The sequence below is a fragment of the Frankia sp. QA3 genome (genome assembly GCF_000262465.1).
GTDB lineage: Bacteria > Actinomycetota > Actinomycetes > Frankiales > Frankiaceae > Frankia.
In genome coordinates this window covers 3,017,565-3,075,235 of the sequence record NZ_CM001489.1, presented here as the reverse complement: position 1 = coordinate 3,075,235, position 57,671 = coordinate 3,017,565, and the positions used below count along the sequence as shown (strand labels likewise).

The window sequence follows — 57,671 nt, the reverse complement described above, 5'->3', positions numbered from 1 at the left end:
CGCGCCGCGGCGGGATCCGGACTGCCCTACTCGGGCGCCGGGTCCCGCCGCGGCGCGTTCGGTCGCTGGGCGCTCAGGCGGGTCCCTCCAGCGCGAGCGAGCGGCCGATGACCTCCTTCATGATCTCGCTGCTGCCGCCGAGGATCCGGCTGATCCGCACGTCGCGGTACATCCGGGCGATGGGGTACTCCTCCATCCAGCCGTAGCCGCCGTGCAGCTGCACCCCGGCGTCGACCGCATCGAACTCCAGCTCGGAGGCGAGCAGCTTCGCGGCGGCGGCCTCCTCGATGGTCAGGTCGCCGTCGACCTTGCCGCGCAGGCAGGTGTCCACGAAGCTCTGCACGGCCTGGGTGCGGGCGTGCAGTGCGGCGAGGACGAAACGGGTGTTCTGGAAGCTGCCGATCGTGGTGCCGAACGCCTTGCGGGTGCGGACGTACTCGGCGGTGAGCTGCTGGGCCCGCCGGGCGCTCGCGACGCTGCTGATCGCGATGGACAGCCGCTCGGAGGCGAGGTTGCGCATGAGGTAGTTCATCCCCCTGAACTCCTCGCCGATCAGGTTCGCGGCCGGCACGCGGGCGTCGGAGAAGAACAGTTCCGACGTGTCCTGCGAGTGGGCGCCGACCTTGTCGAGCTTGCGGCCGCGCTCGAAGCCCGGCGTGCCGCGCTCGACCGCGATGAGGCTGAGCTTGGTCGGCTGCTCCTGCGGCTGGGTCTTGACCGCGACGACGACCAGATCCGAGATCAGGCCGTTGCTGATGAAGGTCTTGGCCCCGTTGAGGACGAAGTGGTCGCCGTCGCGGATGGCGGTCGTGCGCATGCCGCGCAGGTCGCTGCCCGCGCCGGGCTCGCTCATCGCGACCGCGGTGATGATCTCACCGGAGGCGTAGCCCGGCAGCCACCGGGCCTTCTGCTCGTCGTTGGTCAGGTCGAGCAGGTAGGGGGCGAGCAGCTCGTTGTGCAGCTGCAACGCGAGGCCGCTGACGCCGGCGAGCGCGAGCTCCTCGGTGATGACCGCGTCGTAGCGCGGGTCGGTCATCCCGGCGCCGCCGTACTCCTCGGGCACCCGCAGGCCCAGCAGGCCCATCTCGCCCGCCTTGGTCCAGGCCGCACGGTCGACGATGCCGTTGCGCTCCCACTCGTCGATGTGCGGCAGGCACTCCTTCGTGATGAAGGTCTGGACCAGCTCGCGGAACTCCTCGTGCTCGGGCTCGAAGATGGTGCGCTTCACAAGTCGGCTCCCGTCCTGATCCGTACGACTCGACTCGCATCATGGCAAATAACGGACCGTGACGCCTGATTCGTAAGATCACCGCCGGCCGGTCCGGATGGGCGGCCGGTCCGGATGGGCGGGCGGTCGGGGGTGCGGGCGGCCGGGGGTGCGGGCGGTCGGGGGTGCGCGGTGCGGCGCGCCTCGCGATCGGTCCGCCGTGCCCGGCGTGCCCGGCGGTCCTGTCGCCGCCGCCCGGTCGCAACCGCGGTCCGCGGGAGGCGGCGCGGGGGTCTGCCCACAGCCGCGCGGATTGATTTCCGGGCGGAATCCCCACGTCGCGGGATCGCACTAGCCTGAAGGCGCTATCCGCGCCGTTTCCAATACTTGCGCAAATCGGACGTAAACGGATAGGCGCGGCCCCGCCGTGCTCGGCACAGGGCAGCTCTCGGCTGCCGCACCGACCGGGGACTGGTCGACGACGTTCAGCGCGGACGCGGACACCACGGCGAATGCCGGCACGATCCTGGTGACCAAGTTCCTGGAGGGGATCACCCACCGGCCTGCCGAGCTGAACGTCGGCACGGTCGATCGCGAACACGGCGCGGTCTGGCAGGCGGCGCCGACCTTCGCGGCGCAGAAGCTCCGCGGCGCGCCGGCACTGCACCTGACCGTCACCCCCAACTCGGACGCCGGCACCCTGGTCGCCTACCTCTACGACACCGACGCCCAGGGCCGCTCGACGCTGATCGCCAAGGCGGTCGACAGCTACCAGGAGGCCACCCCGAACGTCGCGTTGCCCTTGCGGCTCACGTTCGATCCGGTCGCGCACGACCTGCTGTTCGGCCCTCGGCTCTCGTTGGTCCTCGGCACCCGGGACGCGCTGTTCTACGACATGAACCGCGCGGACGGGACCGCGACGGTCAGCTCGCCCGCCGGCAGCCCGTCCGAACTGGTGGTGCCGCTCGCCTGACACAGCAACGTCGCCGACGACGCGCACTTCCAGCCCCAGGATCCCCGGGCCGAAATCCCGCGAACTCCGAGGTCGAAAGGGGTGGAAGGGCGCGGCGTCGATATCTCATCCACTCGGGCCCGTCCGATGGCGGACGGGCCCGAGAAGTTTGTTGACGCAAAGTTTGTTAATACAACGGTGTCGGGTGGAGATCTCGCGCTACTTCGAGACTCCGCAGGGGGGTGATCGACGGCTCTTTGACCTGCGGTTATGCCGTGTTCCAGCTGATTCTGCGGGGCCCGTTCAAAGGCTTCCGTGATGACATCTTCAGCCTGTCGGGATTATGACAGGCAAGACATCCAGGCCCGGTTGCTGGTTATAGAATGGTGGATGTCCAGGAAAGATCTTCGGTGATCGGAAACTGTACGACGCGCCGGATGTCGGATGTTCGTCATACGGTGTGTCGCGTCTCGGCGATTCTGCCCCGGCGGCCTTTAAACGTCTCGGAATACCGGTCGTGGGTGCGGTTGGCGCTCCGGCGGTTGTGGTGATTTGCCGTACGTCGACCCCGCGTCGATCACGCCGTGAAGTTCAGCTTTTCCCATCGCGGTCAGATCATTCTGGAATGGGTAAAACCTGTATTGCGCCAGAAAGGATCGAGAGGTCGGTGGCAATTCATCTTCGTGCGAGTGACGTCATTACCGACGATGTTTTCGTCCGACTGTCAGAGCTTATTCCAGGGGTAGAGGTTCTGGTCAAGCTGGAGGGTCTCAACCCGGCTGGATCGATCAAGTTGAAGACTGCTGTGGCGCTCGTGGAAGGCGCGATCGAGAAAGATCTTCTCCGGCCCGGTCGGCGCATCATCGAATCCTCCTCCGGAAACCTGGGTATCGCATTGAGCATGGTGGGAGCGGAACGTTGCCACCCCGTCACGATCGTGACCGACCCCAATGCCACCCGCCAGTCCGTCGCCGCGATGCGGGCCTTCGGCGCCGACGTGGTCGAGGTGACGGCCAGGGACCCCAACGGTGGATTCCTGCAGACCCGCATCGATTATATTCACGCCGCGATCGCGCGTGATCCGACGCTTGTCTGGCTCAACCAGTACGCCAATGCTGACAACATACGGGCGCATCATCGACGGACTGCTGGAAGTATTCATCGCGAGCTGGGTCAGGTCGATGTCCTGATCGTCGGGGTCGGCACCGCCGGCACTCTCATGGGATGCGTGGAGTACTTCAACCGGAACAGTCCACAGACCCGGATCGTGGCTGTCGACGCCGAAGGGTCGGTGACCTTCGGAGGGTCGGCCGGGCAGCGCAGAATTCCCGGGCTCGGCGCCAGCCGCAGACCGGAGATATACGTGGACGGCGGATTCGAGAAGTTACTTGTCGCCGAGATGGACACCATCGAGATGTGTCGGCGGCTGGCCCGAGAGTACGGACTTCTCGTGGGTGGCTCAACAGGCACGGCGCTCGTGGGGGCCACCCGGATCGCCGACACCATCCCGGACGCCAGTCGGGTTGTCGTCATCTCTCCGGACCTGGGTGATCGATATCTGAGCCTGATCTATTCGGATGACTGGGTCCGGGAGAACTACCCGGACGCCGTGACTGTCGCCTGACGAGAACTGGGAGAGGCGTTGTTTGAGTTCGACGTGGTACCCGGAAAATCCGTCACCGAAATCCTTCGGACGTCTGCCGAGCACGTTCTTGCCATCGTGAGGCAGACATATATCGGCCATGAGAAGAAGGAGACAATCAATCCGGACAGTTACTTCCTCCGTTTCCCGGACAGGCCTGAGGTGCGGATCATCGCGCTGCCCGCATACGTCGGCGGCACTGTTGACCGTGCCGGCATCAAGTGGGTCAGCAGTTTTCCGAAGAATATCGCTCAGGGCGCGCCGCGGGCCTCGGCCGTGCTGATCCTCAACAGCCCGGAGACCGGGCACCCGATCGCCTGCCTGGAAGCGGCGGGCATCAGTGCGGCACGCACTGCGGCTTCGGCCGCGGTCGCGACGGTGGCGCTCGCGCGGCCTGACGACGACCGGCGTATCGCGTTCGTCGGGGCTGGTGTCATCGCCCGCGAGATCGTGGACTACCTGGTACACGCGGGTGTCACCGCCAGCACCATCACCTGCCATGACCTGGATCCGGTCAGCGCCGCATCGCTGGCCGATCACGCCCGAGCGTCCTTCGGCGTCCCGGCCGCCGTGACCGACTCCCTCGCGCAGGCCCTCGAGCACGACATCGTCGTGTTCGCCACCACGGCCTCAGCGCCGTATGTGGATCCCGCCACCCACCTGCGGCCGGACCAGTTGCTGCTCAACGTCTCGCTGCGAGACCTGCCGCCCCAGCTGTTGCTGAGGTGCAACAACATCGTCGACGACGTCGAGCACTGCCTCAAGGCGGACACCTCACCGCACCTGGCCGAGCGGCTCAGCGGGGCGCGTGACTTCATCACCGGCACCATCGGCGGCGCGCTGCTGGGGCAGGTCCGGCTCGATGAGGATCGACCCACCATCGTCTCGCCGTTCGGGCTGGGGGTGCTCGACATCGCCGTCGGCCATTTCGTGTTGACGGCGGCACAGGTGAGCGGAACGGCCGTCGGCATCCCCGACTTCTTCGGGACGACCCGCCGATGGTGACCGTCGCCGTCATCGGATGCGGGCCCCGCGGACTGACAGTGGTGGAACGGTTCGTCAGCCTGGTCGGGTCGGAACCGGTGACCCTCCACGTGATCGAACCAGGCCCGCTCGGCGTCGGGATCCACGGGGTTGACCTGCCGCCCTACCTGCTGCTGAACACGGTCTGTGCCGAGCTCACCGCCTTCGTGGACGACGCCATGGTCGACGGCGGAGGGGTCACCGGACCGACGCTGTACGAGTGGGCCCGCCGGCACGAGCCGAAATTCACTGATCACCTGGGGCGACGCCGCGAGGTACGACCCGCCGACCATCTACCCAGGGCCATCCTCGGCCGCTATCTGGCGTGGGCCGCCGGACGTATCCTCGCCGCGGCGAGACCGAACCTGCGGGTCGTCCACCACGCCGAGCGGGCCGTCGCGATCGCCGCCGGGCGCGGAGCCGAGCGTGTCATCCTCGCCTCGGGCACCGAGCTCAGGGCGGATCAGGTGGTCATGACCGTCGGCCATGACGGAACCGCCGCGCCGCCCTCCCCGGACCGTCGCGCGCCCGCCGGACGCTGGATCGCGCGTCCCTATCCCCTGCCCGCGGCGGTGGCCGACGTTCCGCCTGGTGCGGTCGTGGGCATGCTCGGCACCGGACTGAGCGCAATGGATGCGCTCGCCGCCGTCACGGTCGGCCGAGGCGGCCGGTTCGAAGACCGTACCGACGGGCTGTGCTATGTGCCCAGCGGGGCCGAACCCAGGGTCATCCTGCTCAGCCGGGACGGGCTTCCGGCTCGGGCCCGTCCCGCACCGCGGGTCGACACCACCCGGCCAGGGGCCCGCTTCTTCACCACCGACGCCGTCACCGACCTGCGCAGCCGCCGACCCGGCGGGCAGCTCGACTTCGTGGTGGACGTGTTACCGCTCGTCATCCAGGAGATGGCGCACCGGCACGGCGGTGACCTTGCCGCGGCCACCGCTCAGATCACCGAGATGGTCACAGCGACGGTTCCCCGGCCGGCACTGACCGATATCCACCAGTACCGTGCCTGGTACCGCGCCGAACTCGCTGCCGATCTGGGGCAGGCGGATGCCGGCCTGGACAACAGCCCCCTCAAGCATGCGATGGAGCTGCTGCGTGATCATCGCGACGTCCTCCGGGCGGTGATCGATCCGCCTGGGGTGACCGACGGCTCGCTTGACTGGTTCTTCGGCCCGTTCGCGGCGACCGTCAACCGATGTGTGATCGGCCCGCAGCGGGAACGACATGCGGAGCTGCTTGCCCTGCTCGACACGGGCGTCACGGTGGTGGGCCCCGGCCCGAAACCCGCCCTCGCCTGGGACGACGGTGCATGGTCCATCACGGCCACTCGACTGGCCGAACCGGTCTGTCTGCGTGCCGACTATCTGATGGCGGCCTACGTGCCGAACCCGGGCATCGCCGGTACGGCCAACTCGGTGGTCCGGCGGCTGGCCGCGGACCGGCGGCTACGGAGCACCCGGATCGGAACGGGTGCGGTACTGACCCGGGACGGTCGTCCGGTGAATCCGGACGGAAAGACCGACGAGCGGCTGTTCGTCCTGGGCCCCTTGGCCGAAGGAACCAGCTACTACAACCATTTCGTCGCCTCGCCAGGAGCCCACAGCCGTTCCATCGCGGACGCAGACCGGGTGGTGCGGCACGCGCTCGAGTCCGGTGACCGCCGGACGACGGCACCGGGCTGAGCTGGAAAGGCGCTGTATGTTCGTCCAGTCGAGTGATGAGGAGCGCACCATGGCCCATCCCGTACGCACGACCGAATCCGTCCTCGCCCAGGGATTGGGGCGCCGCGACGCCACCGGAGCCTTTCCCGCGGGTATCTCGACCGGCGTCACCTATGTTCGTGATCGGGAGTACGCCCTGCCCGAGGGAAAGGCTTACTACCGCGACCAGGGCGGCCCGAACCTGGAGCACGTCGAGGCCGTCCTCGCCGCGATCGAGCACGGGACGCAGGCACTGCTGCTGTCCTCCGGCATGGCCGCGAGCACGGCCGTCCTGCAGGCGTTGCCGCCCGGGTCCCGTGTCGTCGTACCCGAAGTCATGTACTTCGGGCTGACCAGGTGGCTACGCGAGTTCGGCGCCGCCCTGGACGTGGTCGAGGTGCCCACCGGCGATCTTGACGCAATCAGGGGCGCCCTGGCGGCCGCGCCGACCGCACTGGTCTGGGTCGAGACGCCGGCCAACCCCACCTGGGTCATCACCGACGTTGCGGCGGTCGCCGAACTGGCGCACCGCGCTGGTGCCCTCCTTGCCGTGGACAACACCGTCCCCACCCCCATCCACACCAATCCCCTCCGGCTGGGCGCGAACATCGTGATGCACTCGTGTACGAAGTACCTGAATGGTCACGACGACGTCACGGCCGGCGCACTCGTCACCGATGGCTCGGCGCCGGAGCTGTGGGACCGGATTCTGCTGCAGCGGCAGCTCGTCGGACAGGTTCTCGGTCCGCTCGACGCCTACCTGCTACTGCGCGGAATGCGGACCCTGGCCGCCCGGATGCGAGTGATCTCCGCCTCGGCGCAGGCCGTTGCCGAGCACTTCGCCGAGCATCCGGCGGTGGAGCGGGTCGCCTACCCCGGTCTGCCCGGCGATCCCGGACACGCGGTCGCGGCGCGGCAGATGACCGGTGGCTTCAGCGGGATGCTCTCGATCTTCGTGCGAGGGGACCGCCACACGGCGCTGGCGACCGCCTCCCGGACCCGGCTGTTCCTGCCGGCCACGTCGCTGGGCGGAACGGCGAGCCTGATAGAGCACCGATTCACCTTCGAGGGTGCCAACAGTCGATCGCCGGAGAACATGTTGCGCCTGTCTGTCGGCCTGGAGAGGGTCGACGACCTGATCGCCGATCTGGAGGACGCCCTGAAAGGTTCCGGCGCGTGAGTGCCGAGACCCTCGTCGCGCCGCGGACCGACGCCCGGTCCTCACTGCGGCGGGACGTGTCGGTCTCGGCGATCGTCGCCGGACTGGTCGCGGTGGTGGTCTCCTATTCGGGTCCCTTCGTGGTGGTGCTGGCCGCGGCCCGAGCCGCAGGACTGTCGGCCGGGCACACCACCTCCTGGGTATGGGCGATCTCGTTGGGCAGCGGGCTGAGCTGCTTCGTCCTCAGCTGGTGGACCCGCACACCGGTGATCACCGCGTGGTCCACCCCGGGGGCGGCCCTGCTCCTGACCTCGCTGGGTGGGTATCGCTATTCCGATGCGATCGGGGCGTTCCTCATCGCGGCGATCGGCATGACGGTCGTCGGGTTGTCCGGGCTGTTCGGCCGGCTGATCACGCTGGTGCCGTCGACGATCATCAACGCGATGCTCGCCGGAATCCTTCTTCCCTTCGTGCTCGGCGCCTATGCCCAGGTGCCGAACGCGACGGCGATCGCGCTCACCATGCTGGTCGTCTTCACCGTGGGAAAGCGGCTCCTTCCTCGGTACGCGGTTCTGGCGACCCTTCTCGCCGGCGTCGGCGTCGCCTCGGCACAGGGGCAACTCGACCTCGGGCAGGTCCGTTTCGCCCTTGCCACCCCGGAACTGACGATGCCGACGCTCTCTCCGGCCGCGCTGATCGGCATCGGCCTACCCTTGTTCATCGTCACCATGGCGTCGCAGAACGCCCCGGGTATCGGCATACTCACCGCATCCGGGTATGAACCAGAAGATCGTAAACTGCTGGGCGGCACGGGCATCGTGTCGGTCGTGCTGGCACCCTTCGGCTGCCATGCGATCAACCTGGCCGCGATCACGGCCGCAATCTGCACCGGCAGCGAGGCCCATGCCGACCCGCGTCGGCGGTATATCGCGGGGATGTCCGCGGGCGTCTGCTATGTGATCGTGGGCCTGTTCGGCACCGGACTGGTGCAGCTGTTCGCTGCCATGCCCAAGGCGCTGGTCGCCGTCCTGGCCGGGACGGCGCTCCTGGCTGCCCTGCTCGGTGGGTTGGTCGCGGCGGTACAGGAGACCGCCACCCGGGACGCCGCACTGGTGACCCTCGCGGTCACCGCGTCCGGCCTCACCGTCGCCCGGATCGGGTCGGCGTTCTGGGGCCTGGTGGCGGGAGTCGCGACCCATCTCATCCTGACCGTCGGCAGCCGAGACACGCGCGGCCGATAAGGCGTGCTTCGAGCCTGGTCCGGCGCCCGGCTCGATGCTGCGCACCGGCGCGTAGGCGCGGCGGTACACCTCAGCCGGATCCGCCCGGTGACCATGCCTGGACCTCGCGGCGGCTGCGCAGCCGGATGAGCTGCCGATCGTCGGTACCGGCGGCGGCGAAGCGGTCGCCGTACGTGACGCGGTACAGGCCGTGCTTGCGCCACGACCAACGGATGGGGTGACTGGCCCGCGGCACGTCCCGCCAGCGTTCGCGGTTGCCGTTCCACAGTGGCGTGCGGAACACCAGCCGGCCGGCCGTCCGCCGGACGACCTGCCACTCCACCAGCCAACGCGGCAGATCCAGCCAGATCACCGTGTCCGCGCGCGTCCACACGAGGTCTCGGACCGCAGAGTAGTTCCCGTCGACGACCCACGCGGCCGCCGACGTCGCCGCGTCCACGTCGGCGGAGAAGGTAGGCCGCGGCACCCACCCGGGTCCGTGGCGCAGGGCGTCGAGCTCGATGTGCGGCACGCTCAGCGCGGCAGCCACCCGCCGGGCGAATGTCGTCTTACCCGAGCCGGACGCGCCGACGACGAGGATCCTCTGCACCGGGTTGATCATACGGAGCCGTGCACATCGACCGCCTCCCGCGTTCTCCGCTGGATGCGCCGCAGCCTAGGCGGCGTCCGCGGCTCGGCGGATCTCCGCGACGTCGATCTTCTTCATTCGCAGCATGGCCTCGGTCGCCCGCCGTGCCCGCTGCGGATCGGGATCGCCGAGCAGTTCGCCCAGCGCGGTCGGAACGATCTGCCAGGACAGCCCGTAGCGGTCCTTGAGCCATCCGCACTGGCTCTCCTGCCCGCCGTCGGTGAGCCGCTCCCAGTACTCGTCGACCTCGGCCTGGGAACCGCAGAACACCTGCAGGCTCATGGCCTCCGAGAAGGTGAACTCGGGGCCGCCGTTCAGCGCGACGTACTCCCGCCCGTCCAGCTCGAACTGGATCGTCATCGCCGTACCCTCCGGTCGCGGGCTGCCCGGCCCGTAGCGGGCGACATTGGTGATCTTCGAGTTCGGGAAGATCGATGTGTAGAACTCCGCGGCCTGCTCGCCCTGGTCGTCGAACCACAGACACGGCGTGATGGCTGGCATGGGAACCCTTCCGGCTGAGGGGAGCGGACGCCCGATGCGTCCCACGGCCGCAACCGTAGCCACGCCCACCGACAGTTCTCGGTACCCGCACTGCCGGCCGGATCGGGTCAGCGAGACCCGGACCGGCCGTCCGGCCCGTCGTCGGGACGTGCCGCGGGGGCGGTGCCGGATGCCGAGACCGACGACGTGGGCCGGTCGCCGCGCAGGCGCGGGGAGCCCGGATCCGGCAGCGGCGGGGCGTCCAGGCAGCAGTGGCTCCACCGCGGCACCGCAGCGGCCGGCACCGCCGGCGGCACGGCCGGCACCTGCGGCGTGGCGGCACGTCTGGACGGGTTACGAATGGTCACCGCGGCGATCGCTCCGCCGAGCCCGCAGAGCCCCGCCGCGAGCAGCGCCGCGGTGTGGAAGCCGCGGGAGAACTCCGCCGGGCGCAGGTAGGAGGCGCCGGTGATGCCGGCGGCCGCGGGCAGGACCGCGACGGCGATCAGGCCGGCCGCCCGGGCCACGTCGTTGTTCACCGCCGAGGCGATGCCCGCGTGCCGCGCGGGCACGGCGGCCAGCGCGGTCGCCGTCAGCGGCGCCACCGTCGTGGCCAGGCCCAGGCCGAACACGGTCACGGCGGGCAGCACCGTGGTCAGGTAGCTCCCGGCCGCGTCGACCCGGGTGAACAGCGCCAGGCCCACCCCGACGAGCACCGGCCCGGCGCTCATCTGCAGCCGCGGGCCGATCCGGGTGGCGAGCGCCCCGGACCGGGCGGACAGCAGCAGCATGATCACCGTCACGGGCAGCAGCGCGACACCGGACTGCAGCGGGCTGTAGCCGCAGACCTGCTGGAGCTGGATCGGCAGCAGGAACAGGGCGCCGCCGAGCGCCGCGTACACGGCGAAGGTCACCAGGTTCGTGGCGGCGAACTGGCGGGCGGCGAACAGCTCCAGCGGCAGCATCGGCGACGGTGTTCGGCGTTCCCAGCCGACGAAGGCGGCGAGCAGCAGAGCGCCGGCAACCAGGGTGACGAACACGGCCGGCTCGGCCCAGCCGGAGCCCGGCCCCTCGATGAGCCCGTGGGTCAGCCCGACCAGGCCGAGGGTGACCAGCGCCCCGCCCACCACGTCGACCCGCCCACCGACCTGCGGGTCGCGGGATTCGGGCACGTGCCGCCAGGCCAGCACGATGACCACGGCGGCCACCGGCAGGTTGATCAGGAAGATCAGCCGCCACGACCAGACCTCGACCAGCCAGCCGCCCAGGAACGGCCCGATCGCCATGGCCACCCCGCTGAGCCCCGACCAGGCGCCGATCGCCCGGCTGCGGTCCTGCGGCGCGAAACTCGCCTCCAGGATCGCCAGGCTGCCCGGGGTCAGCAGGGCCGCCCCCACCCCCTGCAACGCCCGGGAGCCGATGAGCACCGGGGCGTTCGGTGCCACGGCGGCGCCCATCGACGCCACGACGAACCACACCACGCCGATCAGAAAGATCCGGCGTCGTCCGTAGCGGTCCCCGAGGTCCCCGGCGACCAGCAGCAACCCGGCCAAGGCCAGCGTGTATCCGGTCACCACCCACTGCAACGACGCCAGGCCGGCGTCGAAGTCACGGCCGATCGCCGGCAGCGCGATCCCCACCACGGTCGCGTCGATCGAGGCGATCGCCGAGCCGAGCACCGTGGCCGCGAGCACCCACCGACCGGCCGGGCTGTCGACCCGCAAGCCGTCCATCCGGCCACCTCCCGGCCCCCTGCCTACACCACGCCACCCCTACGGCGACACTCCGCCATAGGGGGCGGTCCGGTCGGGTGGCTTCGGTGATCATGGCTTGCTCGATGCCCACTGCTGGAGCGCTAGACCCGGAAGTGGTCGGGGTCGGCCGCGGCCCAGTCGGCGGCCCAGCCCGCGGGCGGCTCGGCGAGCAGCTCGCCGGGTTTCAGCCAGGAGTAGAGCTCGGCGTAGCTGCGGGTGTCGGTGTGGGTGAGCCGGCGCATCAGCATCCCGGGGTGCAGCTCGCTCGGGTGGGCGCAGCCCAACGAGGCCATGAGCTGCACGGCGGTGGCGACCGTGGCGTGCTGGTAGCGGCGGACCCGCTCGCCCTTGTCGGTGACGTCGAGGGCGCGGGCGCGGCGCGGATCCTGGGTGGCGACCCCGGTCGGGCAGTGGTTGGTGTGGCAGCGCAGCGCCTGGATGCAGCCGACCGCCATCATCATCGCCCGGGCCGAGTTGGTGTAGTCGGCGCCCTGCGCGAGCCGCTTGACGATGTCCACGCCGGTGGCGACCTTGCCGCTCACCCCGACCCGGATCCGATCCCGCAGCCCGACGCCGACCAGCGCGTTGTGCACCGTGATCAGCCCCTCGGTGAGCGGGGTGCCGACGTTGTCCTCGTATTCGAGCGGTGCGGCGCCGGTGCCGCCCTCGGCGCCGTCGACGACGATGAAGTCCGGGGTGACGCCCTCGGCCAGCATGGCCCGGCAGATCGCGAGCAGCTCCCGGCGCGACCCCACGCACAGCTTGAAGCCGGTGGGCTTGCCGCCGGCGAGCTCCCGCATCCGCGCGACAAACAGGACCAGCTCCCGCGGGGTGGCGAACACCCGGTGCCCCGGCGGGCTCTCGCAGGTCACCCCGGCGGGCACGCCGCGGGCCGCGGCGATCTCGGCGCTGACCTTCGCCGCCGGCAGGATGCCGCCGAGCCCCGGCTTCGCGCCCTGGCTCAGCTTGAGCTCCACCATCTTCACCGACGGCAGCGCCGCCTTGTCCTTGAACATCGCCGGGTCGAAGCCGCCGTCGCTGGTGCGCGCGCCGAAGTAGCCGCTGCCGATCTCCCAGATGAGGTCGGCGCCGTAGCGCAGGTGATGCTCGGTGAGCCCGCCCTCGCCGGTGTCGTGGGCGAACCCGCCCGCGGCCGCGCCGCGGTTCATCGCCAGCACCGCGTTGCCCGACAGGGAGCCGAAGCTCATCGCGGAGACATTGAGCAGGGCGATGTCGTACGGCTGGGTGCAGTCCGGCCCGCCGACGCGCACCCGCGGGGGCGGCGCGTCCGGCGCGACGGGGACCGGAACCGTGGAATGGGGCAGGAACTCGTAGCCGACGGCGTTGACGTCGCGTTCGGTGCCGAACGCCTGGTCGCTGTGGACGCCCTTGGCCCGCTCGTAGATGGTCGTGCGGATTTCCCGGTCGAACGGACGGCCGTCGACGTTGCGTTCGACGAAATATTGTTGGATCTCCGGACGGATCTTCTCCAGCATGAAGCGGAAGTGCCCGGCCACCGGGTAGGTGCGCAGGATCGCGTGCCGGCGCTGGACGACGTCGCGGATCGCGAGTGCCAGCAACGCGGCGAACACTCCGACCGCCACCCACCAGCCCGCCGACCAGAACACCGCGGCGGCGACCGCCGCCGCGGCGAGAACGGTCAGGCCCGACAGCATCCCCAGCGGGAACATCGCGCGTCCTCTCCTGCGCCCGCCGCCGAGCAGCGCGGGAGCAGACCGGGAGCCGCCCCTGTGTTTCGCGCCGTCGCGACGGGTTCGACGGTATACGCCGCGACAGTCCGAACTACTCGCACTCGCTCCGTGCTGGCCGGAAGTCGCTACGACCCGACCCGATGTCCGTCAGTGTTCGACTCCTGCGTTACAGTGACGAGCACCTGTCTGCCTTTGGGGGAGACGAGCACCTGTCTGCCTTTGGGGGAGGAGACCGGCGTGCCGAGGGACTGGCTGGTGGGCCTGGGCGGCGTTGTCGGGGGCGTCCTGCTGGCGGTCGCGCGGGGCTGGCTGACGAAGGCTGCTGAGGCGCTGGGTAGATGGCTGCAGAGCAGCTTTTCCGGCAGCCGGTTGCTACACGGCCGGGCCCTGCGGAAGTACCGCGCGACGACGCTCGCCGAGCAGGAGACGTTCCGTCCTGCCTTCGACCCACGGATCCGGCTGTCGATGCGGGACGTCTACGTTCCCCTGCACGTCTCCGCGCAGGCGACGGCGGCGACCGGGCCTGCGACCGGGGAGGCCGTCGAGGCGTACCAGGCGGTCCGGGCCACTCGATGCGCCGTGGTGACCGGGCCGCCCGGTTCCGGGAAGTCGATGTCCGCGATCCCGAGGTGGAGGCCGCGATCGCGCAGGCCCCGCCGCCCGTCGGCCTGCCGTCGTTGAGCTGGGTGTGGGCGCCCTTCGCCGCCGAGGGCACGCCGATCGCCCGGACGATGGGGGTGGTGGCCCGGCGCGTCGCCGACGCGTCGGACGCCGTGCCGGCCGAGTATCCGATCGACCCGCGGATTGCGCTGCCCTGCGCGCTGCGGTCCGCCATCGAGATGCCGGCCGACTTCACCCGGCGCTCCGAGATCCGGGCGGCGGCCGGTCGGGTCGACGAGGCGTGGAATCGCCTCCCGAGGTCGTCGCGGCGGCCGCTCTCGCGACCCGAGCTGCCCCTTCCCACGCCGCCCGACGACGTCGACATCGTCGTGGCGCTCGACCGCGCCGATCATCATCCAGAGCTTGACGCCGAGGCCGACGATCTGGTGAACGCCCTGCTGGACGGGCTCGCTCTCGATCCGCGGAAACGGTCTCTGCTCGACGGTCTGCCGCCTGCTGTCCGACGGGTCGCGCTGGGTCTCGTCCTGCGCGGCCAGAGCATCAGCGAGGCCCGCTGGCGGGGGATCTTCCATCCCCGCCGGGAGACCGAACGGGCCGTCTACGGGGTCGGCGCCGGCGGGGTCGTGGTCGTGTTCGTGCTCGGCGGTCTGGTCTTCGCAGCCCTGGGCATCGTCGGCCTCGCCCCGGACGGTTCGGGATGGTTGCACGACGACGCGCGTTGGCTTGCCCTGTCGCTGGCGGCAGCCGTCGTCCTGGTGATCGTCCTCGCGTTCTACGACGTCGATCTGAACAATGAACTCTTGGAGGGACTCATCTGCTGGCTGATCGGTGGGGTGTTCGCGGTCGGAATGTGCATGGTTGATGGGCTGCTCGATCTCCTCGGATTCGGTCTCGGGCTCGGTTGCCTGGCCGTGGCGACGGCCATCGGCGCCGCCTGCGCCGGCGGCCGTCGCTGGCGGGCGCCGGCGAATCCGGTCCGGGACGCGATCCGTGACTCGCGCATCGTCCTGGGCGCCGAGGCGTCCGTGCTCGGCTCCTATCGGCTGCCCACGTAGGCCTCCGCGTCACGCCCGCATCGTTGCGCCGGTCTCGGCGCCGTGTCCGCTCCTCCTCGCGAGCGGGACGTGTCGTCCGGGCCAGGGGCGGTCGTCGCCGCCGGTCGTTACGCGGCGAGCGTCGCCCGCAGCGCCGGGACGACGTCGTCGGCGGTCGCGACGGGCACGACGTCGGGCAGGGACGGGTCGCGGGTGTCGACGACCCAGGTGTCCAGGCCGATCACCGGCCGGCCGGTGCGCAGGGCGAACGCGATCTCGCTGAGCGTCCCCCAGCTCCCGCCGACGGCGACCAGCGCGTCGCTGCTGCGGACCAGTAGGCCGTTGCGCAGCTCGCCGAGGCCGGTCGGGATGCTCACGGTGAGATGGTCGTTGCCGGCGTCCCGGGACAGGCCGGGGAGCAGGCCGATCGTCGTTCCGCCGGCCGCCCGGGCGCCCCGGCAGGCCGCCGCCATCACCCCGCCGAGGCCGCCGCAGACGACGAACCAGCCGGCCTCGGCGAGGCGCCGCCCCACGGCCTCGGCGGCGCGAAGCTGCCCGTCGTCCGCCTCGCTCGGACCCACCACGCCGATGTACGCCGTCGTCCCGTGCACGCCGTGATTGTCACCGCCGCGGTGACGCGTTCGCCAGGGAGCGCGTTCGCCAGGGAGCGCGTCCGCCACGGGTGCCAGGCGATCGTCTCGGCCGAAGCGTTCGGTTACGGCGCCGGGACCGGCTGGGGCGCGGGCGGGCCGACGTAGCGGGCCGAGGGGCGGATGATCTTGCTGTCGGTGGCCTGTTCGAGGATGTTCGCCGTCCAGCCGAGCATGCGGGCGACGGCGAACGTCGGGGTGAACATGTCCCGCGCCAGCCCGCAGAGCTCCATCACGACCCCGGCGTAGAACTCGACGTTCGTGTGCAGCTCCCGGCCCGGCTTCAGCTCGGCCAGCAGCTCCACGACCCGCCGCTCGACCTGGACCGCGAACGCGACGAGGCCGCCGCCGAAATCCTCGGCGACGGCGCGCAGCAACCGCGACCGCGGGTCCTCGGTCCGGTAGACGGCGTGGCCGAAGCCCATGATCCGATCGCCGGCGAGGACGTGCTCGCGGATCCACGGGTCGATCCGCTCGGGGCCGCCGATCTCGTCGAGGGTGTCCAACGCCCGGCTCGGCGCACCGCCGTGCAGCGGACCGGACAGCGCGCCGATCGCCCCGACGACGCAGGCCACCAGGTCCGCCCCGGTCGACGCGATCACCCGGGCGGTGAACGTGGAGGCGTTGAAGCCGTGGTCGACGGTGCAGATCAGGTAGCGCTCGATCGCGCGTACCTGCGCGGCGGTCGGCTCCGCGCCGGTGACCATGTACAGGTAGTTGGCCGCGAAGGGCAGGTCGTCGCGGGGCTCCACCGGCGCGAGCCCGTGGGCCAGCCGGTGCAACGCGGCCACGAGCGTCGGGGTGACCGCGCCGACGAACAGGGCGTCGTCGACGCGGGCGGCCTCGTCCGCGTCATACAGGGGGGCGACGCCACGAGCGGCGCCGGCCAGCGACAGCGCGGTGCGCAGCCCGTCGAGCGCGCCCCCGGACCGGCCCGCCCGCGCCAGCGCCGGCAGCAGCTCGCCGAGGCCCGCCGGGAGCCGGCGCAGCGGCGCCACCCGGGCGGCGAACGCCGCCCGCGCCGCGGTGTCCGGCAGCCCGCCGAACACCATCAGATGCCAGACGTCCTCCAACGAGCGGCGCTCGGCCAGCTCCACGGCCGAGTACTGCCGGTAGTGGTAAAAGCCCTCGCGCCCGCGCACGTCGCCGAGCGCCGTCTGCGTGACGACCACCCCCTTCAGCCCGCGCGGGACGTCTACGCCCGCTGGCGGGGTGGGCGAGGAACCCGCCGCGTTCCCCGCGCCGGCGCGGGTCGTGCTGTCACTCGTGATCACCATGATGGGTTGCCTCCTCTCCATCCATGGTTGATCCAGTGCAATCACAATGTCAACGTTGATTGTAATCAACGTGAATCAGTACACTCGGTGTGGCGACAGGAGGCGCGGATGAGTCATGGTGGGCGGCTGACGTCGCGCGAGGTCGCCGCGCGGCTCGGGGTGAAGGTCGAGACGGTCTACGCCTACGCCAGTCGCGGCCTGCTGCACAGCCAGCGGGCCGCCGGCGGTCGGGGCAGCACCTTCGACCCCGCCGAGGTCGAGCGGCTACGCACGCAGGGGCACGCGCGAGCCCGCGCCACCGCCGACGAGACCGATGCCGACGGGACCGCTGCCGCCGACGAGACCGCCGTAGCCCACCATCCCGAGGGGGATGCCCCGGCCGCCGATGCCCCCAGCGGCGGCGCCGTGCCGGCCGGTGCCCTGCGCGGCGGTGCCCCGCGCGGCGGAGACCTGCCGGCCGTGCGCACCCGGCTCACCCTCGTCGCGGACGGACGCCTGTACTACCGCGGCGTCGACGCCGTCGAGTTCGTCGCCCGCCACCGCTTCGAGGACGTGGCCGGCTGGCTCTGGCGCGGCCGGACGGACCCGGCGCCGGTGTTCACCGTCCCGCCGGATCTCGCCGCCACCCTGGAACGGGTGGGTGGGATCCTGCCCGCCCGGTCGCGGCTCACCGACCGGATGCGGGTCGCCGTCTCGGTCGCCGCGGCGAGCGACCCGCTGCGCTTCGACCTGCGGGAGGACAGCGTCCTGCTCACCGCCCGCACCCTCGTCGCGGCGCTCGTCGAGGCCCTCCCGGCGCCACCCGTGGCGTCCGGGGCGTCCGGGGCGTCCGGGGCGTCCGGGGAGCAGGCGGGGATCGCCGCGCGGCTGTGGTCGCGCCTGGCCGGCGGGCCGGGCGATCCGGCGGCGGTCGCGTGCCTCGACCGGACCCTCGGCCTGCTCGCCGACCACGACCTCGCCGTGTCCACGTTCGCCGCCCGGGTCGCGGCCTCGGCGCGGGCGGACCCGTATGCCGTCGTCTCCGCCGGACTCGCCGCCCTGGACGGCCCCCTGCACGGCGGCGCCAGCCGGCTGGCGTACCGGCTGCTCGCCGAGGTGATCGACCGGGGGGACGCGGTGCTCGTCGTCTCCGAGTACCTGCGCGCCGGCCAGCCGATCCCCGGGTTCGGCCACGGGCTGTACCCCGACGGCGACCCGCGCGCCCGCGCGCTGCTGGCGGCGTTCGCGGCGCTGCCCGCCGCCGAACCCTTCCTGGCCGCCGCCCGCGAGGTCGCGCGGGTCGCCGGGCGGGAACGCGTGCTGCGGCCCAACGTGGACCTGGCGCTCGCGGTGCTCACCATGGCCGCGGGGATGCCCGCCGAGGCCGGCGAGGTGATCTTCGCGGTGGCCCGCACCGTCGGCTGGCTCGCCCACGCCCTGGAGGAGTACCAGGAGACGCCGCTGCGACTGCGTCCCCGCGGCGTCTACGCCGGCCCGCCGGTGTCCGCAGCGTCGGTGTCGGGAGCGGCGCCAGCGGGCTCGCCTGCGGACAGGGCACGCCCGGCCGGCGCTGTTTGACGGCCCCGCCGCGCGAGGGGGCGCCGCCGACGGATCAACGTGCCGGACGCGGCCGGCGGTCGGCGATCACCTTGTTGACTGGTGGAGTGCTGGTATCAGAACTGTGCTGTATTCGCCAGCCCGGATCGGCCACCGGGCGCAGACCAGACGTCGCAGCGATCAGTCCGACCGCGAACCCGGTACCTGCGCGCTCGGCCTGCGTCGCCCCTGCGGGCTGCTGATCGCCACCACCGTGTCTGGCAACGGATACCGCCCCTGAAGTAACGCAAGCCGCAGTTTCCCGTATCAGCCCTACGGCCCCTTCGGGGTTGACGCCGATGCCCCACAGGCGATTACTCCTCTGTTGGCCGCTATCCACTGTGGGTGTTTTGCGTTGCCCACAGGAGCACGGTGACCGCGAGCACCATCCAGGCCGCGAGGTAGCCGAACGCGACCGTGGGTGAGGCGAGGGTGTACAGGAGTCCGGCGACGACGCTGGCGGCGACGTTCCCTGCGGCCTGCACGGTGGCGAGCAGTCCGAACGCCGATCCTCGGATCTGTTCGGGGGCGAAAGCGGCGACCGCTGCGTGTTCGGCGGTCTCCGCGCACCCGATCCCGACACCGGCCAGCACGAAGGCGATACCAAGTACCCAGATCGCAGGTTCGGACAGCGCGAATACCAGATAGGAGATCAGGAATGCCGCCGCTCCGGCGGCGGTGACGAGCAGCGGCCCGCGGCGACCGAGGCGGTCGGAGAGCCCTCCTGCGGGAAACGACGCGATCGTGGCGGCTACGTTGTAGGCGATGTAGAGCGTGATCGCGATCTGGGTCGCCGTGTCCGTGCCGTGGCCGGGGGTCAGCAGGTCGGTGGCACGAAGGATCAGCAGAGTGGCGGCCACATTGCCGACCTCGAACACGGTGAACCCGGCGAGCACCCGCCCGAGCTGCCCCCGCAGGACAGGCTGAACCTGGAACCGCAGCCGGCGACGCTCGCCGGCCTGGGGCAGCCTTGCCTGCCGGATCGCGTAGACGATCGCGACCGCGGCGAGCAGCCCGGGAACGACCGACAGCAGCATCGCGGTTCGCACGCTGACCAGGGACACCAGGCCGAGCGCCAGCAGCGGGCCCGCGATCGCCCCGAGGTTGTCCATCGTCCGCTCGAAGCCGTAGGCCCGGCCGTAGGCGGCGGCGGGCACCACGTCGGCGAGCAGCGCGTTGCGGGCCGGTACCCGCAGTCCCCGGGCCGCCCACGCCGCGCCGCGCAGCGTCCCCGCCTGGGCCGCAGAGGTGGTCACGCCAATCAGCGCGGAGAGCACGGCCGTGGTGGTGTAACCGCCGACTGCGACCGCGCGACGCCGTCCCGGGTCGTCGGCCAGCGCGCCGCCGACGAACCGGCCGGCACCGGCCAGCCCATCCGAGATGCCTTCGATCGAGCCCAGCGCGGCAGCCGGCGCGTGCAGGGTCGTGGTGACGAAACCCGCCATCAGCGCGGTCGGCACCTCATGCCCGACGTCGGCGAGAAAACTCGCTGCCCCGATCCCCCCGACTCCCGGGGTCAGCCACGGCCGGCGGTCAGCCGGCTTATCCGTCGTGCCGATCGCTGGCGCAAGCGCCGACCCGACCGCCGCCCCACTCTCCGCTTCGCTACGCACATGCGGGATGAGACGACATCATGCACCGCAGATACAGACTGTCACTCATAATCGGATCCTCATATAATGATGGCCAGCGCCGGTCTGTACTACCACTGTGCGAACCAACAACCGCAGGATCATCCCTCTGACGGGCGGTCCGGGCCCACTAGTCGGACCGTGCCGGTGTGCGCAATGTCATAGCCGTCGAGAGCCGTGACCGACTGCTGGACCGCCGGGTCACGCAACGCGGCGAGCAGCGGTTGGGCCGCGCCCAGCGCACCGCGGCCCAGCGCGATCTCGTAGGGCTCCCACAGCAGCGGGATGAACTCGAGCCCCAGATCCGCAAGCCCCGCCCGCACCCCCACCCCCACATCGGCGATACCCAAGGCAACCGCGAACGCGATCTCCATATGCGAGGACAGTTCCGGCCCGGCGACCTTGTCAGGAGCGGTCCCTTGGGCGAGGAGCAGCTGATCAAGTAACGCGCGGGTCCCCGCTCCCACCTCACGTCTGGCGACCTGGAGGCCGCCGAGCCCGGCTGCGGAGGTCAGCCCGCGTGGATTGCCGGCCGGGACGATCAGCCCCTGCTCGCGCCTCCACAGGTGCAGCAGATGCGGCTCGTCGCGGCCCAGCACCGACCGGACGAAGGCTTCGTTGTAGACACCGTCGCGATGACGCAGGTGGATCACCGCGCCGTCGGCCTCGCCCCGCGCGACCGCGCGCAGCCCGGGGAAGCTTCCCCGCACCCCTACCGGCTCCACCGCCGTACCGAGCCAGTTGAGTAGGACGCTCAACGCCGGATCGTCGCTGCCCGCCAGCCGGAACACCCGCCCCGGTTCCAACAGCCGCGCCGCGGCGATGGCACCCTCCCCGGTGACCTGGGCCCGCCGCCGGTCCGCCATCGTGATCACTGCCCCGTCCGCAAGATAGCGGTAGGCCCGCACCACCGTCGACGAGGTGGTCCCCAGCGTGCGGGCGTACTCCCGTACCCCGGGCAGCTCTGCACCCGCCGCCAGTTCCCCGGATCGCACACGGCAGGCCAGATCATTCGCAATCTGTACATAACGGGCCACGGCTGTCGACTGTACGACCACTGATCCGGGAATGATCCACGAGACCGAACCGGCCGAGTCCGAATGCTGAGGCTCCCTGGGGGACGTAGGTGCAGATTTCAACGACGTAGGCGGGAATGTGCTCCCGCTTGACCGAGAGCGGTGAGCGCGGCGTTACGCGCATGCCGTGCGTGCGTGCGCGCGGCGGGCGGAGCTGCCCGGAGTGGGCTGGGCTCGGGGGCGGGGTGGGCTACTCAAGGGCCCCCGCCGATATCGGCGGTTCGATCGTCGCCGGCGGCGACCCGCCCCCGATGATCGCTTTGTCATGGTCGGCGGTACTGTGTGCCAATCCCACCGCTCAGCCTTCTCGTCTGCTCAGCGCGCCCCACCGCGTCGGTGGGACACCTCCGGAGGTCTCCGATGCCACGTCCACGGCGTCTCACCGTCCTCGCCCTGGCCGTCGCGGCTCTGTTCGCGCTCGCCTCCTGCGCCGGTTCGTCGGGCGGCGGGTCGTCCTCGGACGGCCTGCACCTGGTCAACTCCGGCCAGTTGACGATCGCCACCGACTCGCCCGCCTACGCGCCGTGGTTCTCCGACGGCAAGCCGGCGAACGGCAAGGGCTTCGAGAGCGCGGTCGCCTACGCCGTGGCCGCCAAGCTCGGCTTCACCCCCGACAAGGTCCGCTGGGTCACCGAGCCGTTCAACAGCTCCTTCGCGCCCGGCCCGAAGAAGTTCGACTTCGACATCAACGAGATCTCGATCACCCCGCAGCGCCAGCAGGCGGTCGATTTCAGCACCGGGTACTACAACGTCAGCCAGGCCGTCGTCGCGCTCAAGACCTCCCGGATCGCCCACGTGACCACCCTCGCCGGGCTGAAGGGCGCCAAGCTCGGCGCCCCCGTCGGCACCACCAGCCTCGACGCCATCACCAAGCAGGTGGCGCCCGTGCAGCAGCCCGCGGTCTTCAACGACCTCAACGACGCGAAGACCGCGATGGAGAACGGGCCGATCGACGGCATCGTCGTCGACCTGCCGACCGCCTTCCAACTGACCTCCGCCGAGATCGCCGACTCGTTGATCGTCGGGCAGTTCCCCACCGCCGGCGCACCGGAGCAGTTCGGGCTGCTGTTCGAGAAGGGCAACCCGCTGGTGGGCAACGTCAACGACGCCCTCGCCCAGCTGACCAGCAGCGGGGAGCTGCGCCGGATCACCGAGCAGTGGCTGGGTTCCCAGGCAGGAGCCCCCGTCCTGCGGTGACGATCGCCTGGGAGCCCAGCGAGCGCGAGCGGGCCCGGCGGCGGCTGCGGCGGCGCGCCCGCCTGCGGTCAGGGGTGATCGCCGCCGTCAGCACCGCCGTGGTCGCCGTTGCCGCGGGCGTCGGGATCACCCAGACGTCCGGCTGGCCGCGGGTCCGGCAGCGGTTCTTCTCCTGGGCGGAGATCACCGCAGCCTGGCCGGCCGCGCGCACCGGGATGATCGTCAACCTCGAGCTGTTCGTCGTGTGCGGGGCCGCGGCGGGTGCCCTCGGGCTGCTGGTGGCGCTGCTGCGCACCCTGGCCGGGCCGGTGTTCCTGCCGCTGCGGCTGCTGGCCGCCGCCTACACCGACCTGTTCCGCGGCCTGCCCGTCATCCTCGTGCTGTACCTGGTCGGGTTCGGCGTGCCCGCCCTGCGGCTGCGCGGCCTGCCCACCGACCCGCTCGTCCTCGGCGGCGCGGCGCTCGTGCTGACCTACTCGGCCTACGTCGCCGAGGTGTTCCGGGCGGGCATCGAGTCGGTGCACCCGAGCCAGATCGCCGCCGCCCGTTCGCTGGGCCTGACCCACGCCCAGACGATGCGCCGGGTCGTGCTGCCACAGGCCGTTCGGCGGGTGACGCCCCCGCTGCTCAACGATGCGATCAGCCTGCAGAAGGATTCCAGCCTCGTGTCCGTGCTCGGGGTCGTCGACGCGGTGCGGGCGGCGCAGATCGCCACGTCGGCGAACTTCAACTACTCGCCGTACGTGCTGGCCGGTCTGATGTTCCTCGCGATCACCGTGCCGCTGACCCGGGTCACCGACCATCTCGCCGCCCGCTCCGCCCGCCGCCGCGGGGCCGGCGCCGGGGGCGGGGGTGTGCGGTGACGGCCGCCGACGCGGTCGGGTCTTCCGGGGCGGCGGCGCCCGGGGCGGCGTCACCTGGGCCGGCGGCGCCCGTGCTGAGCGTGCGCGGCCTGGTGAAGCTCTACGGGGACGCCGTCGTGCTGCGCGACATCAGCTTCGACGTCGGGCCCGGCCAGGCCGTCGTGCTCGTCGGCGGCAGCGGGTCGGGCAAGTCCACGCTGCTGCGCTGCCTGAACCTGCTGGAGACCGTCGATGACGGTGAGGTCCTGCTGGCCGGCGAGGAGATCACCGATCCCCGCGTGAACGCCGACCGGATCCGCCGCCGCATCGGCGTCGTGTTCCAGGCGTACAACCTTTTCCCCCACCTGACCGTGTTGCAGAACGTCACCCTCGCGCCGGTCCTGGTCCACCGGGTGCCCCGCGCGGCCGCCCGCGACCGCGCCCGCGAGCTGCTCACCCGCATCGGGCTCGCCGACAAGGTCGACGTCTACCCGGACCGGCTCTCCGGCGGCCAGCAGCAGCGGCTGGCGATCGTGCGGGCGTTGGCGACCGGGCCGTCGCTGCTGCTGCTCGACGAGATCACCTCGGCGCTCGACCCGGAGCTGGTCGGCGAGGTGCTCGACCTCGTCGGCGAGCTCAAGCGCGACGGTCTGCCGATGGTGCTGGCCACCCACGAGATGGCGTTCGCGCGCGACATCGCCGACGAGGTGCTCGTCCTCGACGGCGGCGCGATCATCGAACGGGGCGCGCCGCGACGGGTTCTTGACGATCCCCGCGAGGAGCGCACCCGCCGGTTCCTGGCCCGCATCCGGGAGCCGGGTCCACAGGGACGCGCTGCGGGCCCGGCGCCGCGGCCGTGAGGTCGAGGCTGGCCAGCAACTGGAGGTTCTCCGCCGACGTCGAGCCGGGCTCCGCGGTCATCACCACCATCCGCTGGCCGGCGTCGGGCAGCCGCATGACCTCCTCGAACAGCGTCAGCCGGCCGACGAGCGGGTGCCGGAACTCGCGGATGGTGTTCGTGCAGTCGCGGACCGGGTGGCGCGCCCACAGCGTTGCGAACAGCTCGCTCTTCACACACAGCTCGCCGATGAGGGCGTTGAGTTTGGTGTCGTCCGGGTGCATGCCGGAGGACAGCCGCAGGTAGGCGACCACGTCGTCGACCTTGCGCCGCCAGTCGACGAACAGGTCGCGGGCGTGGGCCTCGAGGACGACCTCGCGAGCGAGGTTCGGCCGGCCGTGGCAGCGCTGCGGAGCGTCGACGGGCAGATGCGAACACAGCAGGGCATGCCCGAGCCGGTTCCAGGCGAGGACGTCGTTGCGCCGGCCGATCACCAGCGCGGGGGAGTTGCCCAGCTCGTCGAGCAGCAGGCGGATGCTCGGGCGCACGTGCTCGGGCCGGCTCGCGCGCCGGGCGACCGCCGGGCGGGTCAGTCCGTGCAGGTAGGCGGTCTCCTCGTCGGTGAGGCGCAGCACCCGGGCGAGCGCATCGAGCACCGCGTCGGAGGCGTTGCGGCTCTGCCCCTGCTCCAGCCGCGTGTAGTAGGTGACGCTGACCCCGGCGAGCTGCGCGATCTCCTCGCGGCGCAGCCCCGGCACCCGCCGCCGCTCGCCGTAGCGGGACAGCCCGACGTCCTCGGGGGTGAGCTGGGCGCGGCGCGAACGCAGAAAATCCCCCAGTTCGGTCATCCGCCCCGTGTTGCCGGTGCCGCCGGCGCGAACCACACCTCGCCGGTGCTAGCCACGCGATGGGTGGCACACACGCGGTGTGGGCGGATCGGAGATGCTCGCCGAGCGTGGCCGGCATGAGTGTTTCGATCGATTCCGCCGCCGGCGGCGAGGCGGCCGCGGTCCCGGTCCCGGTCCCGGTCCCGGTTTCCCGGGCGGCGGACGTCGCCGTGATGACCGCGCGCCAGCGGATCATCCTCGTCCTGCTGCTCGGCACCCAGTTCATGCTCGCGGTCGACTTCTCCATCCTCAACGTCGCCCTGCCCTCGATCGGCGCCGGCGTCGGGCTGACCGACGCGCACCTGCAATGGGTGGCGACGGCCTTCGCACTGCCGGCAGCCGGCTTCACCCTGCTGTTCGGCCGGGTCGCCGACCTGGCCGGGCGGCGACGAATGCTGATCGCGGGACTGGTACTGCTGGTCGCGGCGTCCCTGGTGGGGGGCTGGCCACCAGCCCGGCCGTGCTGCTGGGCGCCCGCGTCGGCCAGGGGCTCGCCGCCGCCATGACGACTCCGGCCGCCCTCGCGCTGCTGCTGACGAGCTTCCCGGCGGGGCGGCTGCGGCAACGTGCGCTCGGCATGAACGGTGCGTTGATCTCGGCCGGCTTCACCACCGGCGCGCTCGCCGGCGGCCTGCTGACCGATTTCCTCACCTGGCGCTGGGCCTTTCTCGTCAACGTGCCGGTGGCCGCGGTGATCCTGCTCGCCGCGCCACGGCTGCTGCCCTCCGGCGGCGCGCCCGGCACGGTCCGCCTCGACGTGCCCGGCGCGCTCACCGTGACCGGCGGGCTGCTGGCGTTCGTCTACGGCATCGCCACCGGCGGCAACGACGGATGGGGCGAGCCCGTCGTGTGGGGTTGCCTCGCGCTCGGCGTGGTGCTGCTCGCCCTGTTCTGGCGGATCGAGACGGCCAGCGCCCATCCGCTGGCCTCCGTGGCGATCCTGCGCCGGCGCGCCGTCGGCTGGGGCAACGCCGGTGGGTTCGCCGTGTTCGCGCTGGAATCCTCGGTGGTGTTCCTGCTCACCCTCTACCTCCAGCAGGTCCTCGGCTTCTCGGCGATGACGGCCGGACTGGTCTTCGGCCTTCCCGGCGCGGCGGCGTTCGTCTCCGGCCTCGTCGCGCCTCGGCTGATGAGCCGCCGCGGCAGCGCCGTGAGCCTGGTCGTCGGCCTGGCGGTGCAGGGACTGTCCAATGCCGCTCTCGCCTTCGTCGGGTCGGACCGTAGCTGGGTGTATCTGGTCCTCGCGGCCTCGGCGATCGGCTTCTTCGGGCACGTCCACGGCATCGTCGCCTATCTGGTGACGGCCACCGCCGACCTGCCCGACCATGAGCAGGGGCTGGCTACCGCGCTGACGACCATGACCCAGCAGGTTGCGCTCACGGTCGGCATCCCGATCATCAGCACGGTGGCGACGGCACGCACGTCGGCCCTCGTCGATCAGCTGTCCGCGGTCCAGTCGACCCTGGCCGGCATCCGGCTGGCCCTGCTGGTCGACGCCGCTGTCACGCTCGTGGTGGCCGCGGCGATCGCCGCGGCGCTGCTGCCCGGCCGGCGGTCGGCACCGGCCCTGCCGCGGGCCCGTGACGGCGCCGCCCCGGGCCCGCGGTCCCACGCCCCCGAACGGGGCTGACGGGACAGCGGGACAGTGCCCGGACAGGATTCGGCCATGGCCCGCCGACCCGTCCGGAGATTCGGAAAAAAGAAGCCATCCGAATGTTGCGAAACGTCCGCTCAGCCGTAACCATGAGCCCCGTGATGTCCTATGAAGACGTGGTGGCGGTCTCTGATCCGGTGGAGCGGGCGGCGCTCGCCGACAACCTGATGTGGGCGGACCATCCGCGACGTATCGAGCTACGCACAGCGCGTGGCATTGCCCTTCGGGAGGCGTTGGATTCCGGGGTGCCGGCAGACGAGATCGCTCACCGGCTTGTCGTCACCGTGGCAGATCTGACCTGGATGGCCGCGCCGGCGTCGCCGGCCGCGGCCTGATCGACCGGGACGGTCGGACAATGGCGTCCGTCCGCCTGCGGGCCGCCGCTCCCGGGCGGACCGGTCCGACGAGGGTTTCTTTTTGATTTCCGCCGAGTTTCTCTCCGGATAATCGTTCGGTTACAGGGAGTGCGGCGTGAAAGCACCGCCGTACCCGGCACCCGGCAGACCACGGCATTTCTGGTGCCGCTGGCCGCCGCCGGGTGGCCGTCGCGCCCCGCGCCCACTCGCCTCCCTGGGACCAGGTCCCCTTGCTGCGAGGAGCCGCTGCGGCGGCGCGTCTGCGATGCGTCCCAGCGGGGTAGGGACCCTTCGACGCACGTCGGGCGGCACCGCCGCGTGCCCGGCGCGCCGACGCCGTCGAGGAGCTTCCGTGCACGAACTCGCCATCACGCAAAGTGTCGTCGACGCGATCATGGAGCGGGCCGCGCCGGCTCGGGTGAACACGGTGCGGCTGGTCATCGGGCGGTTGTCGGGTGTCGTGCCGGAGTCCGTCCGGTTCTGCTTCGACCTGGTGACCGCCGGCACACCGCTGGCGGGTGCCGCCCTGACGATCGACGAACCCACGGGCTGGGCCCGCTGCCGGCGGTGCGGCGCCGAGTTCGTGGCCGACGACCTCCTCGTGCTGTGTGGCTGCGGCTGCGCGGACGTGGCGGTAGACGGCGGTGACGACCTGCGGATCGCCTCGGTGGGCCTGGTGCCCGCGGCGGAGACGAGCTGACGTCCGTAGGGGAGGGGGACTGACCGATGTGCGAGACGTGCGGTTGCGACGATCCGACGGCCCCGCCCCGACTGACCTCGTTCCCGGCCGACGCCGGGACGGAAGGCCGCTCGGGGCATGAGCACCGGCACGAGCACCCTTCTGCCGGTGCCGGTGCCGGTGCCGGAGCCGGAGCCGGAGCCCGGACGCTGCTGTTGGAGCAGCGGGTGCTGGCGAAGAACGACGAGCTCGCCGGTGCGACCCGGGCGTGGTTGACCACGCGGGACGTGCTTGCCGTCAATCTCATGAGCTCGCCCGGGTCGGGCAAGACAACCCTGCTGGAACGGACAGCGCGGGATCTTGCCGGGCAGTGGTCGCTTTCGGTGGTGGAGGGCGATCAGGAGAGCGTGCGGGACGCCGAGCGGATCCGGGCCGGCGGTATCCCGGTCGTGCAGATCAACACCGGGCGCGGCTGTCACCTCGACGCGGACATGATCGATCATGCGCTGCGCGCCCTGGAGCCGCCCCGGGGTTCTGTCGTGTTCGTCGAAAACGTCGGCAACCTGGTCTGCCCGGCGCTGTTCGACCTGGGGGAGGGCGCGAGGGTGGTGCTCACCTCGGTGACGGAGGGTGAGGACAAGCCCCTCAAGTATCCCCACATGTTCGCCCACGCAGATCTCGTTCTGCTCACTAAATGTGATCTGGTGCCGTACCTCGCGGTCGACGTCGATCGCTGCATCGGGCAGATCCACCGGGTCAACCCCACGGCCGACGTGCTGACCCTGTCCGCGCTCCACCTCCCGGGGGGAACTCCCGGTCCACCGACGGAGACCGGCCTGGTCGCCTGGTACGCCTGGCTGCGGGCTCGCCGCCTCGGGGGAGACACCCGGCTGCGGGCCGGCGCGGCGGGCGGGGTTTGACGCGACCGGGCCCGGGCAACCCGTCGGGTGACGACGAACAGTACTTTGAAGGACACGTCGAGTTATGGCGTGGCGGGGTTGCACTGATCGGTCGGGTCGCGCCCCCTCCTGAAGGGAAACCGTCATGCGCAGCGTCGAGCCAGTCTGTTTCGGGCAACGGTTGCAATGACCGTCGGCGTGACGACCGGATCCGACCCGCGGTGGTCCGGCGTCGTCGTGGCCGACGATCCCCGACCGGCGCCCGGCGCGCCCGCCGGTTTCGACGCGGCGCGTGCGGTCGCCGACGCGGTGCTCTACGAGGGCTACCTGCTGTACCCCTACCGCCGGTCCTCGGGCAAGAACCGGGTGCGCTGGCAGTTCGGGGTGCTGGCGCCGCCCCGGTGGATCGAGGAACAGCCCGCGTCGGGGTCGCCCGGAGTGTCCGGGTCGGCCGACGGATGCCGCCAGCAGGCCGAGTGCCTGGTGGAGGCCGCGCCGTCCGCGACGGTCTTCCTCCGGTTGCGGTTCCTGCAGGTGATCCGGCGTCGCGTCGAGCGCCGGGACCCCGGCGGTCGGTTCGCGCAGGTCGACGAGCTCGAGGTGGACGGCACCCGCGAGCTCAGTTTCGACGAGGCGCACCCGCGCGAGTTCGATCTCGCCGTGGCGCTGTCCGACCTGCTCGAACCGGCCGGGCCGGACCGCGCCGGCCCCCCGAGCGCGAACACCGGGGGCGGACCGTTCTCGATCCCGTTGTCTGTGCCGGGTGGCGTCGACGTCGAACCGCTGGGCCCGCGGCCGGGCGAGGCGCGGGTGGTCCGCCGCCGGTGGCCGGTGACGGCCGCGGTCCACCTGTCCGCAACCCGGGCCGAGGCGCCGTTCCGGCTCTACCGCCTGCGTGTGGTGGTCGAGAACACGGTCGCCGATCTGGCCGCGGGCCGGCCGCGCGCCGAGGCGCTGCGCCGCTCGCTGGTGGCGGCGCACAGCCTGCTCGGCGTGCGCGGCGGGCGGTTCCTGTCGCTGCTCGACCCGCCCACGTGGGCGGCGGCCGCGGCCCGTGCGTGCGAGAACCTGCGCGTCTTCCCCGTCCTCGCCGGCGGCGAGGGGGCGCGGGACGTCATGCTGTGCTCGCCGATCATTCTCTACGACGATCCCCGCACGGCCCCGGAGAGTCCCGGAGATCTCTTCGACGCCACCGAGATCGACGAGATCCTGTCGTTGCGCACCCAGGCGTTGACCGACGAGGAGAAGCGCGAGGCGCGGGCGACGGACCGGCGGGCCGCCGAGATCATCGACCGGGTCGACGGCATCCCGCGCGCCATGCTCGACCGCCTGCACGGCGCCGTGCGCTCGCTGCGGCCGGTCGAGTCGCCGACCGCCTCGCCGGCGGCGGACGTCGAGGCGCGAGCCGCTGGGCGGCCACAACCGCAACCGGCCGCGGCCCCGTCTGGCCACCAGGATCTGGGTCCGGCTCCGGAACAGACTCCGGCGTGGTGGGAACCGGAGGCCGACCGGTCGGTCCACCCCGATCGGGACAGCGTGCTGGTCGCCGGCGTCACCGTCGCCCGCGGCAGCCGGGTCCGGCTGCGCCCCCGCCCGCGGGGCTCCGACGCCCACGACATGTTCCTCGCCGGCCGCGCCGCGCGGGTTGAGGCGATCTTCCTCGACGTCGACGGCAGCCGGCACGCCGCGGTGACGCTCGACGGCGACGAGACCGGCGACCTGCACCGGGCGGCCGGCCGCTACTTCTACTTCGCTCCCGACGAGCTCGAACCACTCGACGACCGGGCGGACGCGAATCGGACGGGTGCGCCGTGAGCGCCGCCTGCCCCGGACCGCGCGCAGCACGGACGCTCGTCGCCGGCGTCGGGAACATCTTTCTCGGTGATGACGGATTCGGCGTCGAGGTTGTCCGCCGGCTCGATCCGGCGAGCCTGCCGGGCTGGGTCGACGTCGCCGACTACGGCATCCGCGGCCTACACCTCGCCTACGCGCTGCTCGACGGCCGGTACGACACCGTGATCATCGTCGACGCGTTGCCGTCCGACGAACCGCCGGGAACCCTGACGGTCCTGCGGCCCGATCTTGGCGGTGTGTTCGACCTCTCCGTCTTCGATGCGCCGGTGGCCGACGCGCACGGAATGCCCCCGGATGCTGTGCTGCGGCTGGTGCGTGATCTCGGGGGCGAGATCGACCAGGTTCTGGTCGTCGGCTGCCGACCCGCCGTGGTGGCGGAACGGATGGAGCTGTCCGGCGCGGTCTGCGCCGCCGTCGATGACGCGGTCGGCCTCATCGGCGACATCCTCCGGGACCCCCGACTCGTGGGAGCCGGACACGATACGTGACGGAAGGGAGGGGTTGAGATGACAGCCACGGACTCCAGGACGGCCCCGCAAGCGCGGCCGGGCGGCCTCGACGAGGTGCACATCCTCTGGATCTCCGAGGGGATGAGCTGCGACGGGGACACTGTTTCGGTGACCGCGGCCTCGCAGCCGGCCATCGAGGATGTGGTGACCGGGATCATACCGGGTCTGCCGACCGTCCACCTGCACAACAAGGTGCTCTCGCCGACTTTGGGCGGGGAGGAGTTCCTGGCCCCCTTCCGCGCCGCGACCCGCGACGAGCTGGGACCGTTCGTCCTGGTCATCGAGGGGTCCATACCGAACGAGAAGATCAACGGTGACGGTTACTGGACGTCGTTCGGCAACGATCCGGACACGGGTCAGCCGCTGACCATCAACTGGTGGATCGACCGGCTCGCGCCGCGGGCCTGGGCGGTCGTCGCCATCGGCACCTGCGCCGCCTATGGCGGTATCCATGCCATGGCGGGCAACCCGACCGGCTCGATGGGGCTGCTCGACTACCTGGGGCGCGACTTCACCTCGGCCGGCAACCTGCCGATCGTCAACGTCCCGGGCTGCCCGGTGCAGCCGGACGACTTCATGGAGACCCTGACCTGGCTGCTGTACCACGCGGCCGGCGCCGCCCCGCCGCCGCCACTGGACGACCAGTTCCGGCCGCAGTGGATCTTCGGTCGCACCGTGCACGAGGGCTGCGACCGCGCGGGCTACTACGAGCAGGGTGACTTCGCGAGGGACTACAACTCGCCGAAGTGCCAGGTGAAGATCGGCTGCTGGGGCCCGGTGGTGAACTGCAACGTCCCCAAGCGGGGATGGATGGGCGGCGTGGGTGGTTGCCCGAACGTCGGGGGCATCTGCATCGCCTGCACGATGCCCGGGTTCCCCGACAAGTTCATGCCGTTCATGGACATGCCGCCGGGGGCGAGCCTGTCCTCGCTCGCGGTGAAGCCGTACGGGGCGATCATCCGACGCCTGCGGGGCATCACCAACTCCACGGTGAACCAGGAGCCGAGGTGGCGGCACAACCGGGACCTGCTGACCACCGGCTACGACCCGAGTTACCGGCCGTAGCGGCGGCGTCCCGCAACACCGTGCGGGCCGGCCGGCGGAACCACTCATCGGGGTGGGGGCTGGCGGAGGACTCGATTCAGTGACGCCGAAGGGACGTGTGCGATGACGGCCACCGAGCAGATGAGAGCCGCGGAGAAGCCCGGTCAGATCGTGGAGATGGCGTGGGACCCCATCACGCGCATCATCGGTAACCTCGGAATTTACACGAAAATCGATTTCGCCAACCGGCGGGTGACCGAATGCCACAGCACCTCCTCGCTGTTCCGTGGATATTCGGTGTTCATGAAGGGGAAGGATCCGCGGGACGCCGGCTTCATCACCAGCCGGATCTGCGGCATCTGCGGGGACAACCACACCACGTGTTCGGTCTACGCCCAGAACATGGCGTACGGCATCGCCAACCCGCCGATGGCGGAGTGGATTATAAATCTGGGTGAGGCCGCCGAGTACCTGTTCGACCACACGATCTTCCAGGACAACCTGGTTTTCGTGGACTTCTGTGAGGCGATGGTCAAGGAGACCAACCCCGGCGTGCTGGCACGGGCCGAGGCAACCGCGTCGCCGCGCGCCGAGGTGCACGGCATGCGCACGATCGCCGACATCATGCGGGCGCTCAACCCGTTCGAGGGCCAGATCTACAACGAGGCGCTGCGGGTCAGCCGCATCACCCGGGAGATGTTCTGCCTGATGGAGGGCAGGCACGTGCACCCCTCCACGCTGTACCCAGGCGGTGTCGGCACGATGCCCGAGCCCACGACCTTCACCGACTACCTCAGCCGGCTGATGGAGATCCTCGACTTCGTCAAGAAGGCCGTGGCGCTGAACGACGACCTGTTCGACTTCTGGTACGACGCGCTGCCCGGCTACGAGGAGGTCGGTCGCCGGCGGGTCCTGTTGGGATGCTGGGGGGCCTTCCAGGACCCGAATGTCGTCGACTACCGCTACGAGAACATGACCGACTGGGGTCGCGCGATGTTCGTGACCCCCGGGATCGTCGTCGACGGAAAACTGATCACCACCGATCTCGTGAAGATCAATCTGGGTATCCGTATCCTGCTCGGCAGCTCCTTCTACCGGGACTGGGTCAACGAGGAGCCCTTCGTCGAGCGGGATCCACTCGGGAATCCCGTCGACATCCGCCATCCGTGGAACCAGACGACTTTCCCGGAGCCGCAGAAGCGTGACTTCGGCGAGAGGTACAGCTGGGTGATGAGTCCACGGTGGTTCGACGAGCGCACCGGCGATCACCTGGCGCTCGACACCGGCGGTGGCCCCTTCGCCCGCCTCTACGTCACGGCGCTCGCGGGACTGGTCGACACGCCGTACGTGACGGCGAGCGACGGCGCGGTGAAGATCTCGCTGCCGCGCAGCCGCACCCTGCCCGCCCTGGACCTGCGGTGGTCTCCGCCCGCCTGGTCGAACACGATCGAACGGGATCGCGCCCGGGTCTACTTCGTCGCCTATGCGGCGGCGATGGCGCTGCACTTCCTGGAGCGGGCGATGACGCGGTTGCGCTCCGGCGACACCCGGACCTTCACCGACTTCGAGGTGCCGGACGAGACGATCGGCTGCGGCTTCCACGAGGCGGTGCGCGGGGTCCTCTCCCATCACATGGTGGTTCGGGACGGGAAGATCGCCAACTATCATCCCTACCCGCCGACGCCGTGGAACGGCAGCCCGCGGGACTCGTTCGGCACGCCGGGCCCCTACGAGGACGCGGTCCAGAACATGCCGATCTTCGAGGAGAACGGCCCGGACTCCTTCAAGGGCGTCGACGTGATGCGCGCGGTGCGCAGCTTCGATCCCTGCCTGCCCTGCGGGGTGCACATGTACCTGGGTCGGGGCCGCACGCTGCGGACGGTGCACTCGCCGATGTTCGGGGCGAGCCATGGCTGATCCGGCCAGCGAGGGTGGGCATCGCCTCGATGACCGTGCGGTGCGCGAGCGGCTGACCCACCTCGACGAGGCGCTCGCCCAGGTGGAGCAGATCCCGGGACCGAGCGGCGAACTGGCTCTCGACGCGGTGGCCACGCTCGCGTCGGTGTACGGCGAGGCACTCGCCCGGGTCGCCGGATACGCCGCCGGCGCCGCCGACGTGACCGCCGCACTGACCGCCGACGAGCTGATCGGACACCTGCTCGTCCTGCACGACGTGCACCCCGAACCGGTGGGCCAGCGGGTGACCCGGGCGATCGAGCGGCTGCGACCGGCGGTCCGCGATCGGGGCGGCGAGGTCGAACTGGTCGGTATCGAGCGGGGCGTCGCGGAGATCAGCCTGACCATCGGGGGATGCGGCTCGGCGGCGGGGGAGGTTCTGGACGCGGTCCGCGAGGCGGTGCTCGCGGTCGCGCCCGAGCTGTCGGACGTCCGGCGCCAGGCCGCCTCGGGCGGGGGCCAGAGCGCCTTCGTCCCCCTCGACGCGGTGCTCACCCCGCCGCTCGCCGGGAGCGTGCGGCCGTGACGACCGGCCTGCGGCCCGCAGCCGGCCCCGGCGGCGCCCTGGGCAGGGTGGTGCGGGCCGGTCTCGTCCGGACCGGGGATGACGGTGAGCGGTGTGATCTGTGCGCCGCCCCCGTGCCGGATGAACATCGGCATCTGCTCGACGAGTCGCGCGACTCGTTGCTGTGCCTGTGCCGGGCCTGCACGCTGCTGTTCGACCGGGACGCCGCCGCGCGTGGCCACTACCGGCTCATCCCGCGGCGGCGGCTGCGCGTGGTCGACCTGGAGCGGGACGGGTCCGATCCCCGCGCGCTGGGTATCCCCGTAGGGCTGGCGTTCGTCATCCCCGGCGACGACGGCGAGGTACGCGCCCGCTACCCGAGCCCGATCGGCGCCACCCGCTGGGAGCTGGAACCCGCCGCCTGGTGTCGGCTCGTCGCCAGAGCACCGGTGCTGGCCGGTCTGACTCCCCGCGTCGAGGCGCTGCTGGCGAACACCGCGCGCAACCGCCGGGAGTTCTGGATCGTCCCGATCGACGACTGTTACCGACTCGTCTCGATCGTCCGGCGCGAGTGGACGGGGTTGTCGGGGGGCAGCCGCGTCTGGCCCGCGGTCGACGACTTCTTCGCCGCGCTGCCCGACCGTTCCCGCCGTGGCTCCCCGCTGAGCCGCGGCGTCACGCCGGGCGGGGCGGGCGACTGACCAGGGAGGGAAGACACCATGGCACCGATCCGAGTCGGCGAGCCCGACGTCCGTCCGGACGCGACCGCGCATGTCTCGGGGGTCCGAGAAGGCAACGCCCTCGGCTCCTACGAGATGGAGCCGGGTCACCACATCGACGGCACCGCCGATGCCCGCCGCTCGACCGGCATCCGGCCGCGCGACCGGAATCCGATCTCGCCGAGCATGCCCAACCTGCCACCGGGCTAGCCGGGCGGACCGCACCGTGCAACAGAGGGTCGTCCCGAGGAGGGAACCGATGAGCAGTCGTAAGAAGCTCCTGGTCGCCGCCGGCGCCGGCATGGCCGGCATGATGTGGCGGGAGTACCCCTCCATCGTCCGGTACCTGCGCATCAAGCGGATGTGATGGTGGGCAGCCCCACCCGACCCGCGCCGGCCACGCCCGCCGGGCACGCGCCAGGGCCGGCCGGCGGCCGGCGGCGATGTCGCATCACCGTCCGCGGCCTTGTTCAGGGCGTCGGCTTCCGACCTTTCGTCCACGCGGCCGCGACCGACCTGGCTCTTGCCGGCTGGGTGTGCAACGACAGCAACGGTGTGATCGTCGAGGTCGAGGGCGCGCCCGGCGCGGTGGAGGAGTTCGGCCGGCGGCTGACCGCCGACGCCCCACCGCTGGCCGTGATCGAGCGGGTCACGGCGACGGACCTGGCGCCCCGCGGCGATTCGGCGTTCACGATCGCCCATTCCCGCGAGGGGAACACCCCGCGCACGATGGTGTCCCCGGACGTCGCGACCTGCCCGGACTGCCTGCGTGAACTGGCCGACCCGGCCGACCGCCGCTACCGCCACCCGTTCATCACCTGCACCAACTGCGGACCGCGGTTCACGATCATCACCGGTCTGCCGTACGACCGGCCGGCGACGACGATGGCCGGGTTCCCCCTGTGCGCCGCGTGCGAGCGGGAGTACCGCGACCCGCGGGACCGCCGCTTCCACGCGCAGCCGATCGCCTGCCCGGACTGCGGGCCCCGCCTGGAGTTCGTCCCGGCGACGGGGCGGGCGGTTCTCGGCGATGGCGCCCTGGCTACGGCGGGCCGGCTGCTGGCCGGCGGGGGTGTCCTCGCCGTGAAGGGCATCGGCGGCTACCACCTGGCCTGCCTCGCCACGGACCCGGCGGCCGTGGCCACGCTGCGGCGTCGCAAGCGGCGCGGGGACAAGCCGTTCGCCGTCATGGTCGCCGACCTCACCGCCGCTTCGCGCCTCGCCTGCCTCGACCGGCGGGAGGCGACGTTGCTGGCCGGGCCCGCCCGCCCGATCGTCCTGGTCGACCGGCGTGACGACGGCCGACCCACCCTCGCCGCCGCCGTCGCGCCGAACAGTCCCGACCTCGGCCTGTTCCTGCCCTACACCCCGGTGCACCACCTGCTGCTCGCCGCGGTGGCGGCAGCCGGTGGATCGCCAGGGCCGCTGGTGATGACCTCCGGGAACCTCGGTGGCGAACCCATCGCCGCCGACGACGCCGACGCCCACCGCCGGCTCGAACCTCTCGCCGACGCCTGGCTGCGTCACGACCGCCCGATCCACGTGCCCTGCGACGACTCGGTCGTCCGGGTCGTCGACGGTGACCTGCTGCCGGTGCGCCGATCCCGGGGCTTCGCCCCCCTGCCGGTGCCGTTGCCGTTCGCCGTGGCGCCGACCCTGGCGGTGGGAGCCGACCTGAAGAACACCTGCGCGCTGGGCGCCGATCGCTCCGCCTGGCTCAGCGGTCACATCGGGGACATGGACGACGCCGACACGTTGCGTACGTTCACCGCTGCCGAACATCACCTCGAGCAGCTCACCGGCATCCGCCCCGCCACGTTCGTCGCCGACGCCCACCCGGGCTACCGTTCCCGGCAGTGGGCGCGGCGTCACGCAGCCGGGCGACCCGTGCGCACGGTGCAGCATCATCACGCGCACGTGGCGGCGGTGATGGCCGAGCACGGCCTGGACGGCGATCGTCCCGTCGTGGGGTTCGCCTTCGACGGCACCGGTTACGGCACCGACGGGGCGGTGTGGGGCGGCGAGGCGCTGATCGCCGACTACCGTGGCTTCGAGCGCTTCGCCCACCTCGCCTACGTCCCGCTCCCCGGCGGGGACGCCGCCGTGCGCCGCCCGTACCGGATGGCTCTCGCCCACCTGTGGGCCGCCGGCGTCGGCTGGGACGCCGACCTGCCACCCGTCGCGGCCTGCCCCCCGGCGGAGCGGCGCGCCCTGGTCCATCAGCTCGCCACCGGGCTGGCCTGCGTCCCGACCGCCAGCATGGGACGGCTGTTCGACGCGGTGAGCTCCCTGCTCGGCGTCCGCCACCGCGCGGACTTCGAAGCCCAGGCGGCGATCGAACTGGAGGCCCGCGCCCGCCGCGGCCCGGACGTCCTCGCCGCCTGGCGCAACCGGTACGCCTTCGCGGTGGACCGACCGGCGCCGGGCGGTCCGCTGGTCGCCACCGCGGCCCCTGTCATCCGCGGGCTCGTGCGAGACACCCGGCGCGGGCTCGCCGTCGAGGCGATGAGCGCCGGCCTGCATGGCGCGGTGGTGGCCCTGGTCGTCGACCTGGCCCGGCGAGCCCGGTCCGAGCGGGGACTCGACGTCGTGGCGTTGACCGGTGGGGTGTTCCAGAACGTGCTGCTCGCGACGGCTGCCGCGCGGGCGTTGCGCACCGACGGCTTCACGGTCCTGCGGCACCGGCGGGTTCCGCCGAACGACGGCGGCATCGCGTTGGGCCAGCTCGTGGTCGCCGCGGCCGGTGCGCGGATGCAGGGGAGCGGCTGATATGTCCAATCCGATCCGGCGCCGGGGCTGCCCGCCGCGCCGGCGAGCGGGGGGGTGAGCGTCGGTGTGCCTTGCGGTTCCGGGACGGGTCGTCGCCATCGGGGAACGGGACGGCACCCGCATGGCCGAGGTGGATTTCGGGGGAGTGCGAAAGGACGTCTGCCTGCAGTACCTGCCGGACACCACGGTCGGCGAATACGTGATCGTCCATGTCGGGTTCGCGATCCAGCGGCTCGACGAACAGTCCGCGCTGGAGACGCTGGCCACGATCGCCCGGATGGGGCTGCTCGCCGAGGAACTCGACGGTGGGCCGGCCCCGTCGGCCCGCGACACCCAGACTGAGGGGGTGAACCGGTGAAATATCTCGAGGAGTTCAGCGACCCCGAGCTGGCCGGTCGGCTGTTGGAACAGATTCATGCGGTGACGACCAGGCCATGGTCGATCATGGAGGTCTGCGGCGGGCAGACCCATTCGCTCATCCGGCACGGGATCGACCAGTTGCTGCCCGAGGGCGTCGAGATGATCCACGGTCCCGGCTGCCCCGTCTGCGTCACCCCCCTGGAGATCATCGACCGTGCTCTCGAGATCGCCTCCCGACCGGGGGTCATCTTCTGCTCGTTCGGTGACATGCTGCGGGTTCCCGGCAGTGGGCGGGACCTGTTCCGCGTGAAGAGCACCGGCGCCGACGTGCGGGTGGTGTACTCGCCGCTGGACGCGTTGACGATCGCCCGGCAGAACCCGGACCGGCAGGTGGTGTTCTTCGGTATCGGGTTCGAGACCACGGCTCCGGCCAACGCGATGACCGTCTACCAGGCGCGGCGGTGCGGGGTGCGCAACTTCTCGCTGCTCGTCTCGCATGTCCTGGTCCCGCCCGCGATCGCCGCGATCATGGAATCGCCCAGCTGCCGAGTCCAGGGGTTCCTCGCGGCCGGGCATGTGTGCAGCGTGATGGGCACCGGGCAGTACCCGGACCTCGCCCGCCGCTACCGGGTGCCGATCGTGGTCACCGGATTCGAGCCACTCGACCTCCTCGAGGGCATCCGGCGGACCGTGCTGCAACTGGAGGCAGGCCACCATGAGCTGGACAACGCCTACCCGCGGGCGGTGCCGGCGGCGGGAAACCCGGCCGCCATCGCGATGCTGCGGGATGTTTTCACGGTGACCGACCGCGCCTGGCGCGGCATCGGGGTGATACCGAACAGCGGCTGGCGGTTGGCGGAGGCCTACCGTGAGTTTGATGCCGAGGCACGCTTCGCCGTCGGCGACATCCACACGGCAGAGTCCTCGGTGTGCCGCTCGGGTGAGGTGCTGCAGGGCCTGATCAAACCGCATGAGTGCGCCGCCTTCGGGCGTCAGTGCACGCCGCGGACACCGCTTGGCGCCACGATGGTGTCCGCCGAGGGTGCGTGCGCGGCCTACTACCTTTACCGGCGGCTCGCCCAGCCGACCAGGACGGCCCCGGCCGACGCCCAGTCCGTGCGGGAGGTGGCCCGTGCCTGACCTCACCGGACACCTCGCGCCGCAAGCTGCCTGCGAGGTCCGGGCGTCGAGCGCCGGCGCGGACGACGGCCGCGCCGGCCGGTCCGCGACGTCCCGGGCCGGGGGCGCGGTGGACCTCGCCGCCTGGACCTGTCCCGCCCCGCTGGCGGACTCCCCCACGATCGTCATGGGACACGGCGGCGGCGGCGCGATGTCCGCCGAGCTCGTCGAGCACCTCTTTCTCCCGGCCTTCCGAGACGCCGCCGCCCCGGCCGAGCTGGGGGATGCTGCCGTCGTCACGCTCGGCGGCACACGGGTGGCCTTCACCACCGACTCCTTCGTCGTCCGCCCGCTGTTCTTCCCCGGCGGCTCGATCGGCGATCTCGCGGTCAACGGGACCGTGAACGATCTGGCGATGATGGGTGCGACACCGTGCTACCTGTCGACCGCCTTCATCCTGGAGGAGGGTACTGAGCTGGCCGAACTCGGCAGGGTCGCCGAGGCTCTGGGCGCGGCGGCCCGAGTGGCCGGGGTCCGGCTCGTCACCGGCGACACGAAGGTCGTCGACGCCGGCCACGGCGACGGGGTCTACGTCAACACGACCGGCATCGGGCTGGTCCCCGACGGCGTCGACATCCGACCGGGGCGGGCCCGCCCGGGCGACGTCGTCATCGTCAGCGGTGAGATCGGGGCGCACGGCGTCGCCGTCCTCAGCTGCCGCGAGGGGTTGGAGTTCGGGACGCAGGTCCGCAGCGACACCGCGCCGCTGCACGGCCTCGTCGCCGCCATGCTCGACACCGGCGCGGACATCCATGTGCTGCGCGACCCCACCCGCGGCGGCCTGGCGGCGACCCTCAACGAGATCGCCCGAGGCGCGCGGGTGGGTATCGCCGTCACCGAGCGGGCCGTGCCGGTGGCGGCGCCGGTCGCTGACGCCTGCAGCATCCTCGGGCTCGACCCGTTCGCCATCGCCAACGAGGGGAAACTCGTCGCCATGGTACCGGCGGCGGACGCCGATCGGGTGCTGGAGGTGATGCGCGGGCATCCGGACGGCCGCGGCGCCGCCGCCATCGGCACCCTCACCGAGGACAACGCGGGGATGGTGGTGGCCAGGACCGGGCTCGGTGGAAGCCGCGTGATCGATCTGCCGATGGGCTCGGAGCTTCCGCGCATCTGCTGAGACCTTTCCGGCACCGCCGCGCCGGTTCCGCACTACGAGGGACGCCAACCGAGAAATGGCTCGGACGGGCGAGATGGGAAAACACATGCGCTGGCCGCCTCTCGGTAACGGATCTGGGTGCTGGCCGTCGACCGCGACAACTGCCCGCCGGACTCCGGGCCGGACCGGGTCGGGATTTACGTGCGGCGGCGACCAGCTGCCCAGGCGGAGAATGGCCGCCGCGCTGCGGCGCGGTGATGGCGACAAGCATAGCCGCGGCGGACGGCCGTGTCGAACTTCAGTTCGTATTCTTCTCGGCCCAGTGGTTGTTTCTCGAAGAAGTGGTCGTGGCTGCGAAAAGGACGCCGCCGAAGCGGCGAAGAACGCCATGATATGCCACCTGCGTAGGTGGCGCTTTCCACCGCCTGGTGGGTCGGGCCGGGGTCGGGGTGGGCCTGGTGCGGGGGCGGGTATGATTGGCGGCCGGGTCCCCAGGTCCGCTGCGTGGCGGTTGGGCGGACGGGGGCGTCATGGCCGAGATGATGGTCTTTCTGGTGCTGTTGAGGTGAGTCGTGAGTACAGGTAAGGTCCTTCGGTTCGATCACGTGCGGGGTTACGGTTTCATTGCCCCCAGCGACGGTGGCGATGATATTTTTCTGCACGCGAACGATCTTCTCGTCGAGAAGAACCTCGTCGTTCCCGGAACCTTCATGGAGTTCGAGGTGGAGGAGGGTGAGCGTGGCCTGAAAGCCAGTTCGGCGCGTATCGTCAGTTCCGGGTCCCCGGCTCCGTCCGTCGCGGCGCGGGTGCCCGTGCATGCTGATGATTCCGAGGGTCTTTGTGATGTCCTTCCGGTCGGTGAACTCACCCAGGAGGTGACCGAGACGCTGCTGCGGGTCGAGCCCACCCTCACCGGGACGCAGATCATCAGGATCAGGAGTGAAATCATCCGGATCGCGGAGAAGTACGGCTGGGTCGAGAACTGAAGGCGCGCGGGACGCGCCGAGCCGCGGCGTTCGGGACCGGCGGTTACAGCTCGGCGGTTACAGCTCGGCCGCGCCGGACAGGCAGGTGACCGTTCCGCCGGCCACCCAGACCGTGCCGTCGGCATCCGTCGAGATGTGGATCCGTCCAGCCCGGTGCAGCACGGAGCCCTGGCTGGCCGTGTAGGGCGCGCTCGCGCGGCCGGTGCGCAGCAGCCACTGCGCGAGCGATGCGTTCAGGCTGCCGGTCACCGGATCCTCGATCGTGGCGTCGCCCATCGGCATGAATGCCCGTACCTCGAACGCCGTCTCCGAGCCGGGCGGCCACGGCCCGACCACACCGAGATTCAGATCGACGCCGCGCGGTCGCAGCGCCAGGACCGACTCGGCGTGCTCGAGCAGGACCGCGACCCAGCCCGGGCCGTTGTCCACCCATTGCGCCGCGACGACGTCGTCGGGGGTGATGCCGAGCATGGCGCTGATCCGCGCGACGAGCGGCCCCTCGACCGGCCCGGAGCGACGCAGCGGCGGCGCCGCGAAGGCGAGCCCGTCCGGCGTCTGCCGCAGGGGCACGAGCCCCACCCCGCATTCCTGGACGATTCGCGCCGGTCGAGCCGACGCCGGCCGCTCGGCGAGCCAGGCGTGGCAGGTGCCGAGCGTGGGATGCCCGGCGAACGGCAGCTCGGACGACGGGGTGAAGATGCGGACCCGATAGTCGGCCGCCGGTGAGGTCGGCGGCAGGACGAAGGTGGTCTCCGAGAGGTTCGTCCAGCGGGCGAACGCCCGCATGGCGTCGTCGTCGAGTCCCGCGCCGTCGAGAACCACCGCCACGGGATTGCCCTGATACGGGATGGTGGTGAACACGTCCACCTGGCGGAACGGGCGGCTCATCCGTGCTCTTCCGGTCGGTCACGGCCGGGATGCCCGACGCCGTGACCCGGGTTGAGGCTCTTGCGCCTGGTTGGTGTCGTTTTTCGCGGTGGCTTGCTGCGTACCTCCACGCCGCCCATCACCGCGACCGCTCGGATGCGCACGACGGGCGTCCCCGGCCCGCGCGGCGCGTCGGCGACCTTGACCGTGCGGCCGCCCATGACCGACACCCCGGTCACCTCGACGTCCACCCCCTCCGGGACGATGATCTCGATGCCGCCCATCACCGCGACCGCCGTGATCAGCAGTGCATCCGTGGGAAAGGCGACCTCCCGCAGGTCCAGCTCGCAGCCACCCATCACCGCGACGGCGCGGGTGTGCCGGCTCGGACGCCACCGCCCGCTGCGCTCGTTTCCGCTCATCACGGCGACCGTCCAGTCCACCCCGGCCGGGCCCTGTCGGGGCGGGTCCAGGGCGCGGTCGGGTCCGACCGTGGTGGCCGCGGCGCCGCCGGCCGCGGTCGTAGCGGGGGGTGGCGACGGCTCGGCCACCGCGGCGAACAGGTTCGGCTGGTTCGGCAGGTCGATCGTCAGAGGGGCGAAGTCCGCGCGGGTCCTGGCGGCGTAGGCGGCGCCGACCCGCTCGTCGTACTCCGCGAAGGTCAGCCGGCCCTCGGCGAGTGCCTGGCGCAGGAGCTGGGCGACCTCCTCCCGTTCCGCGTCGGAGACGCGGAGGTCCGGCGCCTGCGGGGGATCGGGAATCTCGGCGGTCATCGGGCTTGCGGCGTGGAGACCACTGCGGGGAGGAAACGCCGCTCCGTCATAGTGGGCATCGGATGATATCCAATCCGTAGAATCTGGTCAGGTCTCGTTTCCGGCTCTATCCGACCGCCGGCCAGGCGGCGGCTCTGGAGACGCACTGCGGGCATGCGCGTTTCGTGTGGAATCTGGCCGTGAAACAGCAGTCGTGGTACAGACCATGGCGCGGCTCGGCGCTGGGATACCACGAGCCGTCCCGCCAGCTCACCGATGCCCGGAAGGGAAGTCCGTGGCTGGCCGCCGGTTCGCGGACCGTTCAGCAACAGGCCCTGCGGGACTTCTCTGCAGCCATGGCGAACTTCTTCGCGGGAAAGCACCGCCGCCCGGGATTCAGGAAGCGTGGCCGGTCCGAGGGGTTTCGGATTGTCGGCGCTCGGGGCCGGCAGTGGGACGTGCGGCAGGTGCACCGCCGCTGGTCGGAAGTGAAGGTTCCCAAGGTCGGCTGGGTGCGGTTCCGCCGCAGCCGCGCCGTACCCGATGCGAAGTCTTTCCGGATCACCCGGGACCGTGCCGGCCGCTGGCACGTCGCCTTCGCCGCCATACCTGAGTCGATCGACCCGTCGGGTACGTGCGAGGTGGTCGGCGTGGACCGGGGTGTGGCCGTCTCCGCAGCCTTCAGCATCGGGGAGCCGCTGTCCTGCCCGGGGCTGCGGCCCGCCGAAGTCGAACGGCTGCGTCGGCCGCAACGCCGGCTCGCCCGAGCGGGACGCAGGTCGAACCGGCGGGCACGGCTCCGCGGCCGGATCGCCCGGTTGAAAGCCCGCGAAGCCGACCGGCGCAAGGACTGGGCGGAGCGAACCTCCACGGAGCTCGCCCGCCGGTACGACCTTGTCCGCGTCGAGGACCTGCGGCTCCCGAACATGATCCGATCGGCGCGGGGCACCGTCGCCGAACCCGGGCGGAACGTGGCGCAGAAGGCCAGCCTGAACCGGTCGATCCTCGCGGCCGGCTGGGGGCTGCTGGTCGCCCGGCCGGAACAGAAAGCCCCCGGCCGGGTTGAGAAGATCCCGGCCGCCTATACGTCTCAGCGTTACCCGGCCTGCGGGCATGTGGCCGTCGAATCGCGCAGGAGCCAAGCGCGATTCAGGTGCGTCGCCTGCGGCTTCGAGAGCAACGCCGACGTGAATGCGGCAATCGACATCACGGCCGGACGGGCCGTGACTGCGCGGGGAGGCGGCCCGTTGGGGCAGCCCGTGAACCGCGAACCTCAACATTTCGCACCTCCCTCTTGGTGAGAGTGTAGGAGCCTCTTGGTGAGTGGGTAGGAGTTGGAATCCCTCGCCTTCAGGCGGGGGAGGACGTCAAGCCAGCAGCGTAGCCAGCGAGCGGACTAACCGGCAGTCCTCGGATGATCCCGGTGACCGTGGCTCGCCCGTCGGCTCGCCCCGCCCCCGGCTCGCCGGGCTCAACCGGCCGGATCGGAGCCCGCGTCACCCGCCGCGAGTTGGCCGCGGGGACGAAGCCGAACGGCCGCGGGCCTGTCAGGAAGTCGAGCGCCAGCATGATCCGCGCAGGTTCGGGGCGAACAGCAGGCCGAGCGGGATGCGCATGTCGCCGTCATGCGCCACGACGTCGGTCGACGTCGGTCGACGTCGGTCAGCGGCGCCATCGGCGCGGTCAGCTGGTCGTCGTCCAGTGCGTCGAGCAGATCCGCCACGGCGCGGCGCTGGTCCGCGGCCGCTGCGAAGACGCCCTCGCGCTCCATGCCCTCATCCAACCATCCACCCGCGGGCCGGCGGCCCTGACAACCCTCGTCACCGCACCGGTAGACCCACGGCTACCTCGCCCGCGTCCGCTGAGCAGGCCACCGTCGACCACGGACCGCCGTGATCGGTGAGGTCCCTATCCGAGCATTCGGCATACGTGCAACTTTCTATCCGCACCTGCAAAAATTCTGCTTTTAAACTCCACAGATGCTGATTAATGGTGCGGCCGGAGGGTGGGCGGGTCATCGAACGCGGACATGGCGACGGCGCCGCGAACGCCCTCCGGTCGGAGGGCCGGCGATCCGTCCGCGGCGAGCAGGCCGTGCTCTGGCTGCTGCCGACCTGCGTTCTGCTGGCGTCGTCGGCCTACGGGGTGTTGCTGCTGCTCGGACCGTTCGTGAAGACGGTCGGCGGTAGCGAGGCGACCTACGGCGCACTGTGCGCCGCGGCGGCGGTGCCGACCGCCGGCGCTCTCGCCCTGCTGCTGCGGTTTCCGTGCACCGTGCCACCGCATCTGCTGCTGGCCGGGTCCTGCGTGGTGTACGCGGGCGCCGCTGCGCTGATGGCCGGGGTGCATTCCCGCAAAGCCGCGCTCGTGGTCGCGGCGATCGTGCTGGGCACGGCCTGGGCGGTGACGTACACGGCGGCGTCGATGATCGCCTCTGATCTCGCCTCGGACCGCCCGCAGTTCCCGGGCTGCTGCTCCAGCACAGGGTTGAGTCCGATGCCGAACTCCCAGTATCGCCGCCGCTGATGGTGGAGACGACGTCCGGCTTGAGCTTGAGAAGCTCCTCCATGTTCACCTTGCCGTCGCCCCGGAAGGGCTCCGGAAGGTCGTTGACTCCCGGGTAGACCTTCCGCAGGAAAGGGATCGTCTTGACATTCTGGGGGATGGCCACCAGTTTGTCGCCGACGCCGAGCATGATGTCGGTGACGGTGTGGGCGGGAAACTGCTCGGCGATCCGATCGATCTTCATCGGGACGGTCGCCTTTTCCCCGGACGTGCTGGTCACCACCTGGGTGGTGGGCGCGGCCGGGCTGGCGTCCGAGGAGGAAGCCGCAGCCGGCGGCCAGTGCCGCCACCGTTGCCGCCAGTCCCAGGGTCAGCCACTGCCGGGACACGGTGGGTCGGGACAACGCGCGGGAACGCATCGTCGCCGGCCCGGGCGCGCTCATGCGACCGCTTCCCGGGCGACCTTCGGCGGACGGGAGATGGGGCGAGTCGTGGGGACCGCCGCGATGGGTCGGCAAACCCACCGGGATGCGTCGCGAAAACAGTGCCGAGCGTGATGCCACGTTCTTTCCTCGCCGGGCGAATAGGTTCGAGGAAACAAGTGGTAATTACCTGCGCATGGACGGTGTGCGCAACGGTGTCAACCGCGAACGAGCGGGCGATGCTTCGGCGCATCCGGACTCCGCGGAAGCAGATGGAATGCACCATGGTCTCCGCATCTGCGTCTACAACGTAGACGTGGGCCCTGATCTGCGGAACTATTCAGGCTGCTGTCGAGCGGAAGCCTGGTTCAGGCGGCCGTGGCGCCGGTCGGCCCGGCCTCGGCGGCCGGAGTCGGCGGGTCGGATCGCGCGAAAAATCTTTCGAAAATGAATCCTGGGGGGACGAGATTAAGTAATGAGCCCATTGGGCCGAAAGATCGTACGTTGCGTGGCCGGTTGGTGGGCGCGGTCCCGGCGTCGCGGCCGGGTGGCGCGTAACGAATTCGTTTTTTCCGGGTGCGCTGAACGTAACGTGCGCGGAGGGATGGTCCGGGATATGTTCGATCCCGTTCTCGTCCGGCCAGGGCGAGGTGGTCGTCGGTGACGGCGGGGCGGCCGGCTGCGCGCGCCGGCCGTAGCGCGGGCCGCATCCGCACCTGCGGCGCCGAACGGGTAAGTGTCGCCGCATATATCCACCCCGACCGCGTCCGACGATGCCGGCGGCCGGCCGGGATCGGCCGGGTGGCGAGGCGCCTGCACCCGGAGCGCCCGCGCGGGGATCGGCTGCCTTTACCCGGGCAGGTTCAGCACTCGGGCAGGTTCAGCACTCGGGCGGGTTCAGCCGAGGGTGGGCTGGATGCCCCAGGTCCCGCCGACGCTGTCGGCGGGATCGAGGACCCGCAGGCCGTCGCCGCTGTTGAAGGCGTTCGCCGGGCACGTCAGCGGTTCGACCGCGATGCTGCGCCGCCGCTCCTGCGGGCTCAGCGTGTCCCCGGTGAAGACCTGCACGTACTGCCAGGTCTCGTCCATCCAGACCGTCACCGATCCTCCGCCCGGTGCCGAGAGCCGCACGCGTGATCGTCCGTCCGGGTCGCGGTCGAGGTCGGTGTAACAGGTGTCCAGGGCCAGGGAGCCGACCGGGCGTGGCCGGCGGAAGTCGAAGGGGCCGCCCGCGACCTCCTGCGCGCCGGTCGGGATCGAACGGTCGTCGGTCTCGAGCCTCGTCCCCGCCGGGATGGTGAGTTCGACGTCGTCCGCCCGCACCGTCGACCCGTCCGTCCCGACGATCATCAGGTAGGGGTGCGCTCCCATGCCGACAGGCGCCGGTTGACTTCCCAGGTTGGTCGCGGTCATCGTGACGGTGAGGCCGTCGGCGCCGAGGTGGTATTCCGTGGCGAAGCCGATGGCGAAGGGGTAGCCGCTCTGGGCGCGCAGGATGAACGTGGCGCGGACCGCGGCCGGACCGAGGCGCTCGAGCTCCCAGGCCGACCAGCGGGTCAGACCGTGGCTGGCGTTGCCGAGCGCCACCTCGTTCACCGGGAGCTGATGGGTGGTGCCGCCGAACGTGTAGCGGCCGTTCGCGATCCGGTTGGGCCACGGAAGCAGCAGCTGCCCGCGTCCGCGGCTGGCCATCGCGTCGGCGTCGTAGCCGTCGAGGACCGGGGCAGCACCGATCCGGTACTCGCGCAGGCCACCGCCGACCTCGGTGATGGTCACGCGGCTGTCTGCGTGCACGAGCTCCACCTGTCGCCCGGACGGCGCCAACGCCTCCACCGCGTCCTCCCTCATGCCTGCGCGCCACGCCCGAGACCGACCGGTCGGCAACAGGGGGGCGCCTTCTGCGCCAAGTATCCCGACCCCGGGTCGAGATCGGTGCCGCCACCGGCGTCGCCGGGCCTGTGCCATCCGTTCCGGCTCCCCTGAGCCGAACAGATGACCTTCTCGTGCTCTCCCGTCCGATCCCGGCCGGGGCGAGCACGCGGGGCATGAGAGTGCCGGGGGGCGGTCATCCGGCTCGGCGCTCCGGTTCCATTAGGGTCGATGGTGTGCAGACCTGGGATGCGATCCGTGCTCGTCGCAACGTCCGCAGTTACCAGGACCGGCCCGTGCCGGCCGGTGATTTGGAGCGGATCCTGGAGGCCGGCTGGCGTTCGCCCTCGGCGTCGAACCGGCAGCAGTGGGACTTCGTGCTCGTCACCGACCGGGCGGTTCTCGGCGAACTGGCGACGATCTGGCGCGGTGCCGGTCACATCGCGAGTTCGGCGGCGACGATCGTGTTGGTGCTGCCCGAGCCGGAGACGGAGCGCTACCGACTCATGGACGAATACGATCTTGGTCAGGCGACGATGCTGATGCTGCTCACCGCGACGGACCTCGGTATCGGTGGCGGGCACTCGGCTGTCGGCGACCAGGAGGCCGCCCGACGGATTCTCGGCGTGCCTCCCACCCACCGCGTCGCCTACATGATCGGCCTGGGCTATCCCGGCGACGGGCCGCTACGGCCGGTGGAACGCCTCGACCGTCGCCCCTTCGACGAGGTCGTCCATCGCGGCCACTGGTAGTCGGGAGGTCGCTCCGGTGCCGAACTGCGCACGGGTTGGTCAGCGGTGGCCGGTGGCGAGTCGGGCGGCGAGCGCCGGGAACAGGGCGAGCGCATTGTCCCGGGCGATCTTGCGGCGGGCCGGCGGGGTCAGCGCCGGGTCGGCGAGGAACGCGTCGCGGCCCGTGAGCACGGTGTCGGCGGGTACGGCGTTGTAGTCCGAGCCGTAAAGGATCCGGTCGGCGCCGATAGCGGCCAGCAGCGTCGGCGTGCTGTACGGGGACATGGGTCCGGCGGTGTCGACGAAGAAGCGGCGCAGCGTCCGGTCGACGGTGGCGAGGTCGGTGCCGTAGCCGAGGCTGCGGGCGAGGGCGAGCCGGGCGGCCTGGTACGGGAAATAGCCGCCACCGTGGGCGAGGATCCACCGTATCCGCGGATACCTGTCCAGCACACCGTTGACGACGAGCTGCACGGCCGCGCGGGTCGTGTCCGCCAGAAAATCGGCGACGAACGCCGGAACGGCGACACCGGTGGCGCCGGGCAGATTGAACGGATGCACCAGGGCGACCGCGTCGCGCGCGTTCAGCTCGGCCATCACCGGCTCCAGTATCGGGTCCCCGAGGTAGGTGAGGCCGTCGTGGGCCATGAGCAGGACGCCGTCGGCGTGCAGGGTGTCGTAGGCGTGGCGGATCTCCGCGACGGCGATGTCCGAGGTGGCCCGGGGAACGTACGCGAGCAGACCGAACCGGGTGGGATGCTCGCGGGCCACGGCGGCGATCGAGTCGTTGGCGAGCCGGGCGAGTTCCGCGGCGAGTGCGGGCGTCGACGTGAACTCGCTCGGGATCGCCGCGGACAGCACGGCCGTCGCGATGCCGCCGCGGTCCATCGTGTCGAGCGCGGCCGGCAGGGACCAGTTCGCGAACGGCGGGCCGCCCACCGGCGGCAGCTGCCCGTGTGCGACGAGCCATGCGCGGACCTCTGCCGGCATCGCATGGTGGTGGACGTCGATACGCCCGGTCGCCCCGGTTCGGCCGCGATCGTCCGTGCCGGCCGGGGCGGCTGCCGCGGCCGCGGCCGGCGCGCCCACCACGACGGTGCCCCCGGCGACGGCGCCCCCGGCGATGGCCGCCGCGGCTCCCGCCGCGATGCCGACGGCGGCCCGCCGGCTCGGCCCGCGGCGCGGGCCGTCGTCCGACTGGCTCCCGGTACGTCCCCCGATTTCACTGGACAATTTCCCTGCTCCGTTTCTGCACGATCTTGTTCGCGTGCCTTTCGTGGCATTGCGTTCGCGCTCGCCGCCGTGGTGGAGGTCGGCGCAAAAGCGTCGAAAAATGGCTTCATTGATCGACGGAGAGCTGTGCGGTGACGTTTCCCGGGGTGCGATGCCTCCTGGCCGTCGCGCATGGCGAGCCAGGCGGCGGGTTGTCGGATTCGCCGAGAATCATCTTAGGATCCGACGGTGGATGGGCGCGAAAAATGTCGCGTACCGTACCGACGGCAAGCACCGGTGAAGCGTTTCCGTGATTATCCGGGGCGGTTCGGGGTCATCTGAGCAACTCGCCTGCATTGTTACGATTGTGGCGTTTGCGGGCTGTCGGAGAACGACGGAGGTCCGGTCGGCCCCGGCCGCGCGCATTCTGCCGGCGGGTGGTCTGTCAGCGGGCCTGGCCGGGGCGGATGGTCCAGGCGGCGGGCAGCGGTCCTGGCGCGCCGGGCACGCTGCCGACCGCCGTCAGGGCGGCCCCGGACGCCGACACGCCGACAAGGTCGACGCCACGGGCGTCACCGGCGCCGGGGGGTCCGCCGGCATCGCCCCCGGTGCCGCCGGACCCGGGCGTGCCGGTGATGGCGTCCTCGGCGGTCCAGCGACCTCCGGCCGCGTCGACCAGCCATATCCGTGGCTGGCTGCCGCCCGAGGCCGGGACCGCGCCCACGGCGACGGGACGGCCGTCGGGGCCCCGGGTGAATCCACTGACCTCGGCGTCGGCGGTCAGGTCGGTGTCGACATCGGACCAGGAGGTGCCGTCGGTGGATCGGCGCACCCGCGCGATCGTGCCGCCGCCTTGCGGTTCCTGGCCGACGGCGAGCAGCCCGCTGCCGGCCAGGTCCACCACCCGGTCCAGGGCCTGGGTGCCGAGGCCGTCGACCCCCGTGACGGCAACCCGCCGCCAGGAGCCACCGTCCTCGGATGTCCAGACGGCGCCGTCGCCCTCGCTGTCGGCGCCGTCGTCGCGGCCGACGGCCAGCAGCCGGCCGGCGTGCATGGTCACGTCCTGCATGGCGGCCGCGGTCGCCCGGTCCACGCTCGCCAGCCGCCAGTTCCGGCCCTCGGCGGAGGTCCATGCGACGGCGATGTCCGTCGCATGGGTGCCCGTCGCATGGGTGCCCGTGGCATGGGTGTCCGTCGCATCGGTGCCCGTCGTGGTGGCTCGGCCGACCGCCACCAGCCGTCCGCGGTCGCTGACGAGCCCCGTCACGGCACCCGTGCTGGTGCCCGCGGGCAGCGGTACCCGGACCTGCTGCCAGTCGGCCCCGTCGGCGGTCCACCACGCGGTTGGCACCCGGGCAGCCTGGTCGCGGGAACCGGCGGCGCCGACGGCGACGAGCCCCCGCCGGGCCGGGCCGCGACGGCATGGGCGGCCCCGGCCCGGCTGTCGCCCGCCGCCGGCCCGCCGGACCCGGACCCTGCTGCGGCGGTGCCGGTGAGCAGCGGGCCGCCGTCAGGCGTGCGACGCGGGAGGTCGGCTTTGGCGCGAGCGGTGTCCGCGCGACCTCGGCGCCGGGCCTTTCGGCCGGTCCCGCGGCGGAGTCGACGCCGCGGCCGAGCAGAACGGCCGCGGCGGCGACGACGGCGGCGAGCAGTGCCACGCCGCCGAGCAGCACGGCGCTGCGGCGGCCCGAGCGCCGGTACGCCACGTCACCGCCGGTACGGACGACCAGAGGGTCCTCCCGGTCGGCCAGCGTGATCTCGCGGCGCGTGGTCACCGCCGGCCGCAGCACGAGGTCCGACGGCTTGTCGAGACCCGAGCCGACCAGGTTCACGTCGAGGCGGACTGCTGGCGGGGCGGGGGCGCCGCCACCGCTGACGCCGCCACCGGGGGCGGTGGCGAAGGATGCGACCAGGTCCGCGGCGCGGCGGGCCGTTGTCGATTCCGGCTTCCCGGCGTCGTCCGCCGCCGGGACGGCCTGCGGAGCCCGGGCCCGGGCCCGGGAATCCGGCGCCGGCGGCCAGCCCGATGCCCCGGCGGGGAGAGGGGCGGCGGCGGGTGTCGGAGCTGCGGCGGGTGGCACGGCCGATGGCGGGGACACGGGCCATGGCTGTGACACCGGCGCTGGCTGTGACACCGGCCATGGCTGTGACACCGGCCATGGCTGTGACACCGGCCATGGCTGTGACACCGGCCATGGCTGTGACACCGGCCATGGCTGTGACGCCGGCGCTGGCGGGGCCGGCGGTGGGGGTGAGGCCTGCGGACTGGGGGCGGGCCAGGGCGCGGCGGCGGGAGCGGCCGGGGCGCCGGCTGGCGGGGCGGCACCGCCCGTCAGCCGCGGGCCGGCGGCGATGGCGGCGCCGAGGCAGACGGCGAGCTTGGGATGGGCGTCGACGGCGACCGGGACGCCCAGGCTGGCCTGCAGCATCCGTGCGATCATGGGGAGCTGGCTGGAGCCGCCGACCAGCAGGATGCGGTCGAGGTCCCCGACGTCGACCCCGGCCGCGCGCACCGTCCGGCGCAGCGCATCGATCGTGCGCAGCACCAGGATCCGCACGGCCTCCTCCAGGTCGTCGCGGGTGAGGGCGACGACCCGGTTGCAGCCGGGCAGGATGACCGGGATCTCCGCGCGGTCGTCGTGGGACAGCGCCTCCTTCGCCGCGATCGCGCCGGCGTGCACGGCGGCCAGCGCGCGGGCGGTCGCCGGGTCGGCGCCGTCCTGTTCGTACCAGGCGGGTCCGACCGCCCGGCCGATGTGGTCGAGCACGGCCTGGTCGATGTCGACCCCGCCGATCTCGTCGTCGCCGCCCGGATCACCGCACAGGTCGAAGCCACCGTCGGTCTTGCGCAGCACCGTCGCGTCGAAGGTGCCGCCGCCGAGGTCGTAGACCCCGAGCAGCGCGCCGGGGCGTAGCCGCTCCTGCGCCGCGTAGTACACCGCCGCCGCGGTCGGCTCGGCCAGCAGCCCGACCCGGTCGAGGCCGGCCATGCCCGCGGCCTGCTCCATCAGCCCGCGCCGGTGGTCCGACCAGGTCGCCGGGCAGGTCAGCAGAACATGGCCCGGCGCCTGCGACTCGCGTTCGGTGACCTTGCCGACGACGAAGCGGATCATGTCGGCTACCAGGTCGGTCGCGGTCACCCAGGTGTCGGCCAGCATGATCGGGGTGTCGTCGCCGAAGCGGCGCTTGAACTCGCGGACGACGCGGGACGGTTCCGTCACCGCCCGCTGCTCCGCGGCGTCGCCGACGAGCAGCACGCCGTCGTCGCGCAGGAACAGCACGCTGGGGACGGCCGTGGCGCGGGAGCCGAGCTCGACCGTCTCGGCCCGCCCGTCCCGCCAGATCGCACCCGCGGTGAAGGTGGTGCCGACGTCGATGCCGAGGGCGTAGGCCATGCCGCTGCGCTCAGTCGCCGTAGGGATCGCAGCCGGCGTGCACCTGGGCCAGGTTCTCCTTGTTCGCCTTGCAGAACTGCGCGGCGTCCGCCTTGCTGGTGAAGTTGTCGGTGTAGAGGGCGATGAACCCGCCGGTGCGGAAGTTGGCGTGCAGCCGGGTGGAGGCGTCGGTGTCGGCGACGAAGACCTTTGTGTCGACGGTCCGGGCGACGTCCGCTCTGAGCTGGAGCGGAATCTCGCTGGTCACCTCGTAGTGATCGGCCTTGGCGAAGATCTGGTAGACGACGTATGCCAGCCGTGGCTCCTGCGCCGCGGGAGTGGTCGGCCCGTCCGGGGTGGGGCTGATCGGCCCGGTCGGGTCGCCCGGACCCGGGGTGGGGCCGGTCGGGGTGGGTTCCGGGCTGGCAGGCGACCCCGGCGTCGGTTCCGGCGTCGGCGTCGACGGTGTCGCGGGTGGAGACGGTGTCGGCGCGACGGAGACGCCGGCCTGGGCGCAGCGCCGCTCGGAGGGCTCGGACATCCCCGAGTCGTTGACGGCGACGAGGCGGAAGCACGCCTGCTCGCCGCCGCGCAGCTGCGGCCAGTCGTAGGCGCTCAGGGGCGCCTTGCGTTCGGTGGCGTCGGCGACGAGATCACCGTCGAGGCGTTCGACCTGGTAGCTGCGCGCTCCGGGAATCTGAGACCAGGTCAGGCGGACGGCGCCGGCTTCGCCCTCCCGCGCGTCGAACGCGGTGGGCTTCATGGGCGGCGCGCCGGGAGTCGTCGTCTCGTCCCGCGGCGTCGACCGGCTCAGCAGGACCACCGCCGCGGCGGCGCCGACCAGCGCGACGCCGGCGAGCGCGGCGACGGCCCGCGACAGCACCGGCACGTGCTCGAACGAGACCTCCACGAATCCCTCGGCGATCGCCTCGCCGGGATCGGTCTGGCGGGTGTAGGTCAGGCGGACCCGCTGGCGCGTCAACGCCCCGGTCATCGCGGGCCGGCTCGCGCGCGCCTTGAGGTAGGCCACGCCCGTCTCGCCCGGATGGACCACCAGCTCGGCCGGTGCGAGCGCGAACCCGAGCGTGCGGCGTTCGTCGGTGGCGGCCAGCGCCAGCCGGGCCGGCGCCGTCCCCCGGTTCTCGAACCGGGCGGTCCACCGGCCGACCCACCGGCCGCGGGCCACCTGTGGTTCGAGCGAGGCGACGATCTCGTGGATGGCGCCGACGGCGAGATCGCCCTCGGCGACCGCCGCGCTGCCCGGGTCGTCCCGGGAGACGCAGCGCAGCGCGAACGGCAGGGTGCCCGCCGGCGTGGCGGGCCCCGCCGGCGGCCGGAACAGCAGCTGGACGGTGCTCTCCCCGCGGCGGATCACCGACAGGGTGCTGGGGATGACCTCCGCCCAGGCCGCCGCGGGTCCCAACACGTCAAGGGCGTACTGCTCGACGAGGTCGGAGGAGTTTCGCACCGTCGCCGTGGTCCGGACCGTGTCGCCGGGACGGACCTGGAGCTGGGTGTCTCGCAGGACGAGAACGGGGTCCATGTCGCTCCGCGGGGGATCGGGATGAGGCGGGAGGGCCGCACGGGCGGGCCGCGGACTGGCCCGGCGGCCGTGGCGGACACCGTACGGCCGGGTGGGCGGCCGGGGTGACGGTCGCGGGCGGTCCCTGCCCCCCCGGCCGGCCGTCGGGTCCCCGGGGGCGAACGGGGCTGCCCTTTCGGGACCCGTCGCGCCCGGTGGGCGCCACCCGGCGGATCCGGCTCCTACGCTCGCTGGCGTGATGATCCGCACGGCCGGAACCAGGGCCATGACCGACACCCCCGGCGGGCCGGGCGCATCCGGGAGCGGGTCGTGACCCGGCCGCCGGCGAGCGCGCCCGAGGCCACCTGGTTCGGCGAGCGCTTCGACGCCCTGGTGACCAACATCGGCCGCTTCATCCGCGGCAAGACCGAGGTCGTGCGGCTGGCGCTGGTGTGCATGGCCGCCGAGGGCCACATCCTCATCGACGACGTCCCGGGCGTGGGCAAGACCTCGATCGCCAAGGCGATCGCCAACTCGATCGACGGGTCGATGCGGCGCATCCAGTTCACCCCGGACCTGCTGCCCACCGACGTCACCGGCGTGCAGATCTGGAACGCCGAGGCCCGCGAGTTCGAGTTCTCCCCGGGGGCGGTGTTCGGCAACCTCGTCCTCGCCGACGAGATCAACCGGGCGTCCCCGAAGACCCAGGCCGCGCTGCTGGAGGTCATGGAGGAACGTCAGGTGACGATGGACAGCGTCTCCTTCGCGGTGCCCCGCCCGTTCGTCGTCATCGCCACGCAGAACCCGGTGGAGCACGGCGGCACCTACGACCTGCCCGAGGCGCAGATCGACCGGTTCATGGCCCGGCTGCACGTCGGCTACCCGAGGCACGAGGCCGAGGTGGAGATCCTGGCCAACCGGGCGGCTGGCATGACCGCGGAGTCGCTGAGTCCGGTGGTGTCCGTCGCCGAGGTGCAGCAGATGATCGACATCGTGCGGCGGGTGCACCTCTCGCCGGCCCTGCTCGGCTACGTGGTCACGATCACCGCGGCGACCCGGCGGATGACCGAGCTGCGCCTGGGGGTCAGCCCGCGCGGAGGGCTGGCCCTCACCCAGGCCGCCCAGGCGTACGCGGCGGCGGCCGGGCGGTCGTTCGTCACCCCGGAGGACGTCAAGACCCTCGCCCCCTACGTGCTGGCCCACCGGATGCTGCTGCGCCCGGAGGCGGAGCTGTCCGGCGCCAGCGCCGAGAGCCTGCTCGGCTCCATCACCGCGTCGGTCCCCGTCCCGGACCAGCGCGTCTCCTACTAGCAGGCCGAGGCCGGGGGTGGACTCGCCGTGATCACGAAGTCCGGCGTCGCCATGGCGGTGGCGGCGGTCGTGCTGAGCCTCGCCGGTTGGCTGCTGGACTATCCGGAGCTGCTCGCGCTCGGTCTCGCCGCGGCCCTCGCGCTGCTGTTCGCCGGCGGGTGGATGCTCGTCACGCCGGACATCTCCCTGTCCCGGGAGATCCATCCGCCGCGGGTCTTCGAGGGGGAGGGCGCGCGGGCCCTCATCGCGGTGACGAACGTGTCCCGGCGGCGCAGCCCGCCGATCCTGGCCGCCGAGACCGTCGGGGACCGTACCGTCGCGGTGGCGCTGCCGAGCCTCGCGCCGGCCAGCCGGTTCCAGGCGGCCTACCCGCTGCCGACCGACCGGCGCGGCGTGTTCGAGGTGGGCCCGCTGGTGGTGGGGCACGGCGACCCGCTGCGGCTGCTCCACGCCGGGCGCTCCTACCCGTCGACGTCGCTGCTGCGGGTGCATCCGCGCATCCATCCGGTCGACCCGCTGCCGACCGGCGGGTCGCCGGACATGGACGGCCCGACCAGCGCCACCGCCCCGCAGGGCGGCGTGGCCTTCCACAGTCTGCGCGAGTATGTCCGGGGGGACGACCTGCGCCTGATCCACTGGCGGTCGGCGGCCCGCACCGGAAAGCTGATGGTGCGCCACAACGTGGTCCCGAACGAGCCCCGGATGATGGTTCTCCTCGACACCAGCGAGGACCCCTACCGCGCGGACTACTTCGAGGACGCGGTCCGGGTGGCCGCGTCGCTGGTGGTCTCCGGCGCCACGGCTGGCTTTCCCGTCGAGCTGCACACCACGGGCGGGGTGCGGGTCGTCGCGGAGAGCCGGCACGACGCCCCGGCGGTCCTCGACGCGCTCGCCGGGGTGGCCCACGCCGCGGGCGATCCCGGCCTCGCGGCGCTGACCCGGCTGGTCCCCGGGGAGGAGGGGGTCGCCCTCGGGGTCGTGACCGGCCAGGCGCCGGGCGCCCGGATCGCCGCGGTGTCCGCCGTGCGGGCCCGGTTCGCGATGGCGAGCGTGGTCTGCGTGGGGGAGGAGCACGGCCGGCCGGGGCCGGCGGTGCGCGGCGCCGTCGTCGTCAACGTACGCGGCAGCGAGGACTTCGCGGCCGTATGGAACGGGCGGGTGCGCCGATGACCCCCCACACCGAGTGGAACGCGCCGGAGGACCGCTCCGCCGAGGACACCCAACCACTGCCCGTCATCGGCATGCCGCCGGCCCCACCGCCACCCTCCACGCCACCCCCACCACCTTCCGCACCGCCACCGGTGCCCTCCGCACCACCGGCACCAGCCGCACCACCGGCACCAGCCGCACCACCGGCACCAGCCGCACCACCGGCACCAGCCGCGCCACCAGCACCAGCCGCGCCACCG

General features: G+C 71.8%; 47 protein-coding genes and 3 pseudogenes. 33 read left to right on the top strand and 17 right to left on the bottom strand.

From position 1 onward, the window contains the following. Nucleotides 1-73 precede the first annotated feature (73 nt). Complete coding sequence (locus FRAQA3DRAFT_RS12645) at nt 74-1,228, bottom strand: acyl-CoA dehydrogenase family protein (protein WP_009739421.1); 1,155 nt, start codon at nt 1,226-1,228, stop codon at nt 74-76. 406 nt (nt 1,229-1,634) lie between these two features. Between FRAQA3DRAFT_RS12645 and FRAQA3DRAFT_RS12640 the strand changes: the two genes are divergently transcribed. The 6 genes from FRAQA3DRAFT_RS12640 (at nt 1,635) to FRAQA3DRAFT_RS12615 (ending at nt 8,930) form a co-directional block, all read left to right on the top strand. Continuing rightward, the gene (locus FRAQA3DRAFT_RS12640) at nt 1,635-2,180 is read left to right on the top strand and encodes a CocE/NonD family hydrolase C-terminal non-catalytic domain-containing protein (protein WP_051054330.1); all 546 of its coding nucleotides are present in this window, start codon (nt 1,635-1,637) and stop codon (nt 2,178-2,180) included. 646 nt (nt 2,181-2,826) lie between these two features. After that, nucleotides 2,827-3,783, top strand: a complete 957-nt coding sequence (gene sbnA, locus FRAQA3DRAFT_RS12635) for a 2,3-diaminopropionate biosynthesis protein SbnA (RefSeq protein ID WP_009739420.1) — start codon at nt 2,827-2,829, stop codon at nt 3,781-3,783. An 18-nt stretch (nt 3,784-3,801) separates the two neighbouring features. After that, nucleotides 3,802-4,806 (top strand): 2,3-diaminopropionate biosynthesis protein SbnB, encoded by a 1,005-nt coding sequence (sbnB, locus tag FRAQA3DRAFT_RS12630; RefSeq protein ID WP_009739419.1) that lies wholly within the window; start codon nt 3,802-3,804, stop codon nt 4,804-4,806. After that, nucleotides 4,800-6,512, top strand: a complete 1,713-nt coding sequence (locus FRAQA3DRAFT_RS12625) for an FAD/NAD(P)-binding protein (protein WP_009739418.1) — start codon at nt 4,800-4,802, stop codon at nt 6,510-6,512. The genes sbnB and FRAQA3DRAFT_RS12625 overlap by 7 nt, the downstream gene beginning before the upstream one ends. A gap of 49 nt (nt 6,513-6,561) precedes the next feature. Then, complete coding sequence (locus FRAQA3DRAFT_RS12620) at nt 6,562-7,710, top strand: PLP-dependent aspartate aminotransferase family protein (protein ID WP_009739417.1); 1,149 nt, start codon at nt 6,562-6,564, stop codon at nt 7,708-7,710. Continuing rightward, nucleotides 7,707-8,930: a benzoate/H(+) symporter BenE family transporter gene (locus FRAQA3DRAFT_RS12615; RefSeq protein ID WP_009739416.1), complete on the top strand. Its 1,224-nt coding sequence runs from the start codon at nt 7,707-7,709 to the stop codon at nt 8,928-8,930. The genes FRAQA3DRAFT_RS12620 and FRAQA3DRAFT_RS12615 overlap by 4 nt, the downstream gene beginning before the upstream one ends. Nucleotides 8,931-9,000: 70 nt before the next feature. Here FRAQA3DRAFT_RS12615 and FRAQA3DRAFT_RS12610 read toward each other — a convergent pair whose 3' ends face one another. The 4 genes from FRAQA3DRAFT_RS12610 to FRAQA3DRAFT_RS12595 form a co-directional block, all read right to left on the bottom strand. After that, complete coding sequence (locus tag FRAQA3DRAFT_RS12610) at nt 9,001-9,519, bottom strand: AAA family ATPase (protein ID WP_157467327.1); 519 nt, start codon at nt 9,517-9,519, stop codon at nt 9,001-9,003. 66 nt (nt 9,520-9,585) lie between these two features. Further along, complete coding sequence (locus FRAQA3DRAFT_RS12605) at nt 9,586-10,059, bottom strand: VOC family protein (protein ID WP_009739414.1); 474 nt, start codon at nt 10,057-10,059, stop codon at nt 9,586-9,588. A gap of 107 nt (nt 10,060-10,166) precedes the next feature. Continuing rightward, nucleotides 10,167-11,771, bottom strand: a complete 1,605-nt coding sequence (locus FRAQA3DRAFT_RS12600) for an MFS transporter (protein ID WP_009739413.1) — start codon at nt 11,769-11,771, stop codon at nt 10,167-10,169. Nucleotides 11,772-11,893: 122 nt separating this feature from the next. Beyond that, nucleotides 11,894-13,483: an FMN-binding glutamate synthase family protein gene (locus FRAQA3DRAFT_RS12595; RefSeq protein ID WP_009739412.1), complete on the bottom strand. Its 1,590-nt coding sequence runs from the start codon at nt 13,481-13,483 to the stop codon at nt 11,894-11,896. 258 nt (nt 13,484-13,741) lie between these two features. On the opposite strand from FRAQA3DRAFT_RS12595, the gene FRAQA3DRAFT_RS12590 reads away from it, so the two are divergent. Together FRAQA3DRAFT_RS12590 and FRAQA3DRAFT_RS12585 are read left to right on the top strand one after the other, a co-directional pair. Then, the gene (locus tag FRAQA3DRAFT_RS12590) at nt 13,742-14,185 is read left to right on the top strand and encodes a hypothetical protein (protein ID WP_009739411.1); all 444 of its coding nucleotides are present in this window, start codon (nt 13,742-13,744) and stop codon (nt 14,183-14,185) included. Then, the gene (locus FRAQA3DRAFT_RS12585) at nt 14,134-15,180 is read left to right on the top strand and encodes a hypothetical protein (protein ID WP_009739410.1); all 1,047 of its coding nucleotides are present in this window, start codon (nt 14,134-14,136) and stop codon (nt 15,178-15,180) included. Before FRAQA3DRAFT_RS12590 ends, FRAQA3DRAFT_RS12585 begins: the two co-directional genes overlap by 52 nt. 107 nt (nt 15,181-15,287) lie before the next feature. Here the strand turns inward: FRAQA3DRAFT_RS12585 and FRAQA3DRAFT_RS12580 are convergent, their stop codons facing one another. Together FRAQA3DRAFT_RS12580 and FRAQA3DRAFT_RS12575 are read right to left on the bottom strand one after the other, a co-directional pair. Further along, complete coding sequence (locus FRAQA3DRAFT_RS12580) at nt 15,288-15,770, bottom strand: TIGR00725 family protein (RefSeq protein WP_009739409.1); 483 nt, start codon at nt 15,768-15,770, stop codon at nt 15,288-15,290. A gap of 104 nt (nt 15,771-15,874) precedes the next feature. Beyond that, nucleotides 15,875-17,086 carry a citrate/2-methylcitrate synthase gene (locus tag FRAQA3DRAFT_RS12575; protein WP_009739408.1) on the bottom strand — a complete coding sequence of 404 codons (1,212 nt, stop codon included), beginning with the start codon at nt 17,084-17,086 and terminating at the stop codon, nt 15,875-15,877. Between the two features lie 108 nt (nt 17,087-17,194). Here FRAQA3DRAFT_RS12575 and FRAQA3DRAFT_RS12570 point away from each other — a divergent pair, with 108 nt between their 5' ends. Then, on the top strand, nt 17,195-18,643 hold the full coding sequence (locus tag FRAQA3DRAFT_RS12570; protein ID WP_009739407.1) for a citrate/2-methylcitrate synthase: 1,449 nt from the start codon (nt 17,195-17,197) through the stop codon (nt 18,641-18,643). Nucleotides 18,644-18,993: 350 nt separating this feature from the next. On the opposite strand, the gene FRAQA3DRAFT_RS12565 is transcribed toward FRAQA3DRAFT_RS12570, so the two are convergent. After that, on the bottom strand, nt 18,994-20,106 hold the full coding sequence (locus FRAQA3DRAFT_RS12565) for an MFS transporter (protein ID WP_232292028.1): 1,113 nt from the start codon (nt 20,104-20,106) through the stop codon (nt 18,994-18,996). Between the two features lie 287 nt (nt 20,107-20,393). Then, nucleotides 20,394-21,287, bottom strand: a complete 894-nt coding sequence (locus FRAQA3DRAFT_RS12560; protein WP_232292027.1) for a substrate-binding domain-containing protein — start codon at nt 21,285-21,287, stop codon at nt 20,394-20,396. Nucleotides 21,288-21,728: 441 nt separating this feature from the next. On the opposite strand from FRAQA3DRAFT_RS12560, the gene FRAQA3DRAFT_RS12555 reads away from it, so the two are divergent. From FRAQA3DRAFT_RS12555 to FRAQA3DRAFT_RS12545, 3 genes are read left to right on the top strand one after another with little or no spacing between them, the layout of a single operon-like run. After that, nucleotides 21,729-22,565: an ABC transporter substrate-binding protein gene (locus FRAQA3DRAFT_RS12555; protein WP_009739404.1), complete on the top strand. Its 837-nt coding sequence runs from the start codon at nt 21,729-21,731 to the stop codon at nt 22,563-22,565. Next, on the top strand, nt 22,562-23,428 hold the full coding sequence (locus tag FRAQA3DRAFT_RS12550; protein WP_009739403.1) for an amino acid ABC transporter permease: 867 nt from the start codon (nt 22,562-22,564) through the stop codon (nt 23,426-23,428). The genes FRAQA3DRAFT_RS12555 and FRAQA3DRAFT_RS12550 overlap by 4 nt, the downstream gene beginning before the upstream one ends. Further along, complete coding sequence (locus FRAQA3DRAFT_RS12545) at nt 23,425-24,267, top strand: amino acid ABC transporter ATP-binding protein (protein WP_009739402.1); 843 nt, start codon at nt 23,425-23,427, stop codon at nt 24,265-24,267. The genes FRAQA3DRAFT_RS12550 and FRAQA3DRAFT_RS12545 overlap by 4 nt, the downstream gene beginning before the upstream one ends. Before the next feature lie 73 nt (nt 24,268-24,340). Here FRAQA3DRAFT_RS12545 and FRAQA3DRAFT_RS33100 read toward each other — a convergent pair. Next, nucleotides 24,341-25,093, bottom strand: a pseudogene (locus tag FRAQA3DRAFT_RS33100) (helix-turn-helix domain-containing protein); the annotation flags it as partial. Between the two features lie 212 nt (nt 25,094-25,305). On the opposite strand from FRAQA3DRAFT_RS33100, the pseudogene FRAQA3DRAFT_RS12535 reads away from it, so the two are divergent. The 16 genes and pseudogenes from FRAQA3DRAFT_RS12535 to FRAQA3DRAFT_RS12460 all read left to right on the top strand — a co-directional run bounded on the left by FRAQA3DRAFT_RS12535 (nt 25,306) and on the right by FRAQA3DRAFT_RS12460 (nt 41,700). Continuing rightward, nucleotides 25,306-26,762: pseudogene (locus FRAQA3DRAFT_RS12535) on the top strand (MFS transporter). Between the two features lie 83 nt (nt 26,763-26,845). Further along, complete coding sequence (locus tag FRAQA3DRAFT_RS12530; RefSeq protein ID WP_232292025.1) at nt 26,846-27,121, top strand: hypothetical protein; 276 nt, start codon at nt 26,846-26,848, stop codon at nt 27,119-27,121. A 373-nt stretch (nt 27,122-27,494) separates the two neighbouring features. After that, on the top strand, nt 27,495-27,842 hold the full coding sequence (locus FRAQA3DRAFT_RS12525) for a hydrogenase maturation nickel metallochaperone HypA (protein ID WP_009739399.1): 348 nt from the start codon (nt 27,495-27,497) through the stop codon (nt 27,840-27,842). A gap of 26 nt (nt 27,843-27,868) precedes the next feature. Further along, nucleotides 27,869-28,741, top strand: coding sequence for a hydrogenase nickel incorporation protein HypB (gene hypB / locus FRAQA3DRAFT_RS12520; RefSeq protein WP_009739398.1), 873 nt, complete (start codon nt 27,869-27,871; stop codon nt 28,739-28,741). A 165-nt stretch (nt 28,742-28,906) separates the two neighbouring features. After that, nucleotides 28,907-30,535 carry a hypothetical protein gene (locus FRAQA3DRAFT_RS12515; protein ID WP_009739397.1) on the top strand — a complete coding sequence of 543 codons (1,629 nt, stop codon included), beginning with the start codon at nt 28,907-28,909 and terminating at the stop codon, nt 30,533-30,535. Further along, nucleotides 30,532-31,062 carry a hydrogenase maturation protease gene (locus FRAQA3DRAFT_RS12510; RefSeq protein WP_009739396.1) on the top strand — a complete coding sequence of 177 codons (531 nt, stop codon included), beginning with the start codon at nt 30,532-30,534 and terminating at the stop codon, nt 31,060-31,062. The genes FRAQA3DRAFT_RS12515 and FRAQA3DRAFT_RS12510 overlap by 4 nt, the downstream gene beginning before the upstream one ends. An 18-nt stretch (nt 31,063-31,080) precedes the next feature. Then, entirely contained in the window at nt 31,081-32,148 is a 1,068-nt protein-coding gene (locus FRAQA3DRAFT_RS12505) for a hydrogenase expression protein HypE (RefSeq protein ID WP_009739395.1), read from the top strand. A 102-nt stretch (nt 32,149-32,250) separates the two neighbouring features. Continuing rightward, nucleotides 32,251-34,044, top strand: a complete 1,794-nt coding sequence (locus tag FRAQA3DRAFT_RS12500) for a nickel-dependent hydrogenase large subunit (protein ID WP_009739394.1) — start codon at nt 32,251-32,253, stop codon at nt 34,042-34,044. Next, nucleotides 34,037-34,609, top strand: coding sequence for a NifU family protein (locus FRAQA3DRAFT_RS12495; protein WP_009739393.1), 573 nt, complete (start codon nt 34,037-34,039; stop codon nt 34,607-34,609). Before FRAQA3DRAFT_RS12500 ends, FRAQA3DRAFT_RS12495 begins: the two co-directional genes overlap by 8 nt. After that, complete coding sequence (locus tag FRAQA3DRAFT_RS12490) at nt 34,606-35,289, top strand: DUF5947 family protein (RefSeq protein WP_009739392.1); 684 nt, start codon at nt 34,606-34,608, stop codon at nt 35,287-35,289. The genes FRAQA3DRAFT_RS12495 and FRAQA3DRAFT_RS12490 overlap by 4 nt, the downstream gene beginning before the upstream one ends. A gap of 18 nt (nt 35,290-35,307) precedes the next feature. Continuing rightward, entirely contained in the window at nt 35,308-35,517 is a 210-nt protein-coding gene (locus tag FRAQA3DRAFT_RS12485) for a hypothetical protein (RefSeq protein WP_009739391.1), read from the top strand. A gap of 156 nt (nt 35,518-35,673) precedes the next feature. Further along, nucleotides 35,674-38,076 carry a carbamoyltransferase HypF gene (gene hypF, locus FRAQA3DRAFT_RS12480; RefSeq protein ID WP_009739389.1) on the top strand — a complete coding sequence of 801 codons (2,403 nt, stop codon included), beginning with the start codon at nt 35,674-35,676 and terminating at the stop codon, nt 38,074-38,076. 64 nt (nt 38,077-38,140) lie between these two features. Beyond that, nucleotides 38,141-38,434 (top strand): HypC/HybG/HupF family hydrogenase formation chaperone, encoded by a 294-nt coding sequence (locus tag FRAQA3DRAFT_RS12475; protein WP_009739388.1) that lies wholly within the window; start codon nt 38,141-38,143, stop codon nt 38,432-38,434. Further along, the gene (gene hypD, locus FRAQA3DRAFT_RS12470) at nt 38,431-39,576 is read left to right on the top strand and encodes a hydrogenase formation protein HypD (RefSeq protein ID WP_009739387.1); all 1,146 of its coding nucleotides are present in this window, start codon (nt 38,431-38,433) and stop codon (nt 39,574-39,576) included. Before FRAQA3DRAFT_RS12475 ends, hypD begins: the two co-directional genes overlap by 4 nt. A gap of 109 nt (nt 39,577-39,685) precedes the next feature. Beyond that, complete coding sequence (gene hypE / locus FRAQA3DRAFT_RS12465; RefSeq protein WP_035922838.1) at nt 39,686-40,735, top strand: hydrogenase expression/formation protein HypE; 1,050 nt, start codon at nt 39,686-39,688, stop codon at nt 40,733-40,735. Nucleotides 40,736-41,286: 551 nt separating this feature from the next. After that, complete coding sequence (locus tag FRAQA3DRAFT_RS12460; protein WP_009739385.1) at nt 41,287-41,700, top strand: cold-shock protein; 414 nt, start codon at nt 41,287-41,289, stop codon at nt 41,698-41,700. 57 nt (nt 41,701-41,757) lie between these two features. On the opposite strand, the gene FRAQA3DRAFT_RS12455 is transcribed toward FRAQA3DRAFT_RS12460, so the two are convergent. Together FRAQA3DRAFT_RS12455 and FRAQA3DRAFT_RS12450 are read right to left on the bottom strand one after the other, a co-directional pair. Continuing rightward, the gene (locus tag FRAQA3DRAFT_RS12455; protein ID WP_009739384.1) at nt 41,758-42,588 is read right to left on the bottom strand and encodes a PhzF family phenazine biosynthesis protein; all 831 of its coding nucleotides are present in this window, start codon (nt 42,586-42,588) and stop codon (nt 41,758-41,760) included. Then, complete coding sequence (locus FRAQA3DRAFT_RS12450) at nt 42,585-43,340, bottom strand: DUF1707 domain-containing protein (protein WP_009739383.1); 756 nt, start codon at nt 43,338-43,340, stop codon at nt 42,585-42,587. The genes FRAQA3DRAFT_RS12455 and FRAQA3DRAFT_RS12450 overlap by 4 nt, the downstream gene beginning before the upstream one ends. Nucleotides 43,341-43,423: 83 nt before the next feature. Between FRAQA3DRAFT_RS12450 and FRAQA3DRAFT_RS12445 the strand changes: the two genes are divergently transcribed. Together FRAQA3DRAFT_RS12445 and FRAQA3DRAFT_RS34125 are read left to right on the top strand one after the other, a co-directional pair. Continuing rightward, entirely contained in the window at nt 43,424-44,620 is a 1,197-nt protein-coding gene (locus tag FRAQA3DRAFT_RS12445) for an RNA-guided endonuclease TnpB family protein (RefSeq protein WP_009739382.1), read from the top strand. Between the two features lie 688 nt (nt 44,621-45,308). After that, nucleotides 45,309-45,845, top strand: a complete 537-nt coding sequence (locus tag FRAQA3DRAFT_RS34125) for a hypothetical protein (RefSeq protein ID WP_009739381.1) — start codon at nt 45,309-45,311, stop codon at nt 45,843-45,845. Nucleotides 45,846-47,143: 1,298 nt separating this feature from the next. On the opposite strand, the gene FRAQA3DRAFT_RS12430 is transcribed toward FRAQA3DRAFT_RS34125, so the two are convergent. Then, complete coding sequence (locus tag FRAQA3DRAFT_RS12430; RefSeq protein WP_009739380.1) at nt 47,144-48,079, bottom strand: aldose 1-epimerase family protein; 936 nt, start codon at nt 48,077-48,079, stop codon at nt 47,144-47,146. 272 nt (nt 48,080-48,351) lie between these two features. Here FRAQA3DRAFT_RS12430 and FRAQA3DRAFT_RS12425 point away from each other — a divergent pair, with 272 nt between their 5' ends. Beyond that, nucleotides 48,352-48,867, top strand: coding sequence for a nitroreductase family protein (locus tag FRAQA3DRAFT_RS12425; protein ID WP_009739379.1), 516 nt, complete (start codon nt 48,352-48,354; stop codon nt 48,865-48,867). Between the two features lie 39 nt (nt 48,868-48,906). On the opposite strand, the gene FRAQA3DRAFT_RS12420 is transcribed toward FRAQA3DRAFT_RS12425, so the two are convergent. The 4 genes and pseudogenes from FRAQA3DRAFT_RS12420 to FRAQA3DRAFT_RS12410 form a co-directional block, all read right to left on the bottom strand. Further along, nucleotides 48,907-50,076, bottom strand: a complete 1,170-nt coding sequence (locus tag FRAQA3DRAFT_RS12420) for an amidohydrolase family protein (protein WP_009739378.1) — start codon at nt 50,074-50,076, stop codon at nt 48,907-48,909. 424 nt (nt 50,077-50,500) lie between these two features. Beyond that, on the bottom strand, nt 50,501-51,406 hold the full coding sequence (locus tag FRAQA3DRAFT_RS37160) for a hypothetical protein (RefSeq protein ID WP_009739377.1): 906 nt from the start codon (nt 51,404-51,406) through the stop codon (nt 50,501-50,503). Nucleotides 51,407-52,457: 1,051 nt separating this feature from the next. After that, a pseudogene (locus FRAQA3DRAFT_RS37155) lies at nt 52,458-53,450 on the bottom strand (Hsp70 family protein); the annotation flags it as partial. Nucleotides 53,451-53,460: 10 nt separating this feature from the next. Then, nucleotides 53,461-54,972, bottom strand: coding sequence for a fibronectin type III domain-containing protein (locus FRAQA3DRAFT_RS12410; RefSeq protein WP_009739376.1), 1,512 nt, complete (start codon nt 54,970-54,972; stop codon nt 53,461-53,463). Nucleotides 54,973-55,281: 309 nt separating this feature from the next. Between FRAQA3DRAFT_RS12410 and FRAQA3DRAFT_RS12405 the strand changes: the two genes are divergently transcribed. Continuing rightward, on the top strand, nt 55,282-56,262 hold the full coding sequence (locus tag FRAQA3DRAFT_RS12405) for a MoxR family ATPase (protein WP_009739375.1): 981 nt from the start codon (nt 55,282-55,284) through the stop codon (nt 56,260-56,262). 51 nt (nt 56,263-56,313) lie between these two features. Further along, nucleotides 56,314-57,432 (top strand): DUF58 domain-containing protein, encoded by a 1,119-nt coding sequence (locus FRAQA3DRAFT_RS12400; protein ID WP_369809460.1) that lies wholly within the window; start codon nt 56,314-56,316, stop codon nt 57,430-57,432. Nucleotides 57,433-57,671 lie beyond the last annotated feature (239 nt).

Excerpts from the sequence above, each read along its gene's own strand:
- FRAQA3DRAFT_RS12625 (WP_009739418.1), top strand. The coding sequence starts at position 4,800 with ATGGTGACCGTCGCCGTCATCGGATGCGGGCCCCGCGGACTGACAGTG.
- FRAQA3DRAFT_RS12620 (WP_009739417.1), top strand. The coding sequence starts at position 6,562 with ATGGCCCATCCCGTACGCACGACCGAATCCGTCCTCGCCCAGGGATTG.
- FRAQA3DRAFT_RS12605 (WP_009739414.1), bottom strand. The coding sequence starts at position 10,059 with ATGCCAGCCATCACGCCGTGTCTGTGGTTCGACGACCAGGGCGAGCAG.
- FRAQA3DRAFT_RS12600 (WP_009739413.1), bottom strand. The coding sequence starts at position 11,771 with ATGGACGGCTTGCGGGTCGACAGCCCGGCCGGTCGGTGGGTGCTCGCG.
- FRAQA3DRAFT_RS12595 (WP_009739412.1), bottom strand. The coding sequence starts at position 13,483 with ATGTTCCCGCTGGGGATGCTGTCGGGCCTGACCGTTCTCGCCGCGGCG.
- FRAQA3DRAFT_RS12575 (WP_009739408.1), bottom strand. The coding sequence starts at position 17,086 with ATGGTGATCACGAGTGACAGCACGACCCGCGCCGGCGCGGGGAACGCG.
- FRAQA3DRAFT_RS12570 (WP_009739407.1), top strand. The coding sequence starts at position 17,195 with ATGAGTCATGGTGGGCGGCTGACGTCGCGCGAGGTCGCCGCGCGGCTC.
- FRAQA3DRAFT_RS12565 (WP_232292028.1), bottom strand. The coding sequence starts at position 20,106 with ATGGCGGGTTTCGTCACCACGACCCTGCACGCGCCGGCTGCCGCGCTG.
- FRAQA3DRAFT_RS12555 (WP_009739404.1), top strand. The coding sequence starts at position 21,729 with ATGCCACGTCCACGGCGTCTCACCGTCCTCGCCCTGGCCGTCGCGGCT.
- FRAQA3DRAFT_RS12530 (WP_232292025.1), top strand. The coding sequence starts at position 26,846 with ATGTTGCGAAACGTCCGCTCAGCCGTAACCATGAGCCCCGTGATGTCC.
- hypB (WP_009739398.1), top strand. The coding sequence starts at position 27,869 with ATGTGCGAGACGTGCGGTTGCGACGATCCGACGGCCCCGCCCCGACTG.
- FRAQA3DRAFT_RS12515 (WP_009739397.1), top strand. The coding sequence starts at position 28,907 with ATGACCGTCGGCGTGACGACCGGATCCGACCCGCGGTGGTCCGGCGTC.
- FRAQA3DRAFT_RS12505 (WP_009739395.1), top strand. The coding sequence starts at position 31,081 with ATGACAGCCACGGACTCCAGGACGGCCCCGCAAGCGCGGCCGGGCGGC.
- FRAQA3DRAFT_RS12500 (WP_009739394.1), top strand. The coding sequence starts at position 32,251 with ATGACGGCCACCGAGCAGATGAGAGCCGCGGAGAAGCCCGGTCAGATC.
- FRAQA3DRAFT_RS12495 (WP_009739393.1), top strand. The coding sequence starts at position 34,037 with ATGGCTGATCCGGCCAGCGAGGGTGGGCATCGCCTCGATGACCGTGCG.
- FRAQA3DRAFT_RS12485 (WP_009739391.1), top strand. The coding sequence starts at position 35,308 with ATGGCACCGATCCGAGTCGGCGAGCCCGACGTCCGTCCGGACGCGACC.
- hypF (WP_009739389.1), top strand. The coding sequence starts at position 35,674 with ATGGTGGGCAGCCCCACCCGACCCGCGCCGGCCACGCCCGCCGGGCAC.
- FRAQA3DRAFT_RS12455 (WP_009739384.1), bottom strand. The coding sequence starts at position 42,588 with ATGAGCCGCCCGTTCCGCCAGGTGGACGTGTTCACCACCATCCCGTAT.
- FRAQA3DRAFT_RS12450 (WP_009739383.1), bottom strand. The coding sequence starts at position 43,340 with ATGACCGCCGAGATTCCCGATCCCCCGCAGGCGCCGGACCTCCGCGTC.
- FRAQA3DRAFT_RS34125 (WP_009739381.1), top strand. The coding sequence starts at position 45,309 with ATGGTGCGGCCGGAGGGTGGGCGGGTCATCGAACGCGGACATGGCGAC.
- FRAQA3DRAFT_RS12410 (WP_009739376.1), bottom strand. The coding sequence starts at position 54,972 with ATGGACCCCGTTCTCGTCCTGCGAGACACCCAGCTCCAGGTCCGTCCC.
- FRAQA3DRAFT_RS12400 (WP_369809460.1), top strand. The coding sequence starts at position 56,314 with ATGGCGGTGGCGGCGGTCGTGCTGAGCCTCGCCGGTTGGCTGCTGGAC.